This is a genomic window from Amycolatopsis kentuckyensis, from assembly GCF_041679295.1.
Taxonomy (GTDB): domain Bacteria; phylum Actinomycetota; class Actinomycetes; order Mycobacteriales; family Pseudonocardiaceae; genus Amycolatopsis; species Amycolatopsis kentuckyensis_A.
Window position 1 is genome coordinate 790681 of sequence record NZ_JBGDMD010000004.1, and the last position, 52821, is coordinate 843501.

61 protein-coding genes (2 of these 61 cut by a window edge) are annotated in these 52821 nt (G+C 71.8%); 24 read left to right on the forward strand and 37 right to left on the reverse strand.

Annotated elements, in window-relative coordinates; translation table 11 throughout:
* The 3 genes in view from ACERZO_RS20190 to ACERZO_RS20200 are tightly spaced (each overlapping or abutting the next) and all read left to right on the forward strand, a layout consistent with a single transcriptional unit that may run on beyond the window.
* Window positions 1–489, forward strand: partial view of a succinate dehydrogenase cytochrome b subunit gene (locus ACERZO_RS20190; protein ID WP_372666249.1) — the 3' portion only. Its footprint begins 210 nt before the window's first position; the window shows 489 of its 699 coding nt (coding positions 211–699); its start codon lies beyond the left edge, outside the window; it ends in the stop codon at window positions 487–489.
* The gene (locus tag ACERZO_RS20195) at window positions 489–2420 is read left to right on the forward strand and encodes a fumarate reductase/succinate dehydrogenase flavoprotein subunit (RefSeq protein WP_372666250.1); all 1932 of its coding nucleotides are present in this window, start codon (window positions 489–491) and stop codon (window positions 2418–2420) included. Before ACERZO_RS20190 ends, ACERZO_RS20195 begins: the two co-directional genes overlap by 1 nt.
* Complete coding sequence (locus ACERZO_RS20200) at window positions 2417–3163, forward strand: succinate dehydrogenase/fumarate reductase iron-sulfur subunit (RefSeq protein WP_372666251.1); 747 nt, start codon at window positions 2417–2419, stop codon at window positions 3161–3163. The genes ACERZO_RS20195 and ACERZO_RS20200 overlap by 4 nt, the downstream gene beginning before the upstream one ends.
* Here the strand turns inward: ACERZO_RS20200 and ACERZO_RS20205 are convergent.
* The 3 genes from ACERZO_RS20205 to ACERZO_RS20215 form a co-directional block, all read right to left on the reverse strand.
* Window positions 3160–3717 carry a class F sortase gene (locus tag ACERZO_RS20205; RefSeq protein ID WP_372666252.1) on the reverse strand — a complete coding sequence of 186 codons (558 nt, stop codon included), beginning with the start codon at window positions 3715–3717 and terminating at the stop codon, window positions 3160–3162. The two genes, ACERZO_RS20200 and ACERZO_RS20205, sit on opposite strands and share 4 nt — an antisense overlap.
* A 4-nt stretch (window positions 3718–3721) precedes the next feature.
* Entirely contained in the window at window positions 3722–4483 is a 762-nt protein-coding gene (locus tag ACERZO_RS20210) for a choice-of-anchor P family protein (RefSeq protein WP_372666253.1), read from the reverse strand.
* A gap of 380 nt (window positions 4484–4863) precedes the next feature.
* Window positions 4864–5385 carry a hypothetical protein gene (locus tag ACERZO_RS20215; RefSeq protein WP_372666254.1) on the reverse strand — a complete coding sequence of 174 codons (522 nt, stop codon included), beginning with the start codon at window positions 5383–5385 and terminating at the stop codon, window positions 4864–4866.
* A 122-nt stretch (window positions 5386–5507) separates the two neighbouring features.
* Between ACERZO_RS20215 and ACERZO_RS20220 the strand changes: the two genes are divergently transcribed.
* Complete coding sequence (locus ACERZO_RS20220) at window positions 5508–6347, forward strand: LLM class F420-dependent oxidoreductase (RefSeq protein ID WP_372666255.1); 840 nt, start codon at window positions 5508–5510, stop codon at window positions 6345–6347.
* Between the two features lie 172 nt (window positions 6348–6519).
* Entirely contained in the window at window positions 6520–6816 is a 297-nt protein-coding gene (locus tag ACERZO_RS20225; RefSeq protein WP_086673666.1) for a DUF1540 domain-containing protein, read from the forward strand.
* Here the strand turns inward: ACERZO_RS20225 and ACERZO_RS20230 are convergent.
* Both ACERZO_RS20230 and ACERZO_RS20235 read right to left on the reverse strand, forming a co-directional pair.
* Entirely contained in the window at window positions 6806–7135 is a 330-nt protein-coding gene (locus ACERZO_RS20230; RefSeq protein ID WP_372666256.1) for a hypothetical protein, read from the reverse strand. The genes ACERZO_RS20225 and ACERZO_RS20230 overlap by 11 nt on opposite strands.
* Before the next feature lie 21 nt (window positions 7136–7156).
* Window positions 7157–7744 (reverse strand): SRPBCC family protein, encoded by a 588-nt coding sequence (locus ACERZO_RS20235; RefSeq protein ID WP_372666257.1) that lies wholly within the window; start codon window positions 7742–7744, stop codon window positions 7157–7159.
* 112 nt (window positions 7745–7856) lie between these two features.
* Between ACERZO_RS20235 and ACERZO_RS20240 the strand changes: the two genes are divergently transcribed.
* Together ACERZO_RS20240 and ACERZO_RS20245 are read left to right on the forward strand one after the other, a co-directional pair.
* Window positions 7857–8510, forward strand: coding sequence for a TetR/AcrR family transcriptional regulator (locus tag ACERZO_RS20240; protein WP_372666258.1), 654 nt, complete (start codon window positions 7857–7859; stop codon window positions 8508–8510).
* A gap of 10 nt (window positions 8511–8520) precedes the next feature.
* Window positions 8521–8925, forward strand: a complete 405-nt coding sequence (locus ACERZO_RS20245; protein WP_372666259.1) for a ChaB family protein — start codon at window positions 8521–8523, stop codon at window positions 8923–8925.
* A gap of 4 nt (window positions 8926–8929) precedes the next feature.
* On the opposite strand, the gene ACERZO_RS20250 is transcribed toward ACERZO_RS20245, so the two are convergent.
* From ACERZO_RS20250 to ACERZO_RS20275, 6 genes are all read right to left on the reverse strand, one after another.
* Entirely contained in the window at window positions 8930–9664 is a 735-nt protein-coding gene (locus ACERZO_RS20250; protein ID WP_372666260.1) for a metallophosphoesterase family protein, read from the reverse strand.
* The gene (locus ACERZO_RS20255; protein WP_372666261.1) at window positions 9661–10470 is read right to left on the reverse strand and encodes a nucleotidyltransferase family protein; all 810 of its coding nucleotides are present in this window, start codon (window positions 10468–10470) and stop codon (window positions 9661–9663) included. Before ACERZO_RS20255 ends, ACERZO_RS20250 begins: the two co-directional genes overlap by 4 nt.
* A 28-nt stretch (window positions 10471–10498) precedes the next feature.
* Entirely contained in the window at window positions 10499–10816 is a 318-nt protein-coding gene (locus ACERZO_RS20260) for a hypothetical protein (protein ID WP_372666262.1), read from the reverse strand.
* Complete coding sequence (locus ACERZO_RS20265; protein WP_372666263.1) at window positions 10813–11286, reverse strand: hypothetical protein; 474 nt, start codon at window positions 11284–11286, stop codon at window positions 10813–10815. Before ACERZO_RS20265 ends, ACERZO_RS20260 begins: the two co-directional genes overlap by 4 nt.
* A gap of 36 nt (window positions 11287–11322) precedes the next feature.
* Window positions 11323–11640 carry a hypothetical protein gene (locus ACERZO_RS20270; protein ID WP_372666264.1) on the reverse strand — a complete coding sequence of 106 codons (318 nt, stop codon included), beginning with the start codon at window positions 11638–11640 and terminating at the stop codon, window positions 11323–11325.
* A 147-nt stretch (window positions 11641–11787) separates the two neighbouring features.
* Window positions 11788–13800: an MGH1-like glycoside hydrolase domain-containing protein gene (locus ACERZO_RS20275; RefSeq protein WP_372666265.1), complete on the reverse strand. Its 2013-nt coding sequence runs from the start codon at window positions 13798–13800 to the stop codon at window positions 11788–11790.
* Window positions 13801–13985: 185 nt separating this feature from the next.
* Here ACERZO_RS20275 and ACERZO_RS20280 point away from each other — a divergent pair, with 185 nt between their 5' ends.
* Window positions 13986–15014 carry a potassium channel family protein gene (locus tag ACERZO_RS20280; RefSeq protein ID WP_372666266.1) on the forward strand — a complete coding sequence of 343 codons (1029 nt, stop codon included), beginning with the start codon at window positions 13986–13988 and terminating at the stop codon, window positions 15012–15014.
* A gap of 575 nt (window positions 15015–15589) precedes the next feature.
* Here ACERZO_RS20280 and ACERZO_RS20285 read toward each other — a convergent pair.
* The gene (locus ACERZO_RS20285; RefSeq protein WP_372666267.1) at window positions 15590–16444 is read right to left on the reverse strand and encodes a LysR family transcriptional regulator; all 855 of its coding nucleotides are present in this window, start codon (window positions 16442–16444) and stop codon (window positions 15590–15592) included.
* Between the two features lie 81 nt (window positions 16445–16525).
* Between ACERZO_RS20285 and ACERZO_RS20290 the strand changes: the two genes are divergently transcribed.
* Entirely contained in the window at window positions 16526–17473 is a 948-nt protein-coding gene (locus ACERZO_RS20290; RefSeq protein WP_372666268.1) for a 4,5-dihydroxyphthalate decarboxylase, read from the forward strand.
* A gap of 36 nt (window positions 17474–17509) precedes the next feature.
* The gene (locus tag ACERZO_RS20295) at window positions 17510–17935 is read left to right on the forward strand and encodes a pyridoxamine 5'-phosphate oxidase family protein (protein ID WP_372666269.1); all 426 of its coding nucleotides are present in this window, start codon (window positions 17510–17512) and stop codon (window positions 17933–17935) included.
* A 75-nt stretch (window positions 17936–18010) separates the two neighbouring features.
* Here the strand turns inward: ACERZO_RS20295 and ACERZO_RS20300 are convergent, their stop codons facing one another.
* Entirely contained in the window at window positions 18011–18142 is a 132-nt protein-coding gene (locus tag ACERZO_RS20300) for a hypothetical protein (protein WP_372666270.1), read from the reverse strand.
* A gap of 101 nt (window positions 18143–18243) precedes the next feature.
* Between ACERZO_RS20300 and ACERZO_RS20305 the strand changes: the two genes are divergently transcribed.
* On the forward strand, window positions 18244–18846 hold the full coding sequence (locus ACERZO_RS20305; RefSeq protein ID WP_372666271.1) for a hypothetical protein: 603 nt from the start codon (window positions 18244–18246) through the stop codon (window positions 18844–18846).
* Here ACERZO_RS20305 and ACERZO_RS20310 read toward each other — a convergent pair.
* Genes ACERZO_RS20310 through ACERZO_RS20320 form a run of 3 tightly spaced genes read right to left on the reverse strand, consistent with a single transcriptional unit; the run spans window position 18825 to window position 21201 of the window.
* Window positions 18825–19181, reverse strand: a complete 357-nt coding sequence (locus tag ACERZO_RS20310; protein ID WP_372666272.1) for an STAS domain-containing protein — start codon at window positions 19179–19181, stop codon at window positions 18825–18827. The genes ACERZO_RS20305 and ACERZO_RS20310 overlap by 22 nt on opposite strands.
* Window positions 19178–20404 (reverse strand): PP2C family protein-serine/threonine phosphatase, encoded by a 1227-nt coding sequence (locus tag ACERZO_RS20315; protein WP_372666273.1) that lies wholly within the window; start codon window positions 20402–20404, stop codon window positions 19178–19180. Before ACERZO_RS20315 ends, ACERZO_RS20310 begins: the two co-directional genes overlap by 4 nt.
* Window positions 20401–21201 (reverse strand): alpha/beta fold hydrolase, encoded by an 801-nt coding sequence (locus ACERZO_RS20320; protein WP_372666274.1) that lies wholly within the window; start codon window positions 21199–21201, stop codon window positions 20401–20403. The genes ACERZO_RS20315 and ACERZO_RS20320 overlap by 4 nt, the downstream gene beginning before the upstream one ends.
* Before the next feature lie 539 nt (window positions 21202–21740).
* Between ACERZO_RS20320 and ACERZO_RS20325 the strand changes: the two genes are divergently transcribed.
* Entirely contained in the window at window positions 21741–22832 is a 1092-nt protein-coding gene (locus tag ACERZO_RS20325; RefSeq protein ID WP_372666275.1) for a S1 family peptidase, read from the forward strand.
* Between the two features lie 51 nt (window positions 22833–22883).
* On the opposite strand, the gene ACERZO_RS20330 is transcribed toward ACERZO_RS20325, so the two are convergent.
* From ACERZO_RS20330 to ACERZO_RS20350, 5 genes are all read right to left on the reverse strand, one after another.
* A complete protein-coding gene (locus ACERZO_RS20330; RefSeq protein ID WP_372666276.1) occupies window positions 22884–23798 on the reverse strand; it encodes a hypothetical protein in 915 nt (304 codons plus the stop codon).
* Window positions 23799–24154: 356 nt separating this feature from the next.
* Window positions 24155–24421, reverse strand: coding sequence for a GlsB/YeaQ/YmgE family stress response membrane protein (locus tag ACERZO_RS20335; RefSeq protein WP_372666277.1), 267 nt, complete (start codon window positions 24419–24421; stop codon window positions 24155–24157).
* Window positions 24422–24513: 92 nt separating this feature from the next.
* The gene (locus ACERZO_RS20340; RefSeq protein WP_372666278.1) at window positions 24514–24885 is read right to left on the reverse strand and encodes a hypothetical protein; all 372 of its coding nucleotides are present in this window, start codon (window positions 24883–24885) and stop codon (window positions 24514–24516) included.
* 4 nt (window positions 24886–24889) lie between these two features.
* Window positions 24890–25255 carry a DsrE family protein gene (locus tag ACERZO_RS20345; RefSeq protein ID WP_372666279.1) on the reverse strand — a complete coding sequence of 122 codons (366 nt, stop codon included), beginning with the start codon at window positions 25253–25255 and terminating at the stop codon, window positions 24890–24892.
* A 66-nt stretch (window positions 25256–25321) separates the two neighbouring features.
* Window positions 25322–26878 (reverse strand): HD domain-containing phosphohydrolase, encoded by a 1557-nt coding sequence (locus ACERZO_RS20350; protein WP_372666280.1) that lies wholly within the window; start codon window positions 26876–26878, stop codon window positions 25322–25324.
* Between the two features lie 173 nt (window positions 26879–27051).
* Between ACERZO_RS20350 and ACERZO_RS20355 the strand changes: the two genes are divergently transcribed.
* From ACERZO_RS20355 to ACERZO_RS20365, 3 genes are all read left to right on the forward strand, one after another.
* Complete coding sequence (locus tag ACERZO_RS20355) at window positions 27052–27720, forward strand: hypothetical protein (protein WP_372666281.1); 669 nt, start codon at window positions 27052–27054, stop codon at window positions 27718–27720.
* Between the two features lie 7 nt (window positions 27721–27727).
* Entirely contained in the window at window positions 27728–28291 is a 564-nt protein-coding gene (locus ACERZO_RS20360) for a hypothetical protein (protein WP_372666282.1), read from the forward strand.
* 155 nt (window positions 28292–28446) lie between these two features.
* Window positions 28447–29607 (forward strand): LLM class flavin-dependent oxidoreductase, encoded by a 1161-nt coding sequence (locus ACERZO_RS20365; protein WP_372666283.1) that lies wholly within the window; start codon window positions 28447–28449, stop codon window positions 29605–29607.
* Window positions 29608–29640: 33 nt separating this feature from the next.
* On the opposite strand, the gene ACERZO_RS20370 is transcribed toward ACERZO_RS20365, so the two are convergent.
* The 6 genes from ACERZO_RS20370 to ACERZO_RS20395 are packed head-to-tail and all read right to left on the reverse strand — an operon-like array spanning window position 29641 to window position 34667.
* Window positions 29641–30387: an SDR family NAD(P)-dependent oxidoreductase gene (locus ACERZO_RS20370; protein WP_372666284.1), complete on the reverse strand. Its 747-nt coding sequence runs from the start codon at window positions 30385–30387 to the stop codon at window positions 29641–29643.
* Complete coding sequence (locus ACERZO_RS20375; protein WP_372666285.1) at window positions 30384–31304, reverse strand: 3-keto-5-aminohexanoate cleavage protein; 921 nt, start codon at window positions 31302–31304, stop codon at window positions 30384–30386. The genes ACERZO_RS20370 and ACERZO_RS20375 overlap by 4 nt, the downstream gene beginning before the upstream one ends.
* Window positions 31304–32143 carry an LLM class flavin-dependent oxidoreductase gene (locus ACERZO_RS20380; RefSeq protein ID WP_372666286.1) on the reverse strand — a complete coding sequence of 280 codons (840 nt, stop codon included), beginning with the start codon at window positions 32141–32143 and terminating at the stop codon, window positions 31304–31306. Before ACERZO_RS20380 ends, ACERZO_RS20375 begins: the two co-directional genes overlap by 1 nt.
* Window positions 32140–32910, reverse strand: a complete 771-nt coding sequence (locus ACERZO_RS20385; RefSeq protein WP_372666287.1) for an HpcH/HpaI aldolase family protein — start codon at window positions 32908–32910, stop codon at window positions 32140–32142. The genes ACERZO_RS20380 and ACERZO_RS20385 overlap by 4 nt, the downstream gene beginning before the upstream one ends.
* Entirely contained in the window at window positions 32907–33770 is an 864-nt protein-coding gene (locus tag ACERZO_RS20390) for a hypothetical protein (RefSeq protein WP_372666288.1), read from the reverse strand. Before ACERZO_RS20390 ends, ACERZO_RS20385 begins: the two co-directional genes overlap by 4 nt.
* 12 nt (window positions 33771–33782) lie before the next feature.
* Window positions 33783–34667 carry a DUF6282 family protein gene (locus ACERZO_RS20395; protein WP_372666289.1) on the reverse strand — a complete coding sequence of 295 codons (885 nt, stop codon included), beginning with the start codon at window positions 34665–34667 and terminating at the stop codon, window positions 33783–33785.
* A 148-nt stretch (window positions 34668–34815) separates the two neighbouring features.
* On the opposite strand from ACERZO_RS20395, the gene ACERZO_RS20400 reads away from it, so the two are divergent.
* A complete protein-coding gene (locus tag ACERZO_RS20400) occupies window positions 34816–36177 on the forward strand; it encodes an MFS transporter (protein WP_372666290.1) in 1362 nt (453 codons plus the stop codon).
* Window positions 36178–37185: a dihydroorotate dehydrogenase gene (locus tag ACERZO_RS20405; protein WP_372666291.1), complete on the forward strand. Its 1008-nt coding sequence runs from the start codon at window positions 36178–36180 to the stop codon at window positions 37183–37185. It abuts the gene before it with no gap.
* On the opposite strand, the gene ACERZO_RS20410 is transcribed toward ACERZO_RS20405, so the two are convergent.
* The 4 genes from ACERZO_RS20410 to ACERZO_RS20425 form a co-directional block, all read right to left on the reverse strand.
* Window positions 37152–37943: an IclR family transcriptional regulator gene (locus ACERZO_RS20410; RefSeq protein ID WP_372666292.1), complete on the reverse strand. Its 792-nt coding sequence runs from the start codon at window positions 37941–37943 to the stop codon at window positions 37152–37154. The genes ACERZO_RS20405 and ACERZO_RS20410 overlap by 34 nt on opposite strands.
* Window positions 37944–38333: 390 nt before the next feature.
* Entirely contained in the window at window positions 38334–38498 is a 165-nt protein-coding gene (locus ACERZO_RS20415; protein ID WP_372666293.1) for a hypothetical protein, read from the reverse strand.
* Between the two features lie 412 nt (window positions 38499–38910).
* Entirely contained in the window at window positions 38911–40074 is a 1164-nt protein-coding gene (locus ACERZO_RS20420) for a hypothetical protein (protein WP_372666294.1), read from the reverse strand.
* A 280-nt stretch (window positions 40075–40354) separates the two neighbouring features.
* On the reverse strand, window positions 40355–41305 hold the full coding sequence (locus ACERZO_RS20425) for a hypothetical protein (protein WP_372666295.1): 951 nt from the start codon (window positions 41303–41305) through the stop codon (window positions 40355–40357).
* A 174-nt stretch (window positions 41306–41479) separates the two neighbouring features.
* Here ACERZO_RS20425 and ACERZO_RS20430 point away from each other — a divergent pair, with 174 nt between their 5' ends.
* Genes ACERZO_RS20430 through ACERZO_RS20450 form a run of 5 tightly spaced genes read left to right on the forward strand, consistent with a single transcriptional unit; the run spans window position 41480 to window position 45092 of the window.
* On the forward strand, window positions 41480–41728 hold the full coding sequence (locus ACERZO_RS20430) for a PLD nuclease N-terminal domain-containing protein (protein WP_372666296.1): 249 nt from the start codon (window positions 41480–41482) through the stop codon (window positions 41726–41728).
* Complete coding sequence (locus ACERZO_RS20435) at window positions 41725–42627, forward strand: ABC transporter ATP-binding protein (RefSeq protein ID WP_372666297.1); 903 nt, start codon at window positions 41725–41727, stop codon at window positions 42625–42627. The genes ACERZO_RS20430 and ACERZO_RS20435 overlap by 4 nt, the downstream gene beginning before the upstream one ends.
* Window positions 42624–43298 carry a hypothetical protein gene (locus tag ACERZO_RS20440; protein ID WP_372666298.1) on the forward strand — a complete coding sequence of 225 codons (675 nt, stop codon included), beginning with the start codon at window positions 42624–42626 and terminating at the stop codon, window positions 43296–43298. Before ACERZO_RS20435 ends, ACERZO_RS20440 begins: the two co-directional genes overlap by 4 nt.
* Before the next feature lie 25 nt (window positions 43299–43323).
* The gene (locus ACERZO_RS20445; protein ID WP_372666299.1) at window positions 43324–44451 is read left to right on the forward strand and encodes a sensor histidine kinase; all 1128 of its coding nucleotides are present in this window, start codon (window positions 43324–43326) and stop codon (window positions 44449–44451) included.
* The gene (locus ACERZO_RS20450) at window positions 44448–45092 is read left to right on the forward strand and encodes a response regulator (RefSeq protein WP_372666300.1); all 645 of its coding nucleotides are present in this window, start codon (window positions 44448–44450) and stop codon (window positions 45090–45092) included. Before ACERZO_RS20445 ends, ACERZO_RS20450 begins: the two co-directional genes overlap by 4 nt.
* A 59-nt stretch (window positions 45093–45151) precedes the next feature.
* On the opposite strand, the gene ACERZO_RS20455 is transcribed toward ACERZO_RS20450, so the two are convergent.
* Window positions 45152–45703 carry a PadR family transcriptional regulator gene (locus tag ACERZO_RS20455; protein ID WP_372666427.1) on the reverse strand — a complete coding sequence of 184 codons (552 nt, stop codon included), beginning with the start codon at window positions 45701–45703 and terminating at the stop codon, window positions 45152–45154.
* Between the two features lie 27 nt (window positions 45704–45730).
* Window positions 45731–46120: a nuclear transport factor 2 family protein gene (locus tag ACERZO_RS20460; protein WP_372666301.1), complete on the reverse strand. Its 390-nt coding sequence runs from the start codon at window positions 46118–46120 to the stop codon at window positions 45731–45733.
* Between the two features lie 175 nt (window positions 46121–46295).
* Between ACERZO_RS20460 and ACERZO_RS20465 the strand changes: the two genes are divergently transcribed.
* Window positions 46296–47135, forward strand: coding sequence for a protocatechuate dioxygenase (locus tag ACERZO_RS20465; protein ID WP_372666302.1), 840 nt, complete (start codon window positions 46296–46298; stop codon window positions 47133–47135).
* A 46-nt stretch (window positions 47136–47181) separates the two neighbouring features.
* Here ACERZO_RS20465 and ACERZO_RS20470 read toward each other — a convergent pair whose 3' ends face one another.
* The 3 genes from ACERZO_RS20470 to ACERZO_RS20480 all read right to left on the reverse strand — a co-directional run bounded on the left by ACERZO_RS20470 (window position 47182) and on the right by ACERZO_RS20480 (window position 51149).
* Complete coding sequence (locus ACERZO_RS20470; protein ID WP_372666303.1) at window positions 47182–47925, reverse strand: SDR family oxidoreductase; 744 nt, start codon at window positions 47923–47925, stop codon at window positions 47182–47184.
* Between the two features lie 120 nt (window positions 47926–48045).
* A complete protein-coding gene (gene fadD8 / locus ACERZO_RS20475) occupies window positions 48046–49641 on the reverse strand; it encodes a fatty-acid--CoA ligase FadD8 (protein WP_372666304.1) in 1596 nt (531 codons plus the stop codon).
* A gap of 119 nt (window positions 49642–49760) precedes the next feature.
* Window positions 49761–51149, reverse strand: a complete 1389-nt coding sequence (locus tag ACERZO_RS20480) for an alpha/beta hydrolase domain-containing protein (RefSeq protein WP_372666305.1) — start codon at window positions 51147–51149, stop codon at window positions 49761–49763.
* 284 nt (window positions 51150–51433) lie between these two features.
* Between ACERZO_RS20480 and ACERZO_RS20485 the strand changes: the two genes are divergently transcribed.
* A complete protein-coding gene (locus ACERZO_RS20485; RefSeq protein WP_372666306.1) occupies window positions 51434–52738 on the forward strand; it encodes an RNA polymerase sigma factor in 1305 nt (434 codons plus the stop codon).
* Between the two features lie 33 nt (window positions 52739–52771).
* Here the strand turns inward: ACERZO_RS20485 and ACERZO_RS20490 are convergent, their stop codons facing one another.
* Window positions 52772–52821: the final stretch of a PQQ-dependent sugar dehydrogenase gene (locus tag ACERZO_RS20490; protein WP_372666307.1), read on the reverse strand. Its footprint extends 2239 nt past the window's final position; only the last 50 of its 2289 coding nucleotides appear in the window; the start codon falls outside the window, past its right edge — the gene reads right to left on this strand; its stop codon occupies window positions 52772–52774.

Here is a 52821-nt window from a genome sequence, read left to right on the forward strand (position 1 = left end):
TCCTGGTTCCTCTGGATCCAGCGGGTGGTCCTGCTCGTGGCACTGGTCCTGCACGTCACCGCGGCCGTCCAGCTGGTGAAGCGCGACCGCCGGGCCCGCCCGGTCCCGTACGTCCACCGGCGGCCGGTGCGCGCCACCTTCGCCGTGCGCACGATGCGCTGGGGCGGGGCGACGCTGGCGCTGTTCGTCGTGTGGCACATCCTCGACTTCACCGTCGGCACGGTGAACCGCGACTTCGTGCCGGGCGACCCGTACCACAACCTCGTGGCGGACTTCCGGGTTTGGTGGGTCAACCTGATCTACCTCGCCGCCCTGGCCATGCTCGGCCTGCACATCCAGCACGGCTTCGCCAGTGCCGCGCGCACGCTGGGCGTCACCAGCGCACGGCGGGAACGGGCGATCAGGATCTTCGGCAACGCGACGGCGATCGTGGTCGCGGGCGGCTACGCGCTCGTCCCGGTCGCGATCATGACGGGACTGGTGGACTGATGAGCGACTACCGGACCGGCGACCCGATCGCCGACACGAAGGCACCGGCCGTCCCGCTGGAAAACCGCTGGGACGAACGGAAGTTCGCCGCGAAACTGGTGAACCCGGCCAACCGGCGCAAGCACCGCGTGATCGTGGTCGGCACCGGGCTGGCCGGCGGGTCGGCCGGGGCGACGCTGGCCGAACAGGGCTACCACGTCGTCCAGTTCTGCTTCCAGGACTCGCCCCGGCGGGCGCACTCGGTCGCCGCACAGGGCGGGATCAACGCGGCGAAGAACTACCGCAACGACGGCGACTCCGTGTACCGCCTGTTCTACGACACGGTGAAGGGCGGCGACTTCCGGTCCCGGGAGTCCAATGTGTACCGGTTGGCCCAGGTGTCGGCGCAGATCATCGACCAGGCCGTCGCCCAAGGTGTGCCGTTCGCCCGCGAGTACGGCGGCCTGCTCGACACCCGCTCGTTCGGCGGGGTGCAGGTGCAGCGGACGTTCTACGCGCGCGGCCAGACCGGCCAGCAGCTGCTGATCGGCGCGTACCAGGCGCTGTCGCGGCAGATCGACGCCGGCAACGTGGAACTGCACCCGCGCACCGAAATGCTCGACCTCGTCGTGGTCGACGGCCGGGCCCGCGGCATCGTCGCCCGCGACCTGGTCACCGGCGAGATCGAGACGCACCTGGCCGACGCCGTCGTGCTCGCGACCGGCGGCTACGGCAACGTCTTCTACCTGTCCACCAACGCGAAGGGCTCCAACGCGACCGCGATCTGGCGGGCGCACAAGCGTGGCGCCTACTTCGCGAACCCGTGCTTCACCCAGATCCACCCGACGTGCATCCCGCGGTCGGGGGAGCACCAGTCGAAGCTGACGCTGATGAGCGAGTCGCTGCGCAACGACGGCCGGATCTGGGTGCCGAAGCGCAAGGGCGACACCCGGCCACCGGCGGAGATCCCCGAGGCCGACCGCGACTACTACCTCGAACGGCTGTACCCGAGCTTCGGCAACCTGGTGCCGCGGGACATCGCGTCGCGGGCAGCGAAGAACGTCTGCGACGCCGGGCTCGGCGTCGGGCCCGGCGGGCTGGGCGTCTACCTCGACTTCGCGGACGCGATCGAGCGCATGGGCCGCCCGGCGATCGAAGCGCGCTACGGCAACCTCTTCGAGATGTACGAGCGGATCACCGCGGAGAACCCGTACGAGGTCCCGATGCGGATCTACCCGGCCATCCACTACACGATGGGCGGGCTGTGGGTGGACTACGACCTGCAGAGCACGATCCCCGGGCTGTTCGTCATCGGCGAGGCCAACTTCTCCGACCACGGCGCGAACCGGCTCGGCGCGTCGGCGTTGATGCAGGGGCTCGCCGACGGCTACTTCGTGCTCCCGGCCACCTTGAACGACTACCTCGGCGGAAACCGCTTCGGCGACGTCCCGCCGGCCGCGGTCGCGGGGGTGGAAACCGAGGTGCGCGACCGGATCACCCGGCTGCTCGCGGTGCAGGGGACGCGGTCGGTCGACTCGTTCCACCGCGAGCTGGGCCTGCTGATGTGGGACCACTGCGGCATGTCCCGCAGCCGCGAAGGCCTGCGGAAGGCCCTGGAGCGCGTGCCGGAATTGCGCGCGGAGTTCTGGCGGGACGTCCGCATCCCCGGCGACGCGGCCTCGCTGAACCAGGAGCTGGAAAAGGCGAACCGGGTGGCGGACTTCCTGGAGCTGGCCGAGCTGCTGCTGGTCGACGCGCTCGCGCGGGAGGAGTCCTGCGGCGGCCACTTCCGCGAGGAACACCAGACCCCCGAAGGCGAAGCGCAGCGCGACGACGAGCGATTCTCCTACGTCGCGGCGTGGGAGTACGGCGGGCCCGGCGGCGTGCCGGTGCTGCACCGCGAGAACCTCGTCTTCGAGCACGTCCACCCCACCCAGCGGAGTTACACATGAACCTCACCGTCCGCATCTGGCGGCAGGCCGGCCCGGCGACCGAGGGCAGGCTGGTGTCCTACCCGGTCGACGGCGTCAGCCCCGACATGTCCTTCCTCGAACTGCTCGACGTGCTCAACCAGGAGCTCATCGCGAACGGCGAGGAACCGGTCGCCTTCGACCACGACTGCCGCGAGGGCATCTGCGGCTCCTGCGGTGTCGTGATCAACGGGCAGGCGCACGGGCCGGAGCGCACGACGTCGTGCCAGCTGCACCTGCGTTCGTTCCGCGACGGCGAGGTGATCGACGTCGAACCGTGGCGCGCCCGGGGTTTCCCGGTGATCAAGGACCTGGTCGTCGACCGCTCGGCGCTGGACCGGATCGTCCAGGCCGGCGGCTACGTCAGCGCCCCGACGGGCAGCGCCCCGGACGCCCACGCGACCCCCGTCCCGAAGCCGGACGCGGACCTGGCCTTCGACAACGCGACGTGCATCGGCTGCGGCGCCTGCGTGGCGGCGTGCCCGAACGGCTCGGCGACGCTGTTCACCGCCGCGAAGGTGACGCACCTTTCGCTGCTCCCGCAAGGGCAACCGGAGCGGGCGCAGCGGGTGCTGGACATGGTCGACACGATGGACGCCGAGGGTTTCGGCGGCTGCACCAACACCGGCGAATGCGTCGCGGCCTGCCCGAAGGGCATTCCGTTCGCCAGCATCGCCAGTCTCAACCGGGAGTTCCGGAAGGCGAGCCGGGCGGGTCGCCGTTAGCGCTTCAGCTTGGCGTACACGATGACGTTGTCGAGGTAGTTCCGGTTCGCCGCGTCGTACTTGCCGCCGCAGGTGATCAGGCGCAGCTCGGGGTCGGTGGTGTTGCCGTACACGGCTTCCGTCGGGAACTCCTTCTTGGCGATCTGGTCGACCTTCGTCACCTCGAAGGTCAGCGTGCCGCCGTCGGCGCGGTCGACGTGCACCTCCTCGCCCGGCTTCAGCTCGTGCAGCCGCCAGAAGATGCCTTTGCGGTGGTCGCCGTCGATGTGCCCGAGGATCACCGCGGGACCGACCTCGCCGGGCGTCGGGCCGTACTCGTACCAGCCGGCCTGCAGCGGCTGGTCGACCGGCGGGACCTCGACCGTGCGGTCGGCGTTCAGGCCCAGTGACACCAGCGTCGATTTCGCGTCGATCGCGGGGACGTCGAGCGCGGTCGGCAGCGACCGCGTGAGGTTCGAGGCGGCCGGAGGCGGGGCGGCGGCCGGGGTCGTCGTCGCCCCGCAACCGGCGAGCAGCAGCGCGGAGACGGCGACGAGGAGTGCGCGACGCAGCATCGGCTCAGCCCTCGGCCAGGCTGCCGTCGCCGGTCTGCGGCGCGCCGGCGGGGATGACGACGACCTGCCCCGGCCCGCGCGGCGGCGCTTCGGGCGCGCGTTCCTTCGACGGGCCGCAGGTGACGGACGCGAGCTTGACGTCGCCGCTGCCGAGCGCGCCGGCGGTCTTGCCGCCGAGCAGCTTGACGTGCAGGGCCGTCACCTCGAGAGCGCCGTCGTAGCGCTGGAGCTGCTCGTTGACGGTCACTTCGGCGACGCCGGGGATGCCCAGCTTCTGGTTGGGCGAAGTCGCGGCGGGGAGCGTGCCGAGCCGGCCGAGGGTGACACCGGCCAGGTCACTGCTGCCGGTGACGTGCCCGTCGGCGGACCCGCAGCGCGCGCTGATCAGCCGGATCGACGGCACGCGTCCGGCGGCCGCGGCGAGCAGCGGCAGGGTCACCTCGGCGACGCTCGCCTTGGCGGCCACGGAACCGGCACCGCCGACGACGGAGCTGCTGATGGCCTTGGCGGTGACGAGCCCCTTGAGCGGGACGTCGGCGACGCTCGCCTCGGTGGGACCGGCGCTGCTCGACTCGGCCAGCCGTCCGGTGTCGACGGTGCTGCCCTTGCCGTCGGTGAGAACCCCGGGAAGCAGGGAGACACTCGCGGAGGCGCCGTAGGCGGACCCGGTGACGGCGTCGTCCGCGGTGGCGACACCGGTGGAGCCGGCGAGCACCGCGACGGTCACCCCGGCCAGGCTCCCGGCTCGGAGCAGGGTCGTGCGCATGGGGAAAATCCTTTCGCCGGAACGGAAAACGGGGAGAAGCCGCAGCGGGGTAGTGCCCCGGCGGCGAGCGAACGCTATCAAAATCGCTACCGGGGGCAAGGATGCGTTGCGGCACCGAGGTTTCCGGCGGAACGCGAAAAGTGATCACCGGCGCCGCAGGCAACTCGAAGCGGTCACGCTTCGGCGGAAGATTCCCCGATGAGCGGACGGGGAGTAGCGCGCGCTGCGGCATTCGGGGCGGTTCACCGCCCGAGCGCACACGGACGAGTGATTACCTGGACGAGCGGCGGCGAACACGCACAGTCATGTGACCACCACGGCCGTTTCGGGCTCGGCGCAAGCGTTGTGGCGGCCGGATTCGCCGATGCACGGGGCGGAGTTCACGCCCGATAAGGGCCGTGGTTCCCGATGTCCGGGCTGACCCGCGGGGCCGGTCCGCGCTGCCCCGGAACCGGCGTGACTGTCGTCTGCTCGATCGCCGGCTCCGGCACCGGCTGGATGTACGCCTCGGAAGGCCGCTCGCTCACCGGCTGGACGTACACCTCCGACGGGCGCTCGCTTTCCTGGTAGTGCGTCTCCACGATCGTGTCCTGCCGGCGACGGCCCAGCACCGCCAGCGTCAGCGCGTGGGCGACCGCGAGCAGCAGGAGGAACACACCCAGCCGGCCGACCAGCGCCGCCGTCGTGCCCGACCAGCCCGGGCCCACCACCGACAGCAGTGCCAGCACGCCGAACGCGACCAGGTGGAAGACCGTCACCACCATCCAAGCCATCGATCCGGTGCCTTCGCCGCCGTCCGGGCCGCTGAGGTAGCGGCGGCCGCCGCGGTAGAGGATCTGGCCGTCGGCCACCACGAAGATCAGGCCGATGATCAGGAACCCCGGGAGTTCGTTGTCGGGCATCGTCTCCTCCTCCTTTCCGGGTGGGGTACCCGAGGAGGGCGGCGCGACGAGGAGCTTCACCGGATCGAGCTACCGGTGTTCGGGCCGCCACCTGGAGGAACTCCGGGTTTACGATCACGATCATGCGATTCGCCATCAAGACCTCGCCCCAGGACACCGCCTGGGCGGACATGCTCGCCGTGTGGCAGGCCGCCGACGAGATCGAGCTGTTCGAGTCCGGCTGGACCTTCGACCACTTCTACCCCATTTTTTCCGACCCGACCGGTCCGTGCCTCGAAGGCTGGGTCACGCTCACCGCGCTCGCGCAGGCCACGAAGCGGCTCCGGGTCGGCACGCTCGTCAGCGGGATCCACTACCGCCACCCGGCGCTGCTCGCGAACATGGCCGCGACCCTCGACATCGTCTCCGGCGGCCGGCTGGAGATCGGCATCGGCGCCGGCTGGAACGAGGAGGAGTCCGGCGCGTACGGCATGCGGCTCGGCCCGGTGAAGGAGCGCAGCGACCGCTTCGAAGAAGCCTGTGAGGTGCTCGTCGGCCTGCTGACGCAGGAAACGACGACGTTCCAGGGCGAGCACTACCAGCTGACCGACGCCCGCTGCGAACCCAAGGCCGTGCAGACGCCGCACCCGCCGATCTGCATCGGTGGCAGCGGCGAGAAGCGCACCCTGCGCACCGCCGCGAAGTACGCCCAGCACTGGAACTTCGTCGGCGGCACGCCCGAGGAGTTCGCGCACAAGCGGGAAGTCCTGCACCGCCACTGCGCGGACATCGGCCGCGACCCGGCCGAGATCACGCTGTCCTCGCACGTCCGGCTGAGCCCGGACGGCGACTACGCCAAGGTCGCCGCCGAAGCGGCGGCGCTCGGCGAAGCCGGTCTCGACCTCGCGATCGTGTACCTGCCGCCGCCGCACACCCCGGCCGTGCTGGAGCCGCTGGCGAAGGCGCTCGAGCCGTTGCGCTGACGCGGCTTCCGCCGGCGGATCGCGGCCGCGTGACCGCGATCCGCCGGCGGCGTCACCCGGGCGTGCGGAGCCGATCACCCGGCCGGGTTGCCGCGAATTGCGCGACCCCGGACCCGGTGGGAGCGTCGGAGCACCGAACTGCTTTTCCCACCACGGAATCCGGGAGTCGCGCATGACCACCACCGAAATGCCCGCCGTGCACGAATGCACCGTCAGCGGCTGTTCCTACAACCACGACGGCTGCCACGCCTTCGCGATCACCGTCGGCGGCGACAACGGGTCCGCCGACTGCGGCACGTTCGTCCCGCTGAACACCAAGGGCGGCCTCGACCGCGTCGTGGCCCAGGTCGGTGCCTGCTCCCGAGCGGACTGCCGGCACAACTCGTCGCTGGAGTGCACGGCGTCGAGCGTGCGCGTCGGCCCGGGCGAAGGCGGTCACTCCGCCAACTGCCTCACCTTCACGAAGTAGCCGGCGCCGCCGTGGCGCGCCGCCGGGCGAAGTGCAGCCCGACGGCCGCCGCGGCTCCGGCCGCGGCGACGATGCCGGTCGCCACGGGACTCAGGGACTTCGACAGGCTCGGCGCCGTGCTCGGCCCGAGCAACCAGACCGCCAGCGGGACGACGTAGGCCGTCGTCATCAGCGCGCCCCACCAGCGCGCCGCCGGCGAACGCAGGGTGCGCGCCAGCACGATCGCGGCCGGGATGCCGGCGAGCAACGCGAACTGGCCCAGCACCAGGACAGGGAACGCCCACGCGGCAACGAGAACGCCGCGAGTGGTTGCAGTCATCGTCTTCTCCTTTTCAGCGCGTCAGCACGCGGCTTCGGCGGCGGTCTTGAGGTCGGCCAGCCAGCGGTCGAGGCCTGGGGCGAGGTATTCGATGGCCGTCGCGGGATCGCTCTCGATCTGCTCGCCGGTCCAGCTCTCCTCGGTGCGGACGACGACGCCGCCCCGGACCGGCGTGAACGTCCAGACGTGGACGCCCCGGTCGATGCGCAGGCCGTCACCGATCGCGGGGCCGCTCCAGCGGACGCAGTGGTCGCGCTGCACCTGGTGGACCGTGGACGTGATGACGAGCGTGGTCGCGGGGGAGGAGGGCGTGGCCGGGACGGGCGTCGTCCAGCGGAACCGCGAGCCGGGGTGCAGGGGGCCCGGATCGAGCCGCTTCGCGCTGGTGACCGCGGGCTGCCAGGCCGGCCACCCTTCGACGCTCGTCTGCACCTTCCAGACGGTGTGCAGCGGCGCCTTGACGAACGTTTCGGCGCCGTAGTGCAGCTGCGCGGCCGGGTCGATGCCTTGGCCGCGGCAGGTCAGCGGGCTTGCGGTGGCCGCGTCCGCCGGTGCGGCGGTGAAGAGGGCCGCGGCGGCCAGCGGGACGGCGAACAAGGCGTTGATCATGGTGTTTCCCCTCGATGTTAGTGGCTCTTGCTGTAGTTAGAAGCTATAACCAACAGCCGCTTAGTGTCAATAAGAAAAGTGATAGCCTCTAACTCGCCAGGAGGGAGCTGTCATGACGGACGCAGGACCGACTTCGCGCGAGCGGTACCGGGCGCAGGTGCGCGCGGAGATCAAGCAGCACGCGTGGGAACAGATCGCGGCGGCGGGCGTGCCGGCGTTGTCGCTGAACGCGATCGCCAAGCAGCTGGGCATGAGCGGGCCGGCGCTCTACCGGTACTTCGCGAGCCGGGACGAGCTGATCACCGCGCTCATCCGGGACGCCTACCGGAGCATCGCCGACACGGTCCGCGCGGCCTACGACGAGGGTGCGGACCTGGCCGGGCTGGCACGCGTCATCCGGGACTGGGCCCGCAGCGACCCGCAGCGGTACTTCCTGATCTACGGCACACCCGTTCCCGGCTACCACGCGCCCGAGGACACGACGGCGATCTCGTTCGAGGTGATGGCCGTGCTCATCGAAGCGTGCGGTGCCCTGGGGGAAGGCGGACCGCAGACGCCGTTCGACGCCCACCTCGAAGACCACCGGGCGTGGGCGCACGGCCACCCCGCGCCGCCCGCGGTGCTGCACCGGGCGCTGGCGTTCTGGACGCGCCTGCACGGCGTGCTCTCGCTGGAGCTGGCCGGGCACTTCGCGGGGATGCTGTTCGACACGGATCCGTTGATCGACGAGGAGATCGCCGGTTTGGCGCCGGGCGGGCGGGGGTAGCCGAGCCGGCATGCCCGGACGCGAAGACCTGCCCAGCACGCTGTTGCGCTCGCCGCGCAAGGCGCAGGACACGTGGGTGGCGGCGCATGACTCGGCGCTGCGCACCTACGGCCCCGGCCGCCGCGCGCAGCAGACGGCATACTCGGCGTTGAAGCACTCGTTCGAGAAGGTCGGCGACCACTGGGAGCCGAAGCCCGAGCGCGGCCCGTCGGACAAGCAGGCCGCCCGCGGCGCGGGGCAGCCGGCCAAGCCGACGCGCGGTGGCGTGAACGCGACGGCCGGCCGGCAGCACCTCTACGAACGGGCCAAGCAGCTCGGCATCCCCGGCCGGTCCCGAATGTCCAAAGAGGACTTGGTGACGGCGCTGGAGAAGGAGAACCGGCGCCGGACCGACCGGGCGCGCCGCGGGAAGTGAGCCGTCAGGTGGTGCGAGCCGGCTGCTTCGCGGGTTTCAGCTCGTACAGGGCGTAAGCCTTGCGGATCACCGGCTGGGCCACGTTCCGCACGCGCACCCCGCCCGGCGTCACGCCTTGCTCGCAGCCGAAGTGCGCGTGCCCGTGCAGCGCCAGGTCGGCGCCGGCCTCGTCGATCGGCTCGCACAGCAGGTACGACCCCAGGAACGGGTGGATCTCCGGCGGCTCGCCGTGCAGTGTCCCGGGGATCGGCGCGTAGTGCGTCAACGCCACGACCACGTCCGTGTCCAGCGACGCCAGCGCCGACCGCAGCGAATCCGCCGACGCGATCGTCGTCTCGACGAACGCCTTCATCTCGCGCTCGCCGAACCGGCTGGCGCACTTGCCCGCGAACCCGCCGCCGAACCCCTTCACGCCGGCGACGCCCAAGGACCCGTCCGGCAGGTCGAACCGCGCGGCGGTGCCTTCCAGCATCACCACGCCCGCTTCGCCGAGCAGCTTCGCGATCCCCTCGGCCTCGTCGCTGTGGTGGTCGTGGTTGCCGAGCACGGCGGCGATCGGCACGCCCAGCCCGGTGAGCTCGTCGGCCACCACGCGGGCCTCCGCGCACGTGCCGTGCCGGGTCAGGTCGCCGGCCAGCAGCAGGACGTCGGCGGTGCCGGCCAGGTGTTCCAGGGCGGGGCGCAACAGGCCCCGCGAATCCTCTCCGAGGTGCACGTCCCCGACGGCGGCGATCCTCATCGGCTGATCTCCTCCGCGCTGGCCGGTTCCCGGACGTCGGCGACCCGGACGTCGTTGTGCACCAGCTCCCCGGTCAGGTACTCGGCGACGACGGCGTCCACCTCCGCCTTCCGGGCCGGGCAGGTGACCTCCCCGGTCAGGTGGACGTGCTCGCCGCGCACGGTCACGTGCACGCCGAGTTCGGCGGTGCGGGTGTCTTCGGCCAAGGCCCGGCTCAGGCGGGCGACGAGGTACTGCGGCGGTTCGGGCACGAGAGCCTCCTTCGGGTCGATCACGGACAGGTCGCCGAGCAGGGTCAGGAACGCCCGCGCGTACGGCGATGCCGACACCTGGACGGCGACCTCGGTCCAGTTCACCTGCTCGCGCAGGTCGCGCGCGATCCGCAGCAGCGGCTCGAAGTCGCAGCGGTGCGGGTCGAGCACGAGCAGCTTGTCCACGAGCAGGTCGGTGCCGGACAGGACCGGCGCGGCGGTCGGCCCCACCCGCATCAGCGCGGCGCGGTCGAGCAGCTCGTCGGTCACCGGCCGGTGGTTGGGCCGGTGGATCAGGTCGACGAGGACGTCGCCGTCGTAGACCTTGGTGAGCCAGTCTTCCGGCGGGTGCTCCCGACGCAGCCCGGCCGCGGTGAGCACTTCGGCCGCCCGCTCGGTGTCACCGGGCTTGAGGAAGAGGTCGACGTCGTGGTCCGACGGCGGCCCGCCACGGGCGTACACGGCCAGCCCGCCCGCGACGGCGAACCGGATCCCGGTCCCGTCCAGGGCGGTCACCACGCGCGTCAGGCTCTGGAGAAGGGCGTCCGGTCCCATGGAGGACGATTACCCGCTGCGCCGCGGCTCAATCCGAGCGGTCGGCCCGGGTGCGGAACTCCGCTGACGGCGTGACGAGGCCGCCCAAGCCGAGCCGCGTGAACTTGCCCTCCACCGCCGCCGACGCGGTGACGATCACCCGGCAGTCCGCCCCGCGCAGGTGCGGGATGAGCGCCGCGACCGCTTCGGTCGTGAAGTGGTCGACCCCGGTCAAGTCGAGCAGCACCGTCGACGCCCCGGTGGTCGCGCCCGCCAGCGCCGCCGCCAGGTCCGTCGCCTCCGGGGCGCCCTGCGCGCGCACGGTCGCCGTCCCGTCCGCCGGGCCTGTGACCTCGATCTTGCTCATCGGGTGAAACAACTCAGCGAGGGCAGGTCGGCCGTCGAGCTGCCGGACAGTTCCACGAGCCACACCAGCAGGTGGATCACGACGCCGACGACGTCGTCCGGCTCGCCGCGAGCCGCCAGCTCCAGGTGGATGTCGCGGCTTTCGTCGTCCTCGCCGAGGGCCGCGAGCAGGGCGCGCAGGGCGGCCAGCGGTCCGGGCGGCAGCCGGTCCACCTCGACCGGCCGGGCCTGCTCGTCGGTCACGGCCACGGTGAAGACCGACCCGGGGTCGGCCGGGTGGCGGGCGTGGACCACCGCCGCGCAGCGGCCGACCAGCTCCGCGACGATCTCGCCGGGGAAGCGGGTCGAGCCGGCGCGGGTGAGGATGCCCAGTGCGTCGGCCACGTCGTCGTACGCCCCCGCCATGGCCGCGCCGACGAGCTCGGCGGTGAACTGCCGGACCGATGCGCCGGCGTCTCGGTTCTCCGTCATCCCGGGCAGGTACCCGGCCGGCCCGGTCCTAACCGGTCAGTGCGGCTCGGGCAGCGCGAAGAGCGGGTGCTGGGCGGGATCGTCCGGTTCGCCGCCGAGGCGCAGGCACTTGCGGCAGGTCACCGGTCCGTCGGCCGGGGTGATCTCGCCCGCCGCGCCGAGCCCGGACCACCCCTGGTGGCAGGCGGGCGCGGGCAGGGTCAGCTCGTCGAGCCACGGCACCCACGCGACGCGGTGCGCGATGCCGGACCGGCCGATCCGCAGCCGCATCCCGGTGAAGAGGCGGTGCTGCGCGGCCGCGAACCGCGCAGGGTCGACGCGGGTCACCGGGAACAGCGGGATCGGTTCGCTCACCGGTCCAGTATGCGTCGCCCGGGAACGTGTGCGCGGTGGCCGGCCGGTCGGGGGGCGTGCCGCCCGGCCACCGCGACGAACAACGAGAGGGGCGCCCCGGCCCGGCTGTGACGGCCGGGCCGGGAGTTCACCGGTTCGGGTGACGCGTCAGCCGGCGGCCAGCCAGTCCAGGTTGATCGAGCCGGTGTCGCCGGGGGCGTAGGACAGCGTGACCACCGGGTCGCGGCCGCCGATCGGGACGTCGGCGAAGGTCACCGTGCCCCAGGCGTCCCAGCTGTCGGAGACCTTCGGGAAGCTCACCTGCCGCACCCGCTGCCCGTCGACGGACAGCGTCATCGTGCGGGTGTCGCTGTTGGCGTTGGCGTAGCGCACGGTGAGCGCGGTCGTCGCCGGGTCGCTCGACGTGCGGTGCAGGGTGAACGACGAAGCCGCGCCCTGTGCCCACAACCCGTCGAGGAACGCGCGGCCGGAGTAGCCGGTGTGGTTGACGTTGGTCTTCACGCCGCCGGTGTTGAGCGCGTCCTCCGCCTCGAGGTGGCCCGGGGCCGGGCACCCGCCGACGGTGCCCGCCGTGTCGGCGCAGCGGTCGGCCGCGTCGGCCACGCCGTCGCCGTCGCGGTCGCCGGCGGCCGCGCCGGTGAGCGTGATCGCGACGGTGTGCTCGCCGGTCAGCGTGGCCGGGACGACGTTGCCGGGCGCGGGCCGGCCGTCGATCGTGAACGAGCCGACCTTCGTGCCCGCGCCGCGCAGGGCGATCGTCAGGGTGGCGTTGCGGTAGCGGAGGTTCCGGAGGGTGACGTCACCCCAGCCCGCCGGGAGGTCGGGCGCGAACACCAGCCCGCGGTCGGTGAACGTCAGCCCGAACAGGCCGGTGTGGATCATGTCGAGGAACGCGGTGGCCGACCAAGTCTGGTCGGGTTCGGAGCCCCAGTGGAACTTCACGGTGTCGCCGAGCCGCTGGTAGCCGCCGTCGACGACCCCGGTGGTCCCGTGGTAGATCTCCCAGTACCCGCTGTTGCCGCCCGCCAGCTTGGCCAGCCGCGCCACCTCCGAGGCGAAGGCGCTCTGGTTCCCCTGCCCGGCCAGGGCTTTCGCCCACAGGCCCTGGACCAGCGGCCAGACGATCGCGTTGTGCCGGCCCGGCTGCGCGTCCGAATAGCGCGCCCAGTTCGGGAACGTGTCGGGCATGCCCCACGTCATTTCCTTGGCGTTGGCGACGATCGACCGCGCCTGCGCCGGGTTCGCGACGCCGAAGAGCAGGGCGAAGGCCAGCCCGGTGCCTTCCTGGTAGGCGCCGCGGGAGCCGTCGGCGAGGAGCTGGTAGTCGTAGAGGCCGGTCTTCGCGTTCCAGAAGTGGTCGTTGATCGCGGCCTTCAGCGCGTTCGCCTTCGCCCGGTAGCCGGCGATCTCCGCGCCCGGGCGCCGGAGCTTCTCCGCCATGTTCGCGGCGTTGACGTAGGCGGCGTAGTAGACCTCGTTGGTGCTCAGGTACATCCCGCTCGCGACGCCCGGCCACGGCATGCTGCCGGTGCTGACCGACTCCGTGGCGTCGGCGGGCGGCGCGGGGTAGCCGGCGATGCCGTCGTTGAAGAACGACGCGCCGGTGAACAGCCCGTACTTCGCGTTGAAACCGGCCGTGGTGGCGCGTTCGCGGATGGCCAGCGTGTTCGCCGTCGCGCGGTAGGCGTTGCCGAGGAACGCGGTGTCGCCGGTGACCAGGTAGTGGTGCCACGCCGCCGTCGCCCAGACGACCTGGTCCCACTGCTGGTCGTCCTGCTGCACGCGCAGCGCGCCGCCGGCGTCCTTGTCGACGACCGCCCACAGCGTGTTCCGGGCGAGCGCGGGGGAGAGCAGGCTCGTCGCGTTCCAGCTGTTGATCGAGGCGTCGCGCGTCCACGGCTGGTCGTAGCCGCCGCCCGCGCGGACGATGCCGGTGGCCGGGTCGAGCAGGCCGCTCTTGTCGTACTTCGCGTCGTAGCCGATGGTGTTGGTGCGCAGCAGGTTGTCGAGCGCTTCTCGATAAGCCGTGCCGAACAGTGCCTGGCTGTCGGTGTTCGCGAACTCGAGGCTCGGTGGCGCCGGAGCGGCGGCCGCCGGGGTGGTGATCGAGCCGCACGCGATCACCGTCGCGAAGAGTGCCGAACGGACCCGTTTCCTCATGCGCGTACCTCTTCCGGCGCCGGGGGACCGCTGACAGTCCACCACGGAACGCGGGTTTTTCCCCGCCGGGCGCGGGAATCTGTCCGTTCTTGTCCGGCCGTCACGGTCCGGTAACCGTCGTTGTGCCTGGTAGCACCGTGTGATCAGGTGGCGGAACGCGTGATCGCTTTCGGTGAGGAGGGCCGGTGTCGTTCTTCCTCTCGCGGTTGCTCTCGCGCTGGGTGCTGAACCGGGGCCGGCTCCTGCCGGTCGCGGTCGTGGTGGTCGTGTTCGCGACGAGCTGGCCGCTGATGGCGCTCGCCGAGCCGGCCGGGAGCGAGCTGGTCCGGCCCGGCAACTACTGGTGGTACTTCGTCGTCACGACGACCACGGTCGGCTACGGCGACTACTCGCCCGAGACCGCCACCGGGCACGTCGTGGGCGCGTACGTCATCATCGGCGGCCTCGCCACGCTGACGACGGTGTTCACGAAGCTCGCGGCGCTGCTGGAGCAGGCGAAGGGACGGCGGATGCAGGGGACGGAGGCGGTGCGGCTGAGCGGCCACACGGTGCTGATCGGGTACGCGGCGGGGCGGACCGAGCGGATCGTGGCGCAGCTGCTGGCCGACGGCGTGAGCGGGCTGGTGCTCTGCGCGGAGGTGCCGGTGCACCCGATGCCGGGGCAGCCGGTGGAGTTCGTCCGCGGCGAGCCGACGGCCGCGGACGTCCTGGCCCGCGCGGGAGCCGCGCGCGCGGCGGCGGTCCTGGTCGACGTGGCCGACGACAACGAGGCGCTGGCGGTCGCGGTGACGGTGGACCACGCGAGCCCGGCGGCGCACGTGGTCGTCACCCTGCGCGACCTGGAGCGGGCCGAGCTGGTGCGGTACGTGGACCGGCGCATCCGCTGCGTCCAGTGGCACACGCCGCGGATGGTGACGGAGGAGCTGACGTCCCCGGGCATCGCGGAGGTGTACGCGGAGCTGATGACGGCCGGGGGAGCGGACACGTTCTCGGTGACGCTCCCGGAGTCCCTCGGCCGGCTGCCGGCGTCCCGCTGCCACGTGGCCCTGGGGCGCGCGTACGGGGCGACGGTGCTGGCGGCCCGCACCGGCGAAGGCCTGGTGGTGAACCCGCCGTGGGACGCGGAGCTGGCGGCCGGGGCGGTGCTGTACTACGTCGGCCCCCGTCGCTTGACGGGCACTGAGGTGGAGATCGCCCTGCGCGATCCTGCGTGATCGGTCGCTTTGTCCGGTTTTTTGGGGCCGGAAGGTGGCCGCGCCGCGCCGCGGGTTGCATACTGCGACCATGGCGCGAGGGAAAGCGGAGGTCGCGCGGTGAGTCCCCGGGAGGGGCCGGCCCGCCCGAAGTTCGGCAGGATCGACCCGTACTGCCTGATGGCGGTGCTACCGGTGCTGCTGGTGGCCGGCATCATCGGGTCACTGGTCAACGTGGCGCTCGGGCTGGGCTGCGCGGTGTTCGCGGGCTTGATCGTGCTGTTCGATTCGTGGGCGAACCGGCCGTCGCGGGCGCGTGAGGACGAGGGTCGGTCGCGTGCGCCGCGCCCTGAGGAGGTGCGGCCGCAGGCACGGCGGGCAGGGCCACCACCGGCGCCGCCGCGGACGCAGACGGCGCGGGCTCAGGTACCGCGCGGGCAGGTACCCCGAGGCCAGGCGCCCCGGGCTCAGCCACCGCGCGGACAGGTGCCGCGGGGGCAGGCGCCGCGGGCACGGCAAGCGCCGGGTGGGGCCCCTTACCGCTGACCGCCGCCGGGACGTGGAGCGGTCGCCCGCCTACGCGCGGCCCCCGGCGATCACCCCCGGTGACCGGTGCCGGCCACCTGGACGAAGCTGCGGACCAGCGGGCTCCGGCCGGCCTTCAGCCACGCCACCACGAGGTCGCTCGGCGGCCGGTCCGCCAGTGGCACGACGACGAGACCGGCCGGCAGCGGCTGGTCGACCGGCGCGAGCGCCGCGGTTCCGTTCCACAGCACCGCCTGCAGGCATTCCTGGACGGTCCGCAGCACCGGCGCGTCCTCGTCCGGCGCGCCGCCGGTCCAGTAGCCGGTCCACAGTGGATCAGTCCCGTCGGGCAGGCGGACCCAGCGGCGGCCCTTCAGCCCGGCGGCCGGGATCGAGGGGCGGCGGGCGAGCGGGTCGTCGTCGCGCACCACCACCCCGACCGGTACCGAGCGCAGCACGTGCGTGCCGATTCCCGTGGTGTCGAAGGGGGTTCGCGTCAGCGCGACGTCGACGAGCCCGGTGCGCAGGCCCGCCGTCGGGTCGCCGAGGCCGGCTTCGTGGACGCGGACGTCGACGTGCGGGTGGCGTTCCCGGAACAGCGGGACCAGCCGGCTGCCGACGTGCTCGGCCGCGTCGGCCAGGGTGCCGACGGTCAGGCTCGCCGCGCCCGCGGCGGCGGTGACCCGGCCGCGGATCCGGTCGGCCTGCCTGAGGAGCGCGTCGGCTTCGCCGTAGAGCGCGGTGCCGGCGGACGTGAGGGTGACGCCCTTGGGGGTGCGCTCGAACAGGGCGGCGCCGAACTCGTCCTCCAGTTGCCGGATGGCCCGGCTGAGCGGCGGCTGCGTCATGTGCAACCGGCTCGCGGCCCGGCCGACGTGCCGTTCGTCGGCGACCGCGACGAAGTACCGGAGCGCGCGCAGGTCCACCGTCACACGATACCTTCGCGGTATCGGGTGGACCGAGCCGGACTTGGACGCCCGGGGTGCCGGTGGCGAACGATTCCCGGTATGACACTGACGATCGGGTGCTACCGGTACGACACGACGCGGCCGCTGTTCGACCGGACGGACATCACGGTGAAAACGGCGGACACGCTGCCGGAGATCTTCGAGCGGACGGTCCGCGACCACGAGTTCGACGTCGCCGAGCTGGGCCTGACGTTCTTCCTGCGGCTGCTGGACTCCGGTCTGCCCTACGTGGCGCTGCCGATCTTCCCCAACCGGGTGTTCCGGCACTCGTGCGTCTTCGTGAACAAGCGCTCCGGGATCACCGGGCCGGCTGATCTCGTGGACCGGACGATCGGCGAGTTCGGCACGTACGGGCAGGACTCCGGCGTGTGGGCCAAGGGGATCCTGATGGACGAGTACGGTTTCGAACCGGCGCGCAACCGGTGGGTGATCGGCGGGCTGGAGCGCCCGGCCGAGCCGTTCGGGTTCATCCCGCACCCGCACCCGGACGACGTCGCGGTGACGACGTCCGACCGGGCCCTCGGAGACCTGCTGGCCACGGGTGAGATCGACGCGCTGTTCTCGGCGAACGTCCCGCAGTGCGTGCTGGACGGCCACCCGGACGTGGCCCGCCTCTTCCCCGACCACGAGCCGCTCGAGCGCGACTACCACCGGCGCACGGGGATCTTCCCGATCATGCACGCGGTGGTGATCCGCCGCGAGCTGCTCGATTCGGCGGGCGAGGTCTACCGGCTGTTCTCGGCGGCGGCGGAGGCGGCCGCGGACCGCTACCGGCGCGACCGCCGGCTGTACCAGGTGCCGACGATGGTGCCGTGGTTGAACGCGCTCGTCGAGCGCAACGAGGCCCAGTTCGGCGCGGAGTGGTGGCCGTACGGGATTTCAGCCAATCGTGTCGTTTTGGAGACGTACCTGCGGTACCACCACGAACAAGGCCTGTCCCCACGCCGGTATTCGGTGGCAGAGGTCTTCGCGCTGCCGGGAACGTGACGTTTCCTGTCGGTGGTGCCGGGTAGCTTCCCGGATATGGCACTTTCGGCGGAAGAGCGCGAGAAGTTTTTGGCCGAGCCCCACATCGGGGCGTTGTCGGTGGTGGAACGCCCGGACCGGGCCCCGCTGACGGTACCGCTGTGGTACCAGTACACCCCGGGCGGCGAGCTGTGGGTCCGGACCTCGCCGCGGTCGCGGAAGATGAAGGCGATCGAGGCGGCGGGGCGGTTCAGCTTGCTGGCGCAGCGGAGCTCGCCGACAGTGCGGTACGTGTCCGTGGAGGGACCGGTGCCGCGGACCGAGCCGGACAGTCCCGCCCGGGCTCGGGAGATGGCGAGCCGGTACCTGTCGGCGGAGAAGGTGGACGAGTACCTGGAGTTCGAGCGCGACCGGGTCGGCGAGCACATCGTGGTGTTCCTGCGGCCGGAACACTGGGTGTCGCTGGACATGGGAACCGTCTGAGGTGTCCACTTCGGACTGAACCGGAGCGGTGGACGACGCCCCCGGTGCGGAAGCGGCCGCACCGGGGACACCGGCTCACTGGCAGGCTTCGCAGTCCGGGTCGTCGATGCGGCAGGCCGCGCCGTCGGTGAGGTCGAAGTCGAAGTCGTCGAGCACCGGGACCACCGGGGTGGTCGAGGCGTCGGCCGGCGTGGTCGTGGCGGACATGGCCCTCCTTGGGGGTTCGATCGGTTCCTACCCCTGTGTAGCGCCCAAGATCGACGCGCATTCCGTGACGCGGCACACATCCGGTGTGCTAGCTTCCCCGCATGCGCCTCGCCTTCGCCCGGACGCTCGCGGTCATCGCATCCCTCCTCCTGTTTTCCCTGGTCACGCCCGTTGCGAACGCCTCGCCGCCGGCGCCGTGCGAGTGCGCGACGCCGTCGATCGACCGGCTGCAGCAGTGGCTCGCCAGCGGGGAGGGCACCACCGTCCCGGCCACCGGGAGCCTTCTTGTCCGCGAAGGCCACCGGTACGCGGCGAAGATCGACTTCCGGAACGCCGAGTGGCACGTCGCCGTCGTGTGGCTGGGGAACCGGTTCGAGGCGCAGGCCGACCTCTCCCGGTCGGCGGGCTTCCGGCTGACCTACCGCGCGACCGACGACCTGTACGTCCAGCTGCGCCCGGCGTCGCACTGGAGCGGCGGCGACAAGTGGCTCACCCTGGTGCCGTCGACGCACGGCAAGCTCGTCACGAAGTTCTTCAGCTTCCGGCCCCGCGCGTGGACGTCACTGCCGGAGCTGGGGACGCCGGCCTACTCGTTCGCCTCGGCGCTCACCGAAGCCCGCGGCCTGGTCTTCGTCGGCAAGACGCCCAACCGGCTCGAGTTCGACGGCCTGCGCATCGACGGCTACCGGCCGCCCTGCCTCTGACGGACGGCTTCCTCGGCCGTCGCGTAGGCCGGGAAGAAGTCCGACAACCCCGTCAGGGCGAACGTCCGCGTGAGCCGGGCCGGCACGGCGACCAGGGCGATCGCCGCTTCGGCCGCCTCGGCGGCGTTGCGCGCCGCGATCAACGCCGAGATCCCGCTGGAGTCGCAGAACGTGACGCCGGCCAGGTCGACGACCAGCAGCTGCCCGGCGGCCAGCACCAGTTCCCCGATCCGGGCGCGCAGCCGGGGCGCGGTGGCGACGTCGAGCTCACCCCGGACGGTCAGGATCGGGCCCGTCTCCGCGGATTCGGTCGAGGTCGAGAACGGGCTCGTCATGGCTGATCGCCTCCGGGCAGGGGGATGCTGAACGCCAGCAGGGCGGTGTCGTCCTCGACGCCGTCGCCGAAGCCGGCCAGCAGGGCGGTGACGGCCTCGACCACCGCCGGGGCGGTCGTCGGGGCCAGGCCGGTCAGGTCCTCGCGAAGCCGTTCTTCGCTGTATCGGGTCCGGCCGTTCGTGCGGGCTTCGGTCAGCCCGTCGGTGTAGAGCAGCAGCGTGTCGCCGGGCGCCAGGCGCACGTCGGCCGAGACGAACCGCGCGCCGGGCAGGGCACCGACCAGCTGGCCGCCCCGCAGCGGCAGGAACCGCGCGGCCCCGTCGGCCGGGATCAGCAACGCCGGCGGGTGGCCGCCGCCGGCGAGGGTGACCGCGGCGTGGTCGCCGTCCGGCCGGATGCGGCCGTTGATCACCGTGCAGTAGCGCGGGTCGGTGCGGTGGAACTGCTGGTTGAGCACCGTGTCGAGGGTGCCGAGCGCGACGGCCGGGTCCGGGTCGTGGACCGCGGCCGCCCGCAGCGTGTAGCGCGCCAGCGACGTCACCACCGCGGCCGGCGCGCCCTTGCCCGAGACGTCGCCGAGGAAGAACCCCCAGGTGTCGCCGGTCACCGGGAACAGGTCGTAGAAGTCGCCGCCGACCTGGTCGGCCGAGGCCGGGTGGTAGTACGCCGCGACCTGCATGCCGGGCACCTCGGCCGGTGCCGGCGGCAGCAGCGTCTGCTGCAGGGTCCGCGCCAGCCGCTGGACGCGGTCGCGTTCCCGCTCGGCTTCGTCGCGCGCCCGCAGCAGTTCCTGCTCGTAGGCTCGCCGGTCGCGCGCGTCGAACACCGTGGTGCGGATGAGCTGGTCCTCGCCGTCGAGGCCGGTCTTGACCGTCGAGGTGACCAGTACCGGCAGCCGCCCGCCGGTCGCCGTCTTCAGTTCGAACGCGACGCCGCCGAGCTCGCCCTGCATGCGCAGCAGCGGCGCGAAGTGCGTCTCGTGGTACAGCCGGCCGCCGACGGTCAGCAGGTCGGAGAACCGCCGTCGCCCGACGATCTCCTCGCGCTCGTAGCCGAGCCAGCCCAGCAGGGTCGCGTTGATCTTCGCGATGGTGCCGTCCAGCATCGTCGAGAGGTAGCCGCAGGGGGCGTTCTCGTAGAGGTCTTCCGCACTGTCTTCCAGCAGAGCGGAAAACGCCGGGTCCGCGTTCTCCCGGCCGCCCGCGCCGGCCTCGCACATCATGGGCCGCTCACGAACGCCGTGATCGCGGCGGCGGTGGCTTCGGGCGCGCTGAGCTGCGGGCAGTGCCCGATCGCGTCGAGCGTCACCAAGCGGCTGCCGGCGATCCGGTCGTGGGTGAACTGCCCGACCTCGGGCGGCGCGATGGCGTCCTGCGCGCACTGGACGACCAGCGTCGGCACGGAGACCTTCGCCAGGTCGTCGCGGTTGTCGGAAAGGAAAGTGGCGCGCGCGAAGACCCGCGCGATCGCGGGATCGGTGCGGCAGAAGCTGTTCGTCAGCTCCTCGCCCAGCTCGGGGCGGTCCGGGTTGCCCATGATCACCGGCGCCATCGCCGCCGACCAGCCGAGGTAGTTCGACTCCAGCGCTTCGAGCAGCTCGTCGATGTCCTCGCGGCTGAAGCCGCCGCGGTAACCGTCGTCGTCGAGGTAGCACGGCGACGGCGTGAGCAGCACCAGCTTCGCGAACCACCGCGGCTCGCGGTTGGCGGCCAGGACGGCGATCATCGCGCTGACCGAGTGCCCGACGAGCACGACGTCGGTCAGGTCGAGTTCGCGGCACAGGGCGAGGATGTCGTCGGCGTAGCCGTCGAGGGTGCCGTAGCGCTCCGGGGTCCAGGCGGACAGGTCCGAGCGCCCGGCGCCGGTGTGGTCGAACAGCACGACGCGGTACCGCTCGGCGAGCGCGGGGACGACCAGGCGCCAGAGGTTCTGATCGCAGCCGAAGCCGTGGGCCAGCAGCACGACGGGCCCGTCGTCGAGCCCGGTCTCGACGACGTTGTTCCTGGTCCGCATGCTCACCGGCCACATCCTGCCACCCGGCCCGCGGCGGCGTGGGCCGAGCCGTGCGTTGTTTGAGCGCACTCGAAAGTGGGTACTGAACCGGGTTCGGTCCGCACGGGCGGCCGGGCGCCTGGCGTGCGGATACCCGGACCGACGCCGCGGGAAGTCTGCAGCCCGGGAGCGTCGTCGCCGGGCTCGGCACCGGGAGGTCCGGGCGTTCACGGAGACCACGCCGGCGGTGGTGGCGGGCGAGCCCTTCCTGACGATCGACGACGCCGCTTGGCCTTCGCCACCAAGGGGTTGAGCCGGCCGCGCTGTCGCAAGTGGACGGTCGGGTGGACCGCGGCGGGGGACTGGTCCGCCTTCGCTGCCCGGTTACTGTGCGGGCTCGGCGGGGAGTCCGAAATGCCCGGTACCTATCTTTTGTCCTGTACGACGAAAGTCGGTACCGCGGGCCCGGCCGCGGGATCACCCTCGGGCGCACCGGATCACCGGTCACCCCACCGACCGGCGCGGCCATCCCTCGTGCCGGTTCCCCCGTGAAAGCGAGTACCGGCATGCGCACAACACACCTGCTCGCCCGCGCCGCCACCGCCGCGGTGGCCACCGCCGCGGTCGCCGGCTTCCTGACCAGCCCGGCCGGCGCGGTCACCATCGACGGCTACGCACCCGACGTCCAGCGCGACGCCGTCGCGTCCCTCGTCGCGGAAGCCGGCGTCAGCGAGCCCGCCGCGGTCGCCCTCCTGCGGACGCAGGCGGCGAGCGTCGAGACGCTGCACCAGGTCACCGCCGCGCTCGGCACCCGCGCGGCCGACGGCTACCTCGACGCCGCCGCGAAGCCCGTGGTGAACGTGCTCGACCAGGCGGCCGCCGACCGGGTCACCGCGGCCGGCGCACAGGCCCGGCTCGTCAAGCACTCGAGCGCGGCGCTCGCGGGCGCGCAGAACGCCCTGCAGGCGCTGCCCGCGGTCGCGCACACCTCGGTCGGGCTCGACCCGAAGACCAACCAGGTCGTGCTGACGGTCGCGGACGCGGCCAAGGGCACCGACGCGCTGCTGAACGCCGCGGCGTCGCTCGGCGACCGCGTCCGGGTCGAGCGGGTCGCCGGCGAGATGCACACGGCGATCTACAACGGCGAAGCCATCACCGGCGGCGGCACGCGCTGCTCGGTCGGCTTCAACACCAACCGCGGCGGCCAGAACTACATCCTCGACGCCGGCCACTGCACGCGCGCGGTGTCGCAGTGGAACGTCGGCCCGTCGCAGGGCTCGAGCTTCCCGGGCAACGACTACGGCCTGATCCGCAACACCACCGGCAGCGCGCCGGGCGCGGTGACCCTGTGGAACGGCTCCACGCAGCGGATCAGCTCCGCCGGCACCGCGACGGTCGGCCAGCGGATCAGCAAGAGCGGCAGCACGACGCACCTGACGTCGGGCTCGGTCACGCGGACGAACGTGACGGTGAACTACGCCGAGGGCTCGGTGTCCCAGCTGATCCAGACCAACGCGCTGGTCAACCCGGGCGACTCGGGCGGCTGCCTGTTCGCCGGCAGCGTCGGCCTCGGCATCACGTCGGGCAAGGGCTCGGGCACGTCGTTCTTCCAGCCGGTCGGCGAGGCGATGAGCGCCTACGGCGTCAGCCTGAACTGAGGGCGGAGGGCTGCCGGGGGTTCGCTCCCGGCAGCCCTCGACCCCGGGCGATCACGTCGCGGGCGGCGTCCGCCCGGTCAGAAGCGCCCATGTCCGCTCCCCGACGACGCGCACCAGCGTCCAGGTTCCCGCTTTGCCCGCCTGCCGTCCCAGCGAGGCGAGGCCGGCACGCAACCGGATGAGGGCGCACCTGAGATCGTCGTAGGAGGATTGGCGGAAGAAGCAGTACACGGCGAAGAACAGCCCGGTGACCGCGGTGGCGCCGACCGCTCCGCGCCCGTCGCCCACCGACACCGCCGTCAAGCCGAGCGCCGCGACGGTCGCCGAGGCGGCCACCCAGCGGCCCGGCGCCGAGGGCATCAGCACGACGAAGACCGCGGCCAGGCCGCCGGTCACGGTGACGAGCGGGAGCCCGCCGCTCGCGCAGGCGGCGATGGCGCATACGACGGCGACGACGAGACCCGCGTTCCACGGCGCCGCGATCGGTGCCTTGCCGGTCAAGGCACGTAGCGACGACGCGGAGCCGTCGGCGCGGGCCACCGGGCGCAGCGAAAACGGCGTGAACCGCAGCAGCCGCGCCAGATGCGGTTTCGCCGCCAGCGCCGCCGGGCGGTCGAGCACCCCGCCGGCACCGGCCGCGCAGTGCCCGACCGCCTCCAAAGCCCACGTCATCGTCACGAAGACGATTCCGAACGCCCAAGCGGCGCCGGCGAAGAGAAAGAACATCCCGGTGGTGGGGCCCCGGGGGACGATGCCGGCGAGGGCCAAGCCGACGGAAGCGCGGACCGCGTAACCCGCGCCGACGACGAACCAGATCGCCACGGTCCGCGCTGCGGGCCGAGTGTCTCCGGCCCGGAGGAACTCGTACAGCCACGCCGGAACCCAGACACCGGGGAACGACACCAGCACCACCGGCGTGACGGACGGCGGGACGATCGTGAAGGCCGCGACGGCGGCGGCTACCACCCGAGCCACGATCACTCGAGCGGACGGGGAGCACCAAGTAGGACGACAGTGACCGCTCGTCCGATCGGCGCGTCCGGCCGGTTTCCCGCACCAGATCGGTCCGGGGGTAGTCGCGGCCGGTCCGCAGGTGCTCCGCGGCGCCGCGGAAGCGGCAGTCGCCGACCAGGATCGCGAAAAGGCCTGCCAGCAGGGCGACGAACACGCTCGCCAGCGCGCTCTGGCTGCTGGAGATCCCGCGGTCGTCCTCACGCAGTGCCTGGTAGTCGGCCAGCAGGATATCGAGTTCCGCGCTCATGGCCGGATTATCGCCGCGGTTCAGGCCGCAGGGACCCGAACACGCGGCTTCCGCACCTCGGCTAGTCGCGGCGGCTGCGGCCGAAGACCATCCGGTAGAGGACCAGGATGATCAGCGCGCCGAGGACGGCCAGGCCCCACGTGCGGAGATCGAAGAACGTGCCGAGATCCGTGTGGAACAGGGTCTTGCCGACCCAGCCTCCGACGAACGCGCCGCCGATGCCGAGCAGGATCGTGATGATGCAGCCGCCCGGGTCCTTGCCCGGCATGAGGGCCTTCGCGATCAAGCCCGCGATGAGCCCGAGCACGATCCAGCTGATGACGCCCACGGGTGCCTCCGTCCGCCTGTCTTCCTGATCGCCAGAGGATGGCAGGCGGACGGCCCCGGGGCGCGGTGAGCCACGCCGGCGTGACCGGATTCTCAGCCGGCGAGCGCCCGGTAGCCGGAGCAGAGGACCCGCAACCAGCCGATTTCTCCGTTTTGCGCCGTGTAGTACGCCTGCTGCTCGACGAGGTGGTCGACGCCGTCGCGCTCGACCCGCAGCCGGTAGGTGACGTGCTCGCAGTCCGCGACCCGGCCGGTGGTCACCGAGCACAGCTCGTGGATCGTCCGGCCGGGGCCGAACCAGTGGCCGAGGAGCACGTCGTCGACGATCTCCGCGGGGTCGGTGGCGCTCCAGTGGCGGCCCGGGGTGAGCGCGGCGAAGTCGACTTCGCCGGCCAGCAGCGCGTGCAGCCCGGCGGAGTCGCGGGCCGCGAGGGCGTGGGCGAACTTCTCGCCTGCGGTGGTCATGGCGTCAGTAGCTGAACGTCGTGACGGGCTCGTCGCCGATCCACTCCCACATCGGCACGGTGCCGCCGAGGGACGCGCCGGCGACCAGGCTTTCGTCGGTGAGGTGGCGGGCGTTGAAGCAGATGGGGCAGACCAGGAACCGGCCGCCGGCGGCTTCGTAGCGCTTGACCAGGTCGGCCAGCGGCGGGCAGCCCTCGCAGGCCGTCGCCTGAGCGAAGCCGTCGAGGGCTAGGCGGACTGCCTCCTTGGTGAGGAACATCAGGGTCGGGCGGTGCTGTTCGGCGGCGCCGACCGCGACGAGGAACGCGACGGTGACCTTTTCGGGGTCTTCGAGTCCGGTGGTGAGGCTGATGACGGCACGGGTGGGCATGGCGGGCTCCTTTCGACGTGCCCCAGCCTCGTGCCCGGCCGCCCGCCCGCGCATGGGGCGGATGCCTCATCTTCCGGGCAGGCCCGCGATGCCGTGTTCGAGCGCGAACAGCCCGGCGCCGGTCCGGTTGGACACGCCGGCCTTGGTGTAGATGTGCTCGACGTGGTTGCGGACCGTCTTCTCGCTGATCGACAGCTCCCGCGCGATCACCCGGTTCGAGCCGCCGCCGGCGAGCAGCCGCAGCACCTCGACCTCGCGCCCGGTGAGGCCCGCGGGGTGCGCCGTCCGGCGGCGCGCGTGCCCGGCCGCGAGCAGCACGGCGTCGACGGCGTGGGCGTCCAACCGGGACTCCCGCGCCTGGTGCCGCAGGATCTCGGCCGCGTCCACGGCGTCGCGCGCCGGGCGGTGCGGCCGCGGTTCGCGCAGCGCGTGGTAGACGTCGGCGGCGGCGAGCAGCCGCGCGTGCGGGCCCAGCACCGCACCGGCCGCGCCGAGCGGGTAGCCGGAGCCGTCGAGCCGTTCGTGGTGCGCCGCCGCGATGGCCGCTACCTGTTCCAAACCCGTGACCCGGCGCAGGATCCGGCCGGTCAGGTAGGGGTGCAGCCGCACGCGTTCCCGCTCGGCTTCCGACAGCGGACCGGGCTTCTCCCAGATGCTGTTGGGCACGCCCATCCGGCCGAGGTCGTGCACCAGCCCGGCCCGCCGGACGAGCCGGACGTCCGGTTCGGACAGTCCACTGTGGCGGGCGGCTTCGGCGGCGAGGTCGGCGACCCCGCGTGAGTGACCGATGGCGAAGGGACACTTGAGGTCGGCGAAGTCGCCGATGGCGGTGAGCAGGTCGTCGAGTTCGTCGTCGGTCAGCGTCCGGTCACGGTCGGGGGCCTGCTCGAGGGCGGCCGTCCAGACGTCGGCCTCGAGCAGGCCGTCGAGGATTTCGCTTGCGGCGCCGGTGAAAGCCGCGACGACCTTCGGATCGAACTGCCGGCCGCTGCGGGCTTCGGCCATCGCGACGGCGGCCGCGACCCCGCCGCGGCGCAGGTGGACCTCGGCGACCTCGGCGAGGTGCACGACGCGCACCTCGATCGGGAGCCGGTCGCCGCGCGCGCCGGCGGGCAGGCCGCTGCCGTCCCAGCGTTCGAAGGTGCCGGCCAGCGCCCGGGCGACGGTCTCGTCCAGCCCCAGCCGGTCCGCGAGCCGCCCGGCGGAGGAGCAGTGGGAGTGGATGAGCTCGGCGAGCCGGCCGCGGGCCCGCAGGAGGAAGGCGGCCGCGACGACGCCCCGCGCGACCGGCGTCCGCTCCCGGCCGGCGTGCGTGGCGAGCAGGCGCAGGAAGGGCAGGCCGGCCCAGTCGACGCGGTAGGTGGCGGAGCGGAAGGCGATGTCGTCGCCGAACCACGCGGCGAGTTCGTGCGAGTCGGCGTGGCAGCCGATCCAGGCGACGAGGGTGGCGTAGAAGGTGGTGCCGCGCTGGTCATCGTCGAGCCCGAGCCGGTCGGCGAGCCGGGTGGCGATGAGAGCGGAGCGCAGCATGTGTTCCATGGGCTGCCCGAGCCCGAGATCGATGGCGAGCGAAAGAGCGGCGAGCACCTCGGCCCGCCGCGGCCCGTCCGGCCGCATCGCCATGGGCACCGCCTTTCGTCCGGAAGAAGCGTGCCACCCGGACGGCCCGATGACCAAGCGCAGCGAAAACCGCCCCGCCGGCTGTAACGCTCCGTGGCCGGAAGCCGACTCGTAAACATCGATGGCGGCAGGTGCCGCGGCAGCTTCGCCGGCCGCCCTCGGGAGAGGGATGTCCGATGTCGTCGCCGGAACCGCCGTCACAGTACGAAGAGCTCGCCACTGCTTTGCTCGGCCGAGGATCGGCCGAGACCGCGGGGCTTTACCGCGCCGGCGTCATCACCGACGTCACCGTCGACGCGGAGCGGTTCGCGCGGCAGTACCGCTACCTCGAAGCGAACAACCTCCCGATGCTGGTCGTCTACGGGAGAGAGGGCGGAATACTCCCCGTGAACCTCTACACCGCGATCTTCCCCGCGGACGGCGTCGAGAACGATCCGCGGACTGTTTTCACCACCCTGCGCCGGGTTGCCCGCGGAGCTCCATCGCGCCGCCGCCGGGAATTCCGCGACCTCGTCGATCCGAGTGAAGCGCGCTCGGGATTCATCGCCCGGATGGGACGGTTCCTGTCCGTGCGCCTGTCCGGGGAAGCACGCCGGGCGGCGGAGCCCTCGTCCCCCGGTCTCGACTTCGAGGTGCACACGAGTTCACCGGACCTGCGGGTGCACTACCACCCGGCGTATTGGCGCGAGGAAGCGTTGGTCTTCGGGGCGCCCAGCTCCCCGGTTCGCGGCCGTCTCCGGCCCGGCAGGTACTGCTTCGGTGCCACGGGGCAGTCCCTTCCCTTGACCTTCGAGGACGCCGAATACGACGTGCCGTCGGCGACCAGCGCGAAACTGTTCTTGTGAGGCGGAGATGCAACCCGACTACGGTTCCTTCGCCGGATTGGTCAACGTCGCCGGCACGATCATCGCGATGGGTTCGGCGCTCGCGCTGACCTTCCGGGGCCGGTCGCGGTGGGAGCCCAGTGAGGAGGACGTTCCCCGCGGTGCGCAGAAGGTCAGCGGCCTGCTCGCCGCGGGTGCCGTGGCGTTGTTGTGGGTGACCTACCGGGAACAGCCACAGGAGATCGGCTGGCACCTCCCCGTGGTGCTCGGCAGTCTCACCTTCGGGTTCTTGCTGCTCTACGGCTTCCTGATCGGCAACCAGACCTACGAAGTGGAGAGAATGGCCGGCGCCACGACCAAGCAGGTCAAGATCATCGGCGGGTTCTGGCTGACCGCGAAAGCCCGTTCGCTCGTCGCCAAGGGGAAGACGCGCCAGGACATCCTGGCCGGTGCCGCCTACCAGCTGGACCGCGTGTGGCCGCGGCCCGCGCGGTCGCTCGCGAAGCTCTCCTTCGTGGTGGGGTACACCGGGCTCGTCGTGTGCGGGACCGTCGCGCTGGGCGCCGTGGCGATCCGGGTAGGGGGCGTCTGAGGCCAAGCTGCTCCGTCCGGGTGACCATCCGTAACGACCCGGTAGCTCTCGGAGACTGACTCTGCGGTGACCCCGGCTGCGACAACCGGGGCTCCGCCCCGGGCCGGGGGCTTCGCCACCCGGAACCCCGTCAAGATGACCAGCGGAGGCCGTGGATGAAGATCGACCTGTTCAACGAGATCCAGAACCCGCGCCCGTGGCCCGAAGGGCACGAACAGCTGCGGTTCCGGCAAGCGATCGAACAGGCCGTCCTCGCCGACGAGCTCGGCTACGGGTGCTGGTGGCAGGTCGAGCACCACGGCGCGGGGGAGTTCAGCCTCTCCTCGGCCCCCGAACTGATGCTCGCCGCGCTTTCCCAGCGGACCAGCCGGATCCGGCTCGGGCACTCCGCGGTGCTCGCGCCCGGGCGGTTCAACCACCCTATCCGCGTCGCCGAGCGGGCGGCGACGCTCGACCACCTCAGCGGCGGGCGCGTCGAACTGGGCCTGACCCGGTCGACCATCCCCGAGTGGCGCCTGTTCGGCATCGAACCCGACGACGCGCGCGCCCAGACGCAGCAGGCGTTCGAGATGGTGCCGAAGATGTGGACCTCCGAACGGTTCTCCTACGAGAGCGACGCCTACCGCGTCGACGGGGTCGGGATCGGGCCGAAGCCGCTGCAGCAGCCGCACCCGCCGCTCTGGCAGGCGGCGGCGAGCCCGGCGTCGTTCGAGGAGGCCGGCCGGCGCGGGGTGGGCGTGCTGGGGACGACGATGTGGGAGTCCCTGGAACGCGCGGGCCGGCTGGTCGACCTGTACCGGGCGGCGGCCGCGGAGTGCACGGACCCGGTCGGCGCGTTCGTCAACGACCAAGTCGGCTTCTTCACGTTCGTCCACTGCGCGGACACGGACGAGGAGGCCATGCGAAACGGAGCCGCGGCGGCCGCGGCGTGGTACACGGTGACGGCCCTGACGTTCTTCGAAGCGGCGACGGAGTTCGTCCGCGCCAACGCCCGCAACGAGGAGCTCGTGAAGTCCCCGGGCCTGACGGGCGACTTCCTGCGCGGCGAGGCGGCGAACGCGCCGTCGGAGGCGAACCTCCTGATCGCCCGGATCCTGCAGGGCGAGCAGGTCCCGGACGACGAGGTGTTCGAGGTGCTGAGCGCGCAGGACTCGCTGATCGTGGGCAGCCCGGAGACGTGCCGCAAGAAGCTGCGCGCGTACGCGGAGCTGGGCATCGATCGGATGATGTGCCTCCAGCAGATCGGCGGCATCCCGCACGAGAAGGTGCTGAAGAGCATCCGGCTGATCGGGGAGCTGATCCCGGACCTGGCCTGACGTCCGGCGGGGCGGCCGCGGCCGCCCCACCGCTCACGCCGTGAAGCCGCCGTCGACCGGGACCACCACTCCGCTCAAGTGGCTTGCCCGGTCGCTCAGCAGGAACGCCGCCGTCGAGCCCACCTCCGCTCCCGTGCCCGCCTTCCGCAACGGCGTCGCCGCGATCCGGGCCTCCACGCCGCCCGGGATCGTGCGGCGCAGCTCGTCCAGCATCGGGGTCTCCGTCGGGCCCGGGGCCAGCACGTTGACGCGGATCCCCAACGGCCCGAAGTCGTGGGCCGCCGTGCGGGTCAAGCCGATCACCGCGTGCTTCGTCGCCTGGTACGCGCCCATGCCCGGGCTGCCGCGCAGGCCGCCGATGCTGCTCACGTTCACGATCGAGCCCGACCCCTGGCGCTCCATCACCGCGACCTCCGCCCGCAGGCACAGCCACGTGCCCTTGACGTTCACCGCCATGATCCGGTCGAAGTCCGCTTCGGACACCTGGTCGAGCCGCCCGCCGCCGCCCATCGCCGCGTTGTTGAACGCGCCGTCGAGCCGGCCGAACCGGGACACCGTCGCCGAAACGAAACCGTCCACATCGGACGCCGACGACACATCGCCCGTCGTGTACGCGACGTCGTAGTCCGAAAGCTCCGCGGCCAATTTGGCCAGGGGCTCCTCGTTCCGGGCCACCAGCATCACCGAAGCACCGTCCGAAGCGAACACCCGCGCGGCGTCCGCGCCGATGCCCGAACTGGCCCCGACGACCAGGACCACCTTCCCCGTCAGCAAGCTCATGCCACTCCTCCTCGCAGTCCCAGCATCGCGCGCGCGTCGGCCGGCGTGGCGATCGGTTTGCCCAGATCCGCCACCACCGCCCGGATCTTCCGGACCTGCTGGGCGTTGCTCTCCGCGAGCCGCCCCTTGCCGATCCACAGGCTGTCCTCCAGGCCGACCCGCACGTGCCCGCCGAGCCACGCGCTGTGCGTGCCGAAACTCAGCTGGTCGCGCCCGGCGGCGAACGCGGAAAAGCAGTAGTCGTCACCGAAGAGCTTGTCCGCGATCCGCACCATGTGCTCGAGGTTCGCGTGGTCGGCGCCGATGCCGCCGAGGACGCCGAACACGCCCTGGATCAGCAACGGCGGTTTCGCCAGGCCCAGTTCCACGAAGTACGCCAGCGAGTACAGGTGCCCGATGTCGTAGCACTCGTACTCGAACCGCGTCCCGGTCTCCCCGAGGGTGCGCAGCGTGTGCTCGATCTTGTCGAACGTGTTCACGAACGGCTTCGAATACGTGTTGAGCACGTACGGCTTTTCCCAGTCGTGCTTCCACTCCGTCACCTTGTCGGCGATGCCCGAATAGACGAAGTTCATCGACCCCATGTTCATCGACGCGAGCTCGGGCCGCAGCCGGTCGGCGGCCGCGAGCCGTTCGTCCATCGTCATCGACGACGCGCCGCCGGTGGTGATGTTGATGACCGCATCGGTCTGGTCGGTGATCCGCCCGACGATCTTCTCGAACACGTCGGGATCGGGCGTCGGGCGGCCGTCGGGCTCGCGGGCGTGCAGGTGGACGATCGCCGACCCCGCCTCGATCGCCTCCAGCGCGGCGTCGGCGACCTCGTCGGCGGACAGCGGCAGGTACGGGCTCTGCGACGGGATGTTCACCGAGCCCGTGATCGCGGTGGTGATGATGACTTTTTCGGCCGGGCGCATCAGTTCTCCTCCAAGGCGAGTGCGCGGTAGGCGTCGAGCTTCGCGTCGTCGAGCGGGCCGACCAGCGTCAACGCGACCTGGGTGGCGCCGGCGTCGTACTGCGCCCGCACCGCCTCGCGGACTTGCGAAGGCGTGCCGCAGGCGACGAGCGCGTCGACGAGCCGGTCGGACCCCGGCGGCGCGAGGTCGGCGTCGGTGAAGCCGAGCCGTTTCAGCTTCGCGAGCTGGTGGGGGAGCGTCAGGTAGTAGGCGAGCCGGTCCCGCGCGACGTCACGGGCGGCGGCGCGCGACCGGCCCACCACCGCCCACTGGACGACGGACAGGAAGAGGTCGCCGACCGTCTCGCGCGCCCAGCGGGTGTGCTCCGGCGTGACGAGGAAGGTGATCAGCCCGTCGGCGCGTTCGACCGCGAGCCGCGTGATCCCTTCCGAGTACGCGCCGAGCACCTTCGGCACCCCGGTCGCCACCTTGTCGACGCCGTCGAGGTACTCCCGCAGGAAGGGGAGCGGTCCGACCCCGCGTTCACGGACCGCGCCGCTGACCCCGAGCCCCAGCACGTACCGCCCGGGGTAGCCGGCGGCGAGGTCCCGGGCCGCCGAGCCCGCCGACTTCGGCACGCGCTCGAGGGCCCGGGCGACGCCGTTGCCGACGATCAGCCGGGACGTCGACGCGAGGACCAGCGCCGCCGTCGTGAACGCCTCGCGCCCGTTGACCTCGGGGATCCAGACCATCCGGTGGCCGAAGTCCTCGAGCGTCCGCACGAACCGGACGGCCCCCTCGTGGTCGAGGCCGTCCAGCTCGGCGATCGACAACGCGGTGCGCGGCAGCGACAGCGTCATGAAGCCGCGTCCCGGAACGCCCGGACCAGGCCGCGGGCGGCTTCGGCCAGCATCGTCGTGTCGTTGCTGAGCAACACGAAGTCGCAGCCGTCCCGGACCGCCCGCGCGGCGTTCTCCGGGACCCCGCCGAACGCGAGCCCGCACTTCTTCCCGGCGTCGTGCGCGGCGGAGATCGCCGAGGCGATCAGGTCGAGCACGTCCGGCGACGCGGGCGTCGACCCCATCGACATCGACAGGTCCGCCGCGCCGACGAACACCGCGTCCACGGTGTCCAGCGCGAGCATCTCCGGCGCGGCCTTGACCGCTTCGACGCTTTCCAGCTGCGGGATGCAGAGGACGTCGTCGTTGCCGGCGGCCAGGTATTCCGCGTTCGGTCGCAGGCCCCACGCCCCGGCCCGGCTGGTGCCGCCGGCGCCGCGGACGCCGTGCGGCGGGAACCGGCACGCCCGCCCGACCGCCGCTGCCTCTTCGACGGTGTCGACGTGCGGCACGAGGATGCCCATGGCGCCCGCGTCGAGGATCTTCTGGATCGTCGACGGCGTCTTGTCCGGCACCCGCACCAGCGGCGTCACGCCGAGCGCCGCGGCGGTGTTGATCAGCCGGTACGCCGTCACCAGGTCCAAGGGCGAGTGTTCGAGGTCGATGACGACGAAGTCGAACCCGGCGAACGCCATGATCTCGGCGGGCTCGGTCGACGCGATCTTCAGCCACGTCCCGACGGGCGTGGCGGGACGGGTGAACAGCCCGCCGCCGGTTCGCCCGCTCACGGCATCGGGTAGTCGTCGGCGTTCAGGACCCAGCCCGGCTTCTCGGAGAAGTCCACCCGCGGCGGGCTGAAGATGTCGATCAGCTGGTTCACGCCGGGGTCGCTCGCCGCGGAGGTGTGCACGGTCGGCGGCGGGATGATCGTCACCGACGGGCTGCCGATCCGCACGTGCTCGTCCTCGCGCCACGTCGTGCTGTCGGGCAGCCACGGCGTGCGGATGTGGTGGACGTATTCCCCTTGCACGGCCAGGGAAAGCTGCTCGAAGTCGTCGTGGTGGTGCGGCGAGAGCTTGCGCGGGTCGCGCGGGCCGTCCTGCAGCGGCAGGAAGTTCACCATGAACGACCGGGTGCGGAAGATCCGCCCGAACCGCTTCGGGTCGTCCGGCACCTCCGACAGGGGGTAGAAGCGGACGCGCTCTTCGGCGGGCGCCGGCCAGCGCTCCAGCAGCGTGACGCGCGGGTGGGCTTGCGCGTAGGCCTCCGCGTTGGCGACGCGCTCCCGCCACGCGGGTTCGGTCGCCTCGACCAGCCGGACCAGCGGCCCGTCGCCGTGGACGCTGATCCGCGACGCGCCGGGCGGGACCACGACGAGCCCGGGGGCGTCCACTTTGGTCGCGCCGTCTCCGGTGAGCACGGTGAACGCGGGCGAGGCGTCGGTGACGACGATCGCCAGCTCGCCTTCCAGGAAGCCGTTGTCGAGGTCGTCACCATCGCGGGCGTCGGTGTGGATGAGGATGACGTTCTGGGCCCGCACGACCGGGGATTCGCGCAGGTCGAGGTACTGCGCGGCGGTGATCGCGGCGCCGCTGTCGGGCCGGGCCGCGGTGGCCAGGGCCGAGCGGGGATCGTCCTTTTCGTACACGAGCGGGTCCTTTCAGGCGTCGAGGTTCAGCAGGTACGTCGGGTTGTCGCGGACCATCCGCCGCAGGTCCTTCTCCGGCAGGCCGAGGTCGAGCAGCGCTTCGCCGACGCGCAGCCACGCGTCGACCGGCTTCGGGTTCGCCTTCTGGCCGAAGTCCGACGCCAGCACCGTGTGCTCCGGCCCGAGCGCCTCGATCCAGGTCAGCAGGTTCTTCGGGTCCCACTTCTGGGTGCCCTCGGGGTCGTACATGCCGACCTCGTGCTCGATGAACGCGCCGAGCTCGATCAGCTCGCGGCACAACGCCGGGTCGGCGCCGATCACGAAGTCGGGGTGGCTGACGACCATCCGCTTCATGCCTCGCTCGTGCGCCTCCTGGAACAGCGTCTTGATGTACTCGGGGTACATGTGCCCGCCGTTGAGGACGGCCTGCTGCTCCTTGATCTCGTCGAGGATCTCGAGCGCCTCGGGCTTGAGCGCGCCTTCGCCGTCGACGATGTCGATGCGCTCCAGCGTCAGCGGGACGGTCGTGGTCGGGAAGGCGCCGTCCTCGGGGTGGCAGTCGATGTGCCGGCCGGAGGAGATGGTCGGGAACCAGACGACCTTGCCGCCCATCCGCAGGGTCATCCGCACGGCATGCACGTTGAGCCCGCCGACGGTGCTGTTGAGCGCGATCCCGCCGAAGGCCTGCGCCTTGACGTCGGCGAGGCGGCCCTTCATCGCGAGGATGTCCATCTGCGTGTTGTGGTGGTGGGACTTCGCGACCATGGCGCGCATCCCGATCCGGGCGCCGTCCTGCGCGGCCTCGACGTGGTCGAAGCGCCGGGGGAACGGGCTCGGGCCGGAGTGGACGTGCATGTCGACCAGGCCGTCCAGGACGGCGGCGATGGCGGGGCTCATCAGCGTGCCTCTCGTTCGCATTATGAAGTCAAAGTTCACTATAAGACCGGCTGTCAACCCTGTGACCGCTCTTGTGTTCACGGTTGGCGGTATTTAGAGTGTCTGACGTTCGCTTCGTGAACACTAGGTTCGAAAACGGAGGACACCGATGTCCACACCGCCCGACGCCGCGGAGGCGGCCGTTCGCCCCGGCACCCCGCACGGCCCGGACCCCGCGAAGGTGCGCGCCGCGGTCCGCGGCGGAACGCTCGCCTACTTCGTCGACCAGTTCGACATCTACCTGCCGATCGTCGTGCTGGCACCGGCCACCGCGTACTTCCAGGCCGCGAACCTCAGCGCGAGCACGACGGCCCTGCTGGCGTCCCTGGTGTTCGCCTCGACGCTGATCGGCCGCCCGCTCGGCGCGATCATCTTCGGCCACTTCGCCGACACGGTCGGCCGCAAGCGCACGACGCTCGTCGCGGTCGGTGGCTTCGGCACCATCACGCTGCTGACCGCGTGCCTGCCCGGGCACGAGACGATCGGGATGTGGTCGGTCGGCACGCTCATCGCGTTGCGGTTCGTCGACGGGATCTTCCTCGGCGGCGAGTACACGACCGCGGTCCCGCTGGCGATGGAGTGGAGCCCGAAGCACAAGCGCGGTCTCTACGCCTCGATCATCACGTCGACCTCGCCCGCGGCGTACGCGGTGATCGCCGCGATCACCCTGCTGATGCTGCAGTTGCTGCCCGCCGCCGGCCTGCACAGCGCGTACGTGCAGTGGGGCTGGCGGATCCCGTTCTTCGTCGGCGCGCTGCTGGCCGCGGTGCTGTTCCGCTACTACCTCAAGCAGGTCCACGAACCCCCGGCCCAGCTGACCGGCGAAAAGCACAAGCTCCCGTTCGTCCGGCTGCTGAAGAAGTACCCGCGGGCGCTGGGCCAGGTGTTCATCCTGATGACCGGCACGTGGCTCGCGACCAACATGGAAGCCGCCGTGACGCCGGCGCAGCTGAAGGCGCACCTGGAGCTGTCCAGCAAAGAGGTCACGCTGACGATGCTGGTGATCAACGCGTCCGCCGCGCTGTCGTACCCGCTGTTCGGCATGCTGTCCCAGCGCATCGGGCGACGGCGGTTCTACATCGGCTACGGCTTCTCGATGGTCGTGCTCGGTGCGGGTTCGTACACCCTGCTGATGGCTTCGGACGGCGGTTTCGGCGCGGCGCTCGGCTTCGGCGTGCTGATCGGCGTGTTCACGGTCGGTACGTTCGGCCCGATCGCGGCCTACCTGACCGAACGGTTCCCGGCGAGCATCCGGTCGACCGGCTACGGCGTCGGCTACAGCCTGGCGCTGATCGCCCCGGCGTTCTACCAGTTCTACCTGCAGCAGTTCGACGGGTTCATGCCCGCGCACCTGGCGCCTGGTGTCCTGATCGTCGTCGCCGGCCTGCTGATCAGCCTCGGCGGCTTCCTCGGCCCGGAGACGAAGGACGTCGACATGTCCGATGACAGCACGATTCCCAAACTGTCCTGAATGGATGTCGCAGGCCTCGCCACCGCCAACCCGGTGTGGGTCGGCTCGTCCGAGCTGACCATGACCCTCGAGGGGATCACCGCGTGCGTCGACGCGGGCGCCGGGGCGGTGGTGGCGAAGTCGGTGAACGAAAGCGCCGCCGCGCGGGAGCAGCTGGCCATCGCGGACTACGCCTTCGTTTCGACCGACGGCGAGGTGCGGCCACCGGGCGCGGGCCGGCCGGGTGACGGGCTGCTCAACCGGTCCGGGCTCGCGGCCGTGGACCTCGACGACTGGCTGGCGATGCTGGCCTCCGCCGTTTCCCACGGCGCCGCAAGGGGGTGCCCGGTGATCGGGAGCATCACCCTGGGCGCGCCGGCGGCGGCCGCGCGGATCGGGCGTGCGCTGGCTTCGGTCGTCCCGGCGGTCGAGCTGAACATCGGCGCCCCGCACGGCCGTGAGGCCCGCGCGGTGCGGCAACTGACCGAAGTGGACGGTGTGGCCGACGCGGTGCGGACCGTGCGGGCCGCCGTCGACGTCCCGCTGTTCGTGAAGCTGCCGGGCCAGGCGTCGGACGTCGTCGCGCTGGCCCGCGCGGCTCGTTCGGGCGGCGCGGACGCCGTCGGCCTGGTCGGCCGCTACCCGGGCTTCCTGCCGGATCTCGACGGCGGTTCGGTACTGGGCTCGTGGGGCGCGTGGAGCTCACCCGGGTGCCTGCCGATGAGCCTTTACTGGGTGGGCAAGGCTTTCCAGCAGCTCGACGTACCCTTGATCGGGACAAACGGCGCCCGCACCCCGGCCGACGTCCTGCGGTTCCTCGCCGCCGGCGCCCGCGCGGTCGAAGTCGTGACGGCGTTGTGGACCGGCGGTCCCGCGGTGCTCCGGGAGCTGGTCGACGGCGTTTCCGGGGTCCCCGACGACTTCGTCGGCAGCGCGCTGGCCGGGACGCGCGAGTACGCGGACGTCGCGCCGCTGCCGTCGCCGGCGTGGCTGCCCTACACCGCGCGCTGGAGGTCGTCGGGCCGGTAGTGCCCGCCCAGCTCTTGGGTGAGCTCGCGCGCGGTGTCGACCACGACCCGCAGCTCGGGCGTGTCGTCGCCCATCGAGAGCGTGTTGTCCGGCCCCACGATCGCGATCGTCGCGCAGATGCCGTACTCGTCGAAGACCGGCGCCGCCACGGCCACTATCCCGGGCGTGCTCATCGCCGAGCAGTGCCCGACCGCGCGGACCCGGTCGACGTCGGCGCGCAGCTCGTCGCGGGCGGTGCCGGACAGGTTGCCGATCAGGCGTTCCATCGACAGCTGGTCGGCGTGGTAGGCGAGGAAGACCTTGCTCTGCGCGGTGTCCAGCGGCAGGTGGCTGCCCACCCGCACGGACACGATGACGATCGTCGAGGCGTTTTCCTCGACCCGCGACACGACCGGGCCGGTGAGGCCCCACAGGCTCAGCACGACGCTCGTCTGCGTGGCCCGGGAGAGCGCCTGCATGTGCCGCGGCGCGAGGTTGACCACGCGGCGGTGCCCGATGGCGAACGCGCCGAGCTGCAGCAGCAGCCCGCCGGGCACGTACCCGCCTTCGTTGCTGCGCTCGAGCAGGCCGGCCGCGACCAGGGACGTGCAGTACCGGTACGCCGTCGTGCGGTTGAGGCCGAGGCGCTCGGCGACCTCGGCCGCGGTGACCTCGGGCGTCGCCGGGTCGAACAGCGACAGGATCTGGCTGACCCGGCTCACCGCCTGGATGTCCGCCTGGTCGGCGCGGGTGTCCGGGGACCGCGTCGGTTTGGTCACGAGGGCCTCCGCCGAAAGTCTGGTACCGCTGTTCGAATAGTGAACACAGGCTACCGGACCGGCCAGGTCGCCGGTCCACGACAACTGGTCTGGCGGAGTTCACGGCGTTGCGCCCGGTGCGCAAGAAGTACTCGGGCGTCCTGGTGCGCCGGTCCCCGGCCGGCCGTCACGCTGGCCGGCCCAGCCGGTCCCGATGGAGAGGGTGGGGCCAGTCGACGGGCTTGATCCACTACCTCACGACGGTCCAGGACGAAGCCGACCGCACAACAGCGAGCAGCGAACGGACGCGATCACCCAAGGCCACCGCATCCGCTCGCCACACCGCTTCTCTGTCCACACCCCGAGATTACCGACGTTCGAACGTCAGTTCACCACTCGAAAGGGCGATCATCAAGCCAGTCCGACATACAAGAAGGCCAACACGGAACCAGGCCCGACGAGCACGCAAATCCCCACCCCGCCAAGCAAAGGCGAGTCATCGAGGAACATCTTGACCATCAGGCCAACAGAAAAAACAACGGCCACAACAAGAAGAGCCAACACGGCAACAGACATCGAGAAAGAGTCCTTCGGGCAGCAGTGAGCACGGCAACCGGAAGAAACCGGCGCCGAGAGAACAGGATTCAGCTCACGAAGGACGGCGGAGCACGCGTAGACCGCGAGGTCGGCACCGGGAAAACCCGAAGCGCCGAACCAGCCGAGAAGAACCCCACCCACCGCAACGGCGAAGGAAGCTCGAGCGAAGAAGGAACCTCAGCCCAGGGAACGGACCCCGAAGCCACCTGCCGGGACGAAACGACGTCGTGCGGCTGCGCGGTGGCCACCGCCGGGCCGTCGAAGGACGACGACCCCGCCTGGACAGCCGGCGCCCCGGTGAAGAACAGCAGGACGGCAAGCAGCAACCCGAGGCGGTGCCGCCGCCTCGGGTTGCCGGGTTGTCCGAATCGTCCGATGTGGTCAGGCTACCTCAGCCACCGCCGTACGTGGCCTGGGTGACCGCGAAGACGTTGCGGTTGCCCGCGCCCTCCTGCAGGGACCACAGCAGGTCGGCGGCGGTGTCGTCCTCCCAGTAGGACAGGCTCTCGCCGCTGCCCACCCACGCGAACGTCGACGCGCCCGCCGAAGGCGTCCAGTAGTACAGCTGCTTCGAGCCCGACGAGTTGAACCACCAGCGCCCGTTGTGCGACGCCACCCCGTTCAGCTTGTACCACGGCAGCTGCAACGCCTGGCTCGCCGTCGTCGTGGCGGCGAACACCCCCGATGACGCGAACGGGTAGCGGATCGCCCGCGGGGCGCGGTTCGAATAGTCCGTGCAGCCGGACGAGCAGGTGTACTCCGTCATCACGATCGACTTGCTCACCCGGTCCAGGGAGATCGACGACCACGCGAGGTTCGTGCCGGACGTCGTCTTCGACGTGATCGTGCCCACCTGCGGCAGGACGTACGCGTAGTTGTGGGCGTAGTACGTGCTGCCGCTCTGGTGCCCGATCTGGTCGGCCGTGCCGCCGGTGTCGGTCTTGAGGATCTTCCGCATGTCGAAGACCCGCATGCCCTTGCCGGTGTCGGCGACGTACAGGTAGTCGCCGTACCAGGACACGCCGCCGGCGTGGATCGGGATGTCCTTGAAGTCCGGGTCCGCCGCCGTGCCGGTCGGCTCGACCAGCAGGACCTTGCGGTACTTGTTCGGATACGTGGCGTCCCAGTCGACCAGGGTGATCCGGCTGCGCGCCTGGGCGCCGTCGCAGCCGTCCTTCGTGTACCAGCTGACCACGACGAGCTGGTGCCCGTCGTAGTTGCCGCTGTTGGCCGTGCCGACCGCGTCCCGGCTGGTCGTGATGCCCTGCGGGTAGTTCGCGCAGTCGGAGTTGTCGCCGCTGTCGAACCGGAACCCGGTCGACAGCCCGGCGACGGAGAACGACGACGGCAGCGCCGTGCGGTCGTGGTTCGCGTTGTCCATGACCGTGTGGACGGCCGCCGTGCCCAGCGTCGAGACGAGCGCCGAGTTGACGGTGTCGAACTGGTTGTAGTTCGCGGTCAGGGTGTACTGCGAGGCGGGCAGGGTGGTCGGCCCGGCCGCGGCGAGGGCGGCGGAAGGCGCGGCGACCAGGCTCGCGAGGACACCTGCCCCCACGGCGGCGTTCAGTAGTCGGTGGCGCAATGACATGAGACCCCCAGTAGTCCGATCAATGCCCGGTACACGCTAGAACCGGGCGGGGTGAATGGGCAACAGCTTCTCGGTGAAAAAGGGAAGATCTTTTCGTGACGTCTCACATTGAGACCTGCGGGGCCGGGGTGCCGTGCTGTGATCACAGCCATGGAGTCCGAACCCGACCCCGACGAGCACCGGATGTGCTTCGAGCGCGCCCTGGTGCCCGCCGGGTGGCAGATCGATTTCGACGACGCCGGCGCGACTACCAGCTCGACGGAACGTAGGCCCAGCCGAGGTAGTCGGAGCGCTGCGCGTACGTGCTCGTCTGGTACACCGACGGGCCGGTGCTGATCGCGACGCCGCCGCCGAGCGCGAGCATGATGTGCCCGTTGCTGGTCGTGCTGGTGAAGAACACGGCCGTGCCGGCCGGGGCGACCGAACCGGTGTGGATGCGGCCGTTGTTCTTCTGCCACTGGTAGTGCGTGGTGGCCGACGCGAACCGGCCGCTGGTGCCGAAGGCGCGTTCGACGAACAGCTCGCACTGGTTGTTCCAGTCCGTGTGGCCCAGGCGCGCCTTGGCGAACGCGATCGCGCTGTCGGCGCGCGGGTCCGCCGGGTACGCCGTGCCGCCCGCCTTGAGGCCGTCGGTGTCGCAGTGCGGGACACCGCTGACGAAGCCCTCGGTCCCGGTCTTGACGAACTCGTCCGGCACCCACAGGTTGTCGCTGGTGAAGTCCCAGATCTCGTCCGACGCGGTGGCCTGGCAGACCACCGGCACCGACGCGCCGGCCGGGTACTTGTCCGCCACGCTGCCCGCCGCGTCCGCCGCGTCGCCCTTGTGCGCGCGGCCGTTGAGGTCGGCCTTGGCCGGGTAGGAGTGCGGGGTGGTGCACTGCGGGGCGACCATCGACGTCGAGCCGGTCTTGACGTAGGCGTCCGGCACCCACAGGCCGTCGGTGGTCAGGTCCCAGATGCTGCTGCCGCCGTACGCCGGGCCGGTGTCCTGGCACGCCAGCGCCACCGAGGTGCCCGCCGGGTACATGTTCGCGATGCGCTGCTTGCCGACCGCGACGTCCGGGTCCTTGACGGTCCGACCGTCCACTGTGGTCGTTACGGGGTAGGTCGACGCGGCCTGGGCCGCGGGCGCCGCCAACCCGGTCAGCGCGACGCCGAGGCCGATCGTGGCCACCGCCGCCTTGAGTGTGGTTTTCACTTTTCCTCCATCGGGATGTCCGGCGATCGTCGGCGGCCGCCGTACAAGAGCCGTACAAGCCCGCCGGGCGGCCTAGTACTTTCCGCCTATCCCGGACTCCCCGAAGATCGGATGTGCGGGCGCTCGCGATCGGCGATCTTTGATGCGGAAACCCCCGACGTGAGGAGAGAACCCATGCATCCGGCCGCCCTGATCGAAGGCCACGAACAAACCTGGTCGTGGCTGGTGCTCGGCCTAACCGGGGCCGTCCTGCTCGCCTTCGCCGTGCTGTTCCTGGCCGCGCTGGTCAGCATCCTCGGCTCGCGGCTCACCGGCGGTATGAAGCTCGTCTGGGTGATCTTCGCCTTCTGCGCGCCGTTCCTGGGCAGCCTGCTGTGGTTCGCGGTCGGCCGTCGCGACGCCTACCTCCCGGCCCGCCGGTGATCGTCGCGGACGGGCTCGCGAAGACCTACCGCGGCGGCGCCGGCGTCGAAGACCTGTCCTTCACCGTCCGGCCCGGCGTGGTGACCGGCTTCCTGGGGCCCGACGGCGCCGGCAAGTCGACGACCATCCGGCTGATGCTCGGCCTGACCCGCGGCCGCGGCCGCACCACGTTCGGCGGCCGGGTCTACGCGGACGTCCCCGGTCCACTGCGGACGGTCGGCGTGCTCACCGACGCCGCCGCCGTGCACCCCGCCCGGCCGGCCGCCGCGCACCTGCGGATGGTCGCCGCGGGCGGCGGTCTGCCGGCCCGGCGCGTCCGGGAGGTCCTCGCGGCCGTCGGTCTCGAGTCCGTCGCGCGCCGGCCCGTCGGCCGGTTCAGCCTCGGCATGAAGCAGCGGCTCGGCCTGGCCACGGCGCTGCTCGGCGACCCGGAGTACCTGATCCTCGACGAGCCGGCCACCGGGCTCGACCCCGAAGGCGTGCGGTGGATCCGCGACCTGCTGCGGCGGCTGGCGGGGGAGGGGCGCACGATCCTCGCGTCGTCGCACCTGCTGGCCGAGATGTCGCTGCTCGCCGACGATCTGATCGTGATCGGCGCCGGCCGGCTCGTTTCGGCCGGGCCGCTGGAGGAGTTCGTCCGGCGGCACGCGCGGGCCGACGTCGTGGTGCGCGCCGATCAGCCCAGTGCCTTGATGGTCGCGCTGGCCCGCGACGGGCTGCGGGTGCGGCAGGAAGCCGCCGAAGTGGTCGTCGAGACGGCCGACCCCGAGCGCGTGGCGGCGGTCGCCGGCCGGGCGGGCGTCGCGGTGCGGGAGCTGTTCGTTCGGCGCAGCGGGCTGGAGGACGCCTTCCTCGCCGCGACCGCGGCCGCTGTCCGGCACCGGGGGGAACTGCCGTGAAGCACGCGCTGGCCTACGAATGGGTGCGGGCCCGCTCGCTGCGTTCGACGTGGCTGCTGCTGGCGGGCGCGGGGGTGCTGCAGTTCGCGTCGGGGCTGTACTGGGGCCTCAACCGCGACCTCGACGCGTTCACCTCGGCGTTCGTACTGGTCGACCGGCTCGGCGCCCTGCTGGTCGCGGCGGTCGGGATCGCCGCGTTCGGGCTCGACCACCAGCACGGCACCCTCGCGACGACCCGGCTGGTGCTGCGCTCGCCGGCCCGGATCGTCGCCGCGCGAGCCCTGGTCACCGCCGGGCTCGCGCTGCTGGGCGGGGTGCTGATGGTGGTGCTGACCGCCGCCGGGGTGCTCACCGGCGGAGGCGCCCTGCCTGCCGGCGCGGGGGCGGCAGGCAGGGCGGGGGCCGCGGTGCTGCCGCTGACCGTCCTGTCCGGACTAGCCGGCGTCGCGCTCGGCGGGCTGCTGCGGCACCCCGGGCTCGCCGTCGGCGCGTTCGCGGTGTGGACGTTCGTGGCCGAGACGACGCTGGCCGCGCTCGGCCGCGTGCCGGTGACCGCGCTGCCCGTCAGCGGCACGGCGCTGTTCGCGCTGCCGGGGATCGCGGTGTTCGCCGTCCTGGTCGTCGTCGCGTTGGTCGCGACGACGTTCACCCTGGCTCGCCGTGACGATTGAACCGGCCCGCCTTAACCTGTACGCGATGAAGCGAAGGTTGAGCTGGTGGGACGGCCGCGTCGTCCTGCTCGCGCTCGACGTCGCGGTGGCCGCGGCGGTGATCGCGGTGACGCTGACCGGCGGCGACCCGCGGGACCCGCACCCGGCGTTCTACGTGCCCGCGGTGTTCATCTCGGGGATCGCGCTGCTGGCGCGGCGGCGGTGGCCGTTCCTGGTGCTGCTGGTCGCCGTGGCGTGCCTGCCGGCCGGGGTGACGCTGCTGCCGCTGATGGTGGCGCAGTACTCGGTCGCGGCCCGGCACGGCGTCCACTGGGTGACCGGGCTCGGGGTCGTCGTCGCCGTGCTCGCCGGGAAAGTGGTGCCGGCGCTGAGCGCACCGGAGAGCTTCACCCAGGTCGTGATCGTGCTGGGGTTCTTCGTGCTCGGCCCGGTGCTCGCGGGGCTGTGGATGCACCAGCGCGCGGCGCTGCTGGCCGTGCTGCGGGACCGCGCGGACGAGGCCGAGCGGACCCGGACGCTGCTGGCCGACCAGGCCGTCTTCGCCGAGCGGCGGCGGATCGCGCGCGAGATGCACGACGTCGTCGCGCACCGGGTCACGGCGGTCGCGCTGCAGGCCGGCGCGCTGTCGCTGCGGGCGCCGGACGAGCGGACCGAACAGGCCGCAGAGACGATCCGGGCCACCAGCGCGACGGCGCTCGACGAGCTGCGCGCCGTCCTGCGCGTGCTGCGCGACGACGCCCCGGACCCGGGTCCCGGTGTGCTCGCATCGCTCGAAGACCTGGTCGCCGAGGTCGCCGCGACCGGCGCGCGGGTCGAGCTGACGCTGCCGGACCCGCTGCCCGCGGTGCCCGACCAGGTCGGCCGGGCCGTCTACCGGGTGGTGCAGGAGTCGTTGACCAACGCGGGGAAGCACGCGCCGCACGCGGCCGTCGACGTCCGGCTCGCCGTCACCGGGGAGCGGCTGGCGGTCGAGGTGACCAACCGGCTGACCCCGCACGGCAGCGCCGTCCCCGGGTCCGGCTACGGCCTGGTGGGCATGCGCGAACGCGTCGAGCTGGCCGGGGGCGACCTGCGCACCGGCCCGACGGGCGACGGCCGGTTCCGGGTCTTCGCGCGCTTTTCAGTAGGCTCGCCGGTCGGGGAGGGCGAGTGACGGTCAAGGTCGTGCTGCTGGAGGACGAGGAGCTGGTCCGCAGCGGCATCCGGATGATCCTCGAGTCCGCCGGCGACGTCGAGGTGGTCGCCGAGGACACGAACGGCGCGCGGGCGGTGGAGCTGACCGACCGGTTCCGGCCGGACGTCGTGCTGACCGACGTCCAGATGCCCAAGGTGGACGGCATCGAGGTGGTCAAGCGGCTGGCCGCGCACCCGGCGGCGCCCGCGGTGGTGGTGCTGACGACGTTCGACGTGGACGAGTACGTCTACGCGGCGTTGCGCCACGGCGCGGCGGGCTTCTTGCTGAAGGACACCCCGCCGCGCGAGCTGGTCAACGCGGTGCGCGTCGCGGCCCGCGGCGAGGCGATGCTGTCGCCGAAGATCACGAAGCGGTTGTTGACGGATTTCGCTTCCGGGGGCGGGAGTGCGCAGGCCCGGACGCGGCTGGCGGAGCTGACGCCGCGGGAGCACGACGTGGCCGTCCACATCGGACGCGGGCTGAGCAACGCGGAGATCGCCCGCGCGCTGGTCGTGAGCGAGTCGACCGTGAAGGTCCACATCGGACACATCATGGCCAAGCTGGCGGCGGCGAACCGCACCCAGGTGGCGCTGGTGGTCCACGACGCCGGCCTCACCTGACCCGCCGGCAGCCGTCTTGAATGAGTCATTCAAGACCCCGGAGGTCCTGAACGACTCATTCAAGACCTCGGGGCCGGCGCCGAGGCTCGCCGCTCGAGGATCTTCAGGCACTGTTCGCCCCAGCGGAGGTTCTCCCGCTCGAACGCCAGCCCCCGCATGAGCGTCAGGTAAGGCCCGATCCGCTCGGTCTCCGCCAGGTAGTCGTCCTCGAAGCGGCCGTCCAGCAGACCCGCCCGCAGGCGCTCGTAGCGGGCGATCTTCGCCTCCGCACGGGTCATCCGCTCCGCCAGCGCGCGGCGGACCGCCTCCGCGTCGCCGGCGTCGACCGCCTGGACCTGGACGAGCAGCTCGTCGCGGATGACGCCCGGGCGTGGGGCGCGCGCGGTGAACTCGTGGAGGGCTTGGTGGCCCGCCTCCGTCAGCGCGTACAGGCGCTTGTCCGGGCGTTTCTCCTGGTGGACCACGCGGGCGCGGACCAGGCCGGCCGCCGCCATCGCGTCCAGTTCGCGGTAGAGCTGCTGGGGCGTCGCCGGCCAGAAGTTCGCCACCGACGCGTCGAACACCTTCGCCAGGTCGTAGCCCGAGGCTTCGCCCTCCAGCAGCGCCGCCATCAGCGCGTTGCGCAGCGACCTACTCACCTAGTTGAGTGCCTCGCGCTGGATCTGCTCGAACTGCGCCGCCATTGCTTCCGACAACGCCTGCGCGGCCGACAGCGGTCGGACCATCACCGTGAACTCGTCGATCAGGCCGTCGTCGTCGAAGTGCAGGAAGTCGCAGCCCTCGACCCGCGCGTCCCCGATCCGCGCTTCGAAGACGAGCGCGTGGTCGCGGCCTTCACCGCCGCCGAGCTCGCGCACGTACCGGAAGTCCTCGAACACCCGCAGCACGCCGCGCAGGATGGCGGCCGTGATCGCCTTGCCCGGGTAGGGCTTGAACGCCACCGGGCTCCGGAACACGACGTTCTCCGCCAGTGTCGCGGCCATGGCGTCGGGGTCACGGGCCTCGACGGCCTTCCGGAAGCTGGTCATGCAGCACCTCACGTAGTCAAAAAGTTTAGTAGCAGCGTACCCCGCCAGTGACCGCTCGGCGACCCACAGCCTCACCACAGCCGCGGCACAGGGCCGGGCGCCACCTTGGTTCAAGGCCGGCCCAGGCGACCGTCAACCGGCCTTTACCCCCGAACCCGACTGCGGAAGGACACCCATGGACCACGACCACGAGGGACAACGCGTCAGCAGGCGAAGGCTGCTCACCGGGGTGAGCTCGGTCGGCCTGGGCGCGCTCGTCACGGCGTGCGCGGGCAAGAGCCCGGTCACGACGTCCACCGGTGAGACGGTCGCCCTGCAGGCGGTCACCGACGCGGACCTCACCGCGTTGTTCGCCGGCGCGCGGACGTGCACGCTCACCGCCGCCACCACGCAGGGCCCGTACTACTTCGACGCGGACAAGATCCGCAGCGACGTCCGCGAGGACAAGCAGGGCGCGAAGCTGCGGCTCGCCCTGCAGGTGCAGGACAGCGAGACGTGCAAGCCGATCCCGCACGCGGTGGTCGAGATCTGGCACTGCGACGCGGGCGGCCTGTACTCGGGCGCGGAAGCGGCGTCCGGCGGCGGTGGCACCCCGCCCACCGGCCCGCCGCCGACCGGGACCCCGCCCACCGGCACCCCGCCACCCGGCGGCGACCAGGACCTCGAACCCACCGACGACAAGCGCTACCTGCGCGGCGCCCAGGTCACCAACCAGCGCGGGGTCGTCGAGTTCACCACGGTCTGGCCGGGCTGGTACCGCGGCCGCACGGTCCACGTCCACGTGATGGTCCACGTGGGCAACGAAAAGACGCTCACGACGCAGCTGATGTTCGACGAGACGCTGAACTCTGAGGTCCTGGCGACGCAGCCGTACGCGCAGCGCACGGGCCGGGACACGTTCAACGACAACGATTCGATCTACCGGCCGAGTATGCTGCTGAAGGTCACCAAGGCCCGCGACGGGTACGTGGGCTGCATCGTGCTGAACGCCGACCCGGACCACGACGGCGGTTAGCGCGCGGGGCCGCACGGGTGGCGCGGGGCCACCCGTGCGGCCGGCGTCACGACCGCGCGAGCCAGTCGGCCAGCTTCGTCTCCCCGAGCCGCGCACCCGGCCCCGGCAGGAGGTCCTTCGCGCCCGGTACCGCGCCGAAGTACGGTGCCTTCGGGTCGGTGACGACCTCGCGCGGGTCCTGGCGGGCCGTCAACACCTTGCGGACCCACTCGTCGAGGCCCAGGACCTCCGGGCCGGCGATCTCGGTGATGCCGCCGACCGGCTGCCCGGCCGCCGTCCGGGCGACGGCCGCGGACACCTCGGCCGCCGCCATCGGCTGGACGCCCGCGCCCGGCAGGTGGACGACGCCGTCCGTGGTCGACGTGTCCGCGATCCCGCCCGCGAACTCGAAGAACTGCGTCGCGCGCACGATCGAGAACGGCAGCCCCGACTCGGTGATCAGCCGCTCCTGCGCGACCTTCGCGCGGAAGTACCCGACGTCCGGCTGGCGGTCGGTGCCCACCACCGACAGCGCGACGTAGTGCGTGACGCCGGCCTCCTTCGCCGCGGCGACGAGGTTCCCGGTCGACGTGCTGAAGAAGCGCATCACGTCGTCGTCGGCGAACGACGGCGAGTTCGACACGTCGATCACGACGTCCGCGCCCTGCAGCACCTCCTTCAGCCCTTCGCCGGTCAGCGTGTCCACACCGGTGCTGGGGGCGGCGGCGACCGCCTCGTGGCCGTGCTCGGCCAGCCGGGCGACCACGTTCGTGCCGATCAGGCCGGTTCCGCCGATGACGACGACCTTCATGTCCGTTCCTCCCGTTCGGCGCCCGCCCGGACGGCCCGGGAGGTGCGCACCAGCCAAGACAAGACAGCGCTTCCGGTTGTGACAGGCGGCTTGTCGACACGGGAGGAGCCGTATAACGCCCTACACGCTCGCGCGCCGGGGCTCGTACTGCGCCCGCAGGGCCTTCTTGTCCGGCTTCCCGAGCCCGGTCATCGGCAGCGACTCGGCGATGATCACCTGCTTCGGCACGTGCACGGGTCCCTTCCGCTCCCGCACCGACGCCTGGATCTCGCCCGTCAGCTTCTCGATCGCGGCGTCGTCGGCGGGCGCGTCGGACCGCAGCACCACCACCGCCGTCACCGCTTCGCCCCACTTCTCGTCCGGGGTGCCGATGACGCCGACCTGCGCGATCGCCGGGTGCTCGGCGACGACGTCCTCCACCTCGCGGGGGAACACGTTGAACCCGCCGGTCACGATCATGTCCTTGACGCGGTCGACGATGAACCAGAAGCCGTCCTCGTCCTCGCGGGCGACGTCGCCGGTGTGCAGCCAGCCGTCGCGGAACGTCTCCGCCGTCACCTCCGGCAGGTTCCAGTACCCGGCCGCCAGCAATGGGCCGGCGACGCAGATCTCGCCGGGTTCGCCGGGCGCCACGGGGTTGCCGTCGGCGTCGAGCAACGCCGTGCGCAGGAACGCCGACGGACGTCCGCACGAGGACAGCCGCGCGTCGTCGTGGTCGCCCTTGGCGAGGTAGCTGATCGCCATCGGCGCCTCGGACTGGCCGTAGTACTGCGCGAAGATCGGCCCGAACCGGTCGATCGCTTCGCGCAGGCGCACCGGGTTGATCGACGCGGCGCCGTAGTACACCGTCTGCAGCGACGACAGGTCGCGTGTGCGCGAGTCGGGGTGGTCCATCAGGGCGTAGAGCATCGTCGGCACCAGCATGGTGGCCGTGATCCGCTCCTCCTCGATGATCCGCAGGACGTCGGCGGGGTCGAACTTCGGCACGACGACCAGTGAGCCGCCCTTCAGCAGCGTCGGCGCGAAGAACGCCGCGCCCGCGTGGGAAAGCGGGGTGCAGATGAGGAACTTCGGCGCCTCCGGCCACTCCCACTCGGCGAGCTGGATCTGGGTCATCGTGGCCATCGCCTGCGCGGTGCCCATGACGCCCTTGGGCTTGCCGGTCGTCCCGCCGGTGTAGGTGATGGAGACGACCTGGTCCGGCGGCAGGACGGCGGGCCGCAGCGGGCCCGGCTCGAACTTCGCGGCGGTCGCGGTGAGGTCGTGCCCGACGTGGGCCAGCGGCTCGGGCACCGGCCCGATGGTGAGCACCTGCGTCAGGCCGGGGACCTTCTCGAGCAGGCCGAGCGCCCGCTCGACGAACATCGGCACCGGGTCGATGATCAGCGTGGTGATGCCGGCGTCGCCGAGGATGTAGGCGTGGTCGTCGAGCGAGCCCAGCGGGTGCAGCGCCGTCCGCCGCGAGCCCTGCAGCTGGCCGGCCGCGATGATGAGCAGGACCTCGGGGCGGTTCAGCGACAGCAGCGCCACCGCCGCGCCCGTGCCGGCGCCGAGCTCCTCGAAGGCCTGGGCGTACTGGCTGACCTGCTCGGCGGTCCCGGCGCCGGTCATCGTGGTCTCACCCAGCACCATCACCGGCGCGTCCCGGTGGCGCTTCAGGGCGGAGACGACCAGATGCCCGAGGTGGTTCGGATACCGCATCGCCGGTTCGCTCATCGAAGTCCCTTCCCCGCCGTCGAACTAGAACACGTTATAGTTCTATGCCCTGAGCGGTCGCGGCGCAAGGCTTGCGGGCGACGGCGGGGAAGGGAACAGGTTTCATCGGCCGGGGTCGGTCACGGGACGGGAGCGGCCTGGGCGCGGGCGACGGCTTCGTCGCGGTCGGCGGGGAGGAGGTAGCCGGCGCGAAGCGCCCGGTCCGCCGCGGCGGTGAACTTCGCGACGTATGTGGCGTGGTCCGGGTACAGCGCCCGGATCCGCGCCGCGGTGAACGGTGTCGTCGTGCCCAGCAGCAGGCACGCGCCCGGCACGTTGCCGCCGCTGTTGTTCGGGGCGTACGCGGCCACCGGGGCGTCGAAGTCGGGCAGGCGGATGCCGCCCACGGCGTTCTGATCGGCGTCACGGCGGATGAGCAGGCCCAGCAGCACCGAGATCGGCGGCGCGGTCGGCGGGGCCGCGCCGCCGCGGGCCCAGCGGTCCAGGTGCGCGAACGCCGCGTTTTCCGCGTACCGGAACGTCATGCTGTTCACCGGCTTGTCGCAGGTCGTGGGCGCGCCGTCGTTGATCGACCGGTCACGGGCGTTGGCCGCGTTGTAGAGGTCGAGCCCGTACTGGTCGGCGTGGGCCGTGCCGGCGACCTCCCACGTGCGGACGCGCGCGGTGTCCTGCCGGACCGAGTTCGAGGCGATGACGTCGGTTTCCGACTGCAGCACGAACACCGGCACGGTCAGGTCGGTGCGGATGCGCGCGGACAGCGGGCCGACGACGCCGTCGCCGATCGGGGCCGCGAGCGCCGCCCGGCCGTGGATCATCAGTCCGTCGTAGACCCCGCGCACCGGTTGAACAGCGTTCGCATAGGTGGTCAGCCGCAACGCGGACTGCGAGTGCCCGGTGCCCAGGACGACCGACGGCGCGCGGCCGCCCAGCACCTCCGGGTGCGCCCGGACTGCCTGTGCGGCCTGCGAAAACACGTCGTAGGAGAGCGTGTCGGAGCCGAGGTCCACGGCGCCGTACCGGGCCGGGTCGAGGCTCTTCAGCTTGTCCGCCCCGGCTTTCTGCGTCGTCACGCCGACGTAGGCGTAGCCCTCGCGGAGGAAGTGCTCGTACGACTGGGAGAAGTCGACCGGGATGTCGACGCCGAAGCTGACGTTGAGCCACTCGACCACGACCGTCCCGTTGAACCGCGCGGGATCGTCCGGCCGCACCACGACCATCCGCGTGGTGTACGGGTTCCCGGTGGTGGCGACGTGCGTGGCCCAGCGGCCGTCGGCGGTCCAGAGGCCGTCCTGGGCGTAGGTGTCGGCCTGTCCGGACAGCAGGTATTCCCGTTCGACGTACCCGTGGCCGGCGAGGTCGAGGACGCCTTCTGCGCCGCTGACCGGCCAGCCCTTGCCGGCGTTCGCCGGCACCGGCGTCACGGTTAGCGCGGGGGCGGCTGTGGCCACCCCGGTGGCCACGACGGCGGGGAGGAGCAAGGTCAGCAGCAGGCAGGCTGCTCTGCGCATTTCGGAGACCCTCCTGGTGGTGGACGTGGACCGTCCACAGTGGACAAGGATGCGGTGGCCACCGCCCTTCGTCTCTACCCGGGCGGCGGCGCCCGGGCAACGATGGGCGAAGGGGCCGGGACGAAACGGCGCCGGAGTGCTCAGTTACCTGACAACCCGGGGGTGCGGGACACTCACCACGGAAGAAAAAGGGCTTTCGGCGCCGAAACCTTGCGCCGGGCCTCTCGTTGGACGACTATCGCGGGACGTTCTGCACGTGCAAGCGCACGGGCGAGGGGGTGTGGGTGACCGAGGTGGCACCGGCGGTGGCCGGGACGACGGACGTCCCGAGCGACGCGGTCTTGATCCAGGCGGTGCGCGACGGGGATCCCGCCGCATACGGCCAGCTCTACGACCGGCACCTGGTCGCCGCCCGCCGGGTCGCGGCCGCGATCGCCTCGGGCGAAGCCGAACGAGAAGACCTGATCGCCGAAGGGTTCACCCGCGTACTGCGGATCCTGCGCGCCGGCGAGGGCCCGCACGAAGAATTCCGGCCCTACCTGCTCACGACGATCCGGAACACGATGATCAGCTGGCGCCGCCGCGACTCCGCGCTCTCGCTGGTCGCCGAGGTCCCGGACGTCCTGCCGAGTGAGGGCAGCGACGAGCCGGTGGACAGCCGGCTGCACGGCAGCGTCGCCGCGGGCGCGTTCGCGAGCCTGCCCGAGCGGTGGCGGGCGGTGCTGTGGCGCACCGAGATCGAGGGCGAGTCGCCCGCCCGCATCGCCGAAGACCTCGGGATGACGCCGAACAGCGTCGCCGCGCTGGCCTACCGCGCCCGGGAAGGGCTGCGGCAGGCCTACCTGGACCAGCACGTCCCCGAAGCCCGGCGCCGCAACTGCAAGATCGTCTCCGGCCAGCTCGCCCGGTGGGTGCGCGACGGCGTCGGCGACCACAAGAGCCACCGGATCACGACCCACCTGGACCGCTGCGCGGACTGCCGGAAGCTGGCGACCGGGCTCAAGGAGCTCAACGCCGAGCTGCCCGCCACCGTCGCCCCGCTGATCCTCGGCATCCCGGTCGTGACGCACTGGCTGACCACCGGCGGGACCGTCGCCTCGTCGGGGGCGGCCGCGAGCACCGGGGCCTCCGCGCTCTCGTGGGCCACCGCGGCGAAGGTGGCGGCGGCGAGCGCGGCGCTGGTGACGACGGTGACCATCGGCGCGAGCACCTCCGATGTCGCACCTCCGGCGACCGGCGCGGACGGCTCGACCACGCAGCCGGTGGGCACGGGACCCGCGCGGCCCGGGACGACCGGCGGCAACGGGGGGACCGCGGCCGCCGACCCGCAGCTCACGTCGGTTCCGGCCACCGCGTCCGGCGAACCGGCTGCCTCCGGGGACGGGGCCGCCGGGGAGTCCGAGGCGGCGCAGCAGAACGGCAACGCCGGGCAAGCGAACGAAAACGCCACGAAGGACAAGGAAGCGGCCAAAGAGTCGAGGCAGGCCGCCAAGGAGTCGAAGCAAGCGGCCAAAGAATCCACCAAAGCCGCGAAGGAGTCCGCCAAGGAATCGAAGAAGGCGGACAAGACGAAGAACCCCGAAGGCTGATCCGGCCCCCGCGCAGGGGGCCGGACCACCCGCTCAGCAGGGCTGCAGCAGCCAGCAGAGCCGGTACTTCGCCTGGTAGGTGG

What these genes read in the sequence shown, in the direction of transcription:
- ACERZO_RS20195 (WP_372666250.1), top strand. Translation starts at nt 489, where the DNA reads ATGAGCGACTACCGGACCGGCGACCCGATCGCCGACACGAAGGCACCG.
- ACERZO_RS20200 (WP_372666251.1), top strand. Translation starts at nt 2,417, where the DNA reads ATGAACCTCACCGTCCGCATCTGGCGGCAGGCCGGCCCGGCGACCGAG.
- ACERZO_RS20205 (WP_372666252.1), bottom strand. Translation starts at nt 3,717, where the DNA reads ATGCTGCGTCGCGCACTCCTCGTCGCCGTCTCCGCGCTGCTGCTCGCC.
- ACERZO_RS20210 (WP_372666253.1), bottom strand. Translation starts at nt 4,483, where the DNA reads ATGCGCACGACCCTGCTCCGAGCCGGGAGCCTGGCCGGGGTGACCGTC.
- ACERZO_RS20215 (WP_372666254.1), bottom strand. Translation starts at nt 5,385, where the DNA reads ATGCCCGACAACGAACTCCCGGGGTTCCTGATCATCGGCCTGATCTTC.
- ACERZO_RS20220 (WP_372666255.1), top strand. Translation starts at nt 5,508, where the DNA reads ATGCGATTCGCCATCAAGACCTCGCCCCAGGACACCGCCTGGGCGGAC.
- ACERZO_RS20225 (WP_086673666.1), top strand. Translation starts at nt 6,520, where the DNA reads ATGACCACCACCGAAATGCCCGCCGTGCACGAATGCACCGTCAGCGGC.
- ACERZO_RS20230 (WP_372666256.1), bottom strand. Translation starts at nt 7,135, where the DNA reads ATGACTGCAACCACTCGCGGCGTTCTCGTTGCCGCGTGGGCGTTCCCT.
- ACERZO_RS20235 (WP_372666257.1), bottom strand. Translation starts at nt 7,744, where the DNA reads ATGATCAACGCCTTGTTCGCCGTCCCGCTGGCCGCCGCGGCCCTCTTC.
- ACERZO_RS20240 (WP_372666258.1), top strand. Translation starts at nt 7,857, where the DNA reads ATGACGGACGCAGGACCGACTTCGCGCGAGCGGTACCGGGCGCAGGTG.
- ACERZO_RS20245 (WP_372666259.1), top strand. Translation starts at nt 8,521, where the DNA reads ATGCCCGGACGCGAAGACCTGCCCAGCACGCTGTTGCGCTCGCCGCGC.
- ACERZO_RS20250 (WP_372666260.1), bottom strand. Translation starts at nt 9,664, where the DNA reads ATGAGGATCGCCGCCGTCGGGGACGTGCACCTCGGAGAGGATTCGCGG.
- ACERZO_RS20255 (WP_372666261.1), bottom strand. Translation starts at nt 10,470, where the DNA reads ATGGGACCGGACGCCCTTCTCCAGAGCCTGACGCGCGTGGTGACCGCC.
- ACERZO_RS20260 (WP_372666262.1), bottom strand. Translation starts at nt 10,816, where the DNA reads ATGAGCAAGATCGAGGTCACAGGCCCGGCGGACGGGACGGCGACCGTG.
- ACERZO_RS20265 (WP_372666263.1), bottom strand. Translation starts at nt 11,286, where the DNA reads ATGACGGAGAACCGAGACGCCGGCGCATCGGTCCGGCAGTTCACCGCC.
- ACERZO_RS20275 (WP_372666265.1), bottom strand. Translation starts at nt 13,800, where the DNA reads ATGAGGAAACGGGTCCGTTCGGCACTCTTCGCGACGGTGATCGCGTGC.
- ACERZO_RS20290 (WP_372666268.1), top strand. Translation starts at nt 16,526, where the DNA reads ATGACACTGACGATCGGGTGCTACCGGTACGACACGACGCGGCCGCTG.
- ACERZO_RS20295 (WP_372666269.1), top strand. Translation starts at nt 17,510, where the DNA reads ATGGCACTTTCGGCGGAAGAGCGCGAGAAGTTTTTGGCCGAGCCCCAC.
- ACERZO_RS20300 (WP_372666270.1), bottom strand. Translation starts at nt 18,142, where the DNA reads ATGTCCGCCACGACCACGCCGGCCGACGCCTCGACCACCCCGGTGGTC.
- ACERZO_RS20305 (WP_372666271.1), top strand. Translation starts at nt 18,244, where the DNA reads ATGCGCCTCGCCTTCGCCCGGACGCTCGCGGTCATCGCATCCCTCCTC.
- ACERZO_RS20310 (WP_372666272.1), bottom strand. Translation starts at nt 19,181, where the DNA reads ATGACGAGCCCGTTCTCGACCTCGACCGAATCCGCGGAGACGGGCCCG.
- ACERZO_RS20315 (WP_372666273.1), bottom strand. Translation starts at nt 20,404, where the DNA reads ATGATGTGCGAGGCCGGCGCGGGCGGCCGGGAGAACGCGGACCCGGCG.
- ACERZO_RS20325 (WP_372666275.1), top strand. Translation starts at nt 21,741, where the DNA reads ATGCGCACAACACACCTGCTCGCCCGCGCCGCCACCGCCGCGGTGGCC.
- ACERZO_RS20340 (WP_372666278.1), bottom strand. Translation starts at nt 24,885, where the DNA reads ATGACCACCGCAGGCGAGAAGTTCGCCCACGCCCTCGCGGCCCGCGAC.
- ACERZO_RS20345 (WP_372666279.1), bottom strand. Translation starts at nt 25,255, where the DNA reads ATGCCCACCCGTGCCGTCATCAGCCTCACCACCGGACTCGAAGACCCC.
- ACERZO_RS20350 (WP_372666280.1), bottom strand. Translation starts at nt 26,878, where the DNA reads ATGGCGATGCGGCCGGACGGGCCGCGGCGGGCCGAGGTGCTCGCCGCT.
- ACERZO_RS20355 (WP_372666281.1), top strand. Translation starts at nt 27,052, where the DNA reads ATGTCGTCGCCGGAACCGCCGTCACAGTACGAAGAGCTCGCCACTGCT.
- ACERZO_RS20360 (WP_372666282.1), top strand. Translation starts at nt 27,728, where the DNA reads ATGCAACCCGACTACGGTTCCTTCGCCGGATTGGTCAACGTCGCCGGC.
- ACERZO_RS20365 (WP_372666283.1), top strand. Translation starts at nt 28,447, where the DNA reads ATGAAGATCGACCTGTTCAACGAGATCCAGAACCCGCGCCCGTGGCCC.
- ACERZO_RS20370 (WP_372666284.1), bottom strand. Translation starts at nt 30,387, where the DNA reads ATGAGCTTGCTGACGGGGAAGGTGGTCCTGGTCGTCGGGGCCAGTTCG.
- ACERZO_RS20375 (WP_372666285.1), bottom strand. Translation starts at nt 31,304, where the DNA reads ATGCGCCCGGCCGAAAAAGTCATCATCACCACCGCGATCACGGGCTCG.
- ACERZO_RS20380 (WP_372666286.1), bottom strand. Translation starts at nt 32,143, where the DNA reads ATGACGCTGTCGCTGCCGCGCACCGCGTTGTCGATCGCCGAGCTGGAC.
- ACERZO_RS20395 (WP_372666289.1), bottom strand. Translation starts at nt 34,667, where the DNA reads ATGAGCCCCGCCATCGCCGCCGTCCTGGACGGCCTGGTCGACATGCAC.
- ACERZO_RS20400 (WP_372666290.1), top strand. Translation starts at nt 34,816, where the DNA reads ATGTCCACACCGCCCGACGCCGCGGAGGCGGCCGTTCGCCCCGGCACC.
- ACERZO_RS20405 (WP_372666291.1), top strand. Translation starts at nt 36,178, where the DNA reads ATGGATGTCGCAGGCCTCGCCACCGCCAACCCGGTGTGGGTCGGCTCG.
- ACERZO_RS20415 (WP_372666293.1), bottom strand. Translation starts at nt 38,498, where the DNA reads ATGTCTGTTGCCGTGTTGGCTCTTCTTGTTGTGGCCGTTGTTTTTTCT.
- ACERZO_RS20430 (WP_372666296.1), top strand. Translation starts at nt 41,480, where the DNA reads ATGCATCCGGCCGCCCTGATCGAAGGCCACGAACAAACCTGGTCGTGG.
- ACERZO_RS20445 (WP_372666299.1), top strand. Translation starts at nt 43,324, where the DNA reads ATGAAGCGAAGGTTGAGCTGGTGGGACGGCCGCGTCGTCCTGCTCGCG.
- ACERZO_RS20455 (WP_372666427.1), bottom strand. Translation starts at nt 45,703, where the DNA reads ATGGCGGCGCTGCTGGAGGGCGAAGCCTCGGGCTACGACCTGGCGAAG.
- ACERZO_RS20460 (WP_372666301.1), bottom strand. Translation starts at nt 46,120, where the DNA reads ATGACCAGCTTCCGGAAGGCCGTCGAGGCCCGTGACCCCGACGCCATG.
- ACERZO_RS20465 (WP_372666302.1), top strand. Translation starts at nt 46,296, where the DNA reads ATGGACCACGACCACGAGGGACAACGCGTCAGCAGGCGAAGGCTGCTC.
- ACERZO_RS20470 (WP_372666303.1), bottom strand. Translation starts at nt 47,925, where the DNA reads ATGAAGGTCGTCGTCATCGGCGGAACCGGCCTGATCGGCACGAACGTG.
- fadD8 (WP_372666304.1), bottom strand. Translation starts at nt 49,641, where the DNA reads ATGAGCGAACCGGCGATGCGGTATCCGAACCACCTCGGGCATCTGGTC.
- ACERZO_RS20480 (WP_372666305.1), bottom strand. Translation starts at nt 51,149, where the DNA reads ATGCGCAGAGCAGCCTGCCTGCTGCTGACCTTGCTCCTCCCCGCCGTC.